Source organism: Paraburkholderia sp. J41, from assembly GCF_905220235.1.
Classification (GTDB): Bacteria; Pseudomonadota; Gammaproteobacteria; order Burkholderiales; family Burkholderiaceae; genus Paraburkholderia.
The window spans coordinates 1-46,441 of sequence record NZ_CAJMZE010000042.1 but is presented as its reverse complement, the minus strand read 5'-3'; the positions used below and the strand labels follow the sequence as shown (position 1 = coordinate 46,441).

Here is a 46,441-nt window from a genome sequence, read left to right as displayed (position 1 = left end):
TGGCGGCTCGAAGCCGCCATTTTTCATTTCGCGTCGACCGGCTTCGCTCTCACGCGCCGCCCACGCTTAGCGAGGCGCTCGCATCGCGTATCACGAAGTTGTCCGCGCCCGGCTCGACCGGCAGCGGATACCCTTCGTACTCCGGAAAAAGCCGCGGCAGCACGAATTCGGGCATCGCATAACGGGAAAAGCAGCGCGACGTCGATGCCGGGTGTATCAGGTGCAGGCAATTCGCCTGCGTGTCGTCGGCGGCGAGCACCGTGTGGCCCGCGTTCACGACGCGGCGGATAAAGCTTTCGTCCTCGCCGAGATTCACGTCGTCGAAACGCGCCGTATCGAACAGCGCCTTGCGATACACGTACGCGAAGCCGTAGAAGAGGATGAAGTCGGCGCCGATCTGCTTTTTCTCGTGGAACGTGACCGTTTCCACCGTCTTGCCCGTCAGCATGTAATGCAGCCCGACGCGCGCGTTCAAATCCATATAGCCCAGAAAGCGCGTGTGCGGCGCGTACATCCAGAACGTCGCGAGCTTCATGAGGCCCGCGCCGTTGTCGCGCAGCAGCTTCGTCATTTCGGCGAGGTAGCGCGAGCTGTAGTGGTCGTCGTCGTCGAAATGGGCGATCAGTTCGCCGCGCGCCTGATCCACCAGAAAGTTGCGTTTCGCGCCGATCGTCATGGGCGCCTTCGACCAGAAATAGCGCACCCGCGCGTCCTGCTCGCAGAGCGCTTGCATGAAGGCGCTCGGCGCGGCGCCATCGTCGAGGACGAGCCATTCCCAGTCCGTCTGCTGGCGCGCCACGCAGCGCGCGATGGCGGGCAGGAAAGCTTCGCGGTTGGCCGTGGGCGTGATGATCGAAACGGTTGGAGGCATGCGTGCGAGGAAGGAATGCGGGGAAAACAAGGCGCGAATGAAGCGCGTTGCGAACTCGTCGATTAAAACAGAAGTCCGCGCGCGTCTCTCTCGAAAAGCTTCGAAACCCCTCCTCCCCGGCAGCGCGCGTACGCGCCCCAAAGCTACTGACAGCACGTTGTCAGCAGCCCCCCCGCACACTGCGGCTACGCCATCCGGCGTTGCCGAAGGCGCCTCGCGCCAGCCATCCATCCCGACGTCGCCCAATGAGGAGCGCACCGTGTCCACCGAACTGTCCAGCCCGCCCCGCGTCATCTCCTGGTTCGAAATTCCCGCGCACGATCTGGAGCGCGCCGCCCGCTTTTACGAAACCGCGCTCGACACCTCGCTTCAGCGCGAAGTGATCGGCGGCGTGCCGATGGCGCTGTTCGCGCACACCGAAGCCGAAACCGGCGGCTGCATCGTGTTCAATCCGCAGGACGCGAAACCCGATCCGAAAGGCGTGCTCGTGTATCTGAACGCGCAGCCCTCGGTCACGGCCGTGCTGAGCCGCGTCGAAAAAGCGGGCGGCAAGAAGCAAGGCCCGGCGCTCGAATTGCCGAACAATTATGGCTATATCGGCTTTTTTATCGACACCGAAGGCAATCGCGTCGGCCTGCATGCGGCCAAGCTCGGCTGAGCGAAACCCGGCCGGGGCATCAACGCCGCAATCCACGGGCGCTATCATCTGCGCATCGCCCGCTTGCGAGTCCGGCCGCGCGCCCGACTTCGCCTTCCACCCGCCATGACACGCCGCGCCGACCGTCTCTTTCGCATTGCCGAGCTGCTGCGCGGCCGCCGTCTCACCACGGCGCAGCAACTGGCCGAATGGCTCGAAGTCTCGCCGCGCACGGTCTATCGCGACGTGCGCGATCTTCAGCTTTCGGGCGTGCCGATCGAGGGCGAAGCGGGCATCGGCTACCGGCTCGCGCGCACCGCCAGCCTGCCGCCGCTCACCTTCACCGCCGACGAGTTGACGGCGCTCGCCGTGGGCGCGCGCATGGCCGAGTCCTGGGGCGGCGCGGCGCTCGGAGCCGGCGCGCGCGGCGCGCTCGCGAAGGTCGCCGCCGCGATGCCCGCCGAAAAGCGCGCCGTGATCGAGCGGCTCGCCGTGTTCGCGCCCGCGTATCACGTCGATCCCGCGTTCTCGGACAAGCTCGATGCGCTGCATCGCGCCGTGGACACGCGGCTCGTCGTGCGCTTCGCGTATTGCGACCGCATCGGCGCGCATACGGAGCGGCGCATCTGGCCGCTCGGGCTCGTCTATTGGGGCGCGCAGTGGACCGTGGGCGCGTGGTGCGAAATGCGCGGGGATTTTCGCAATTTCAACATCGAACGCATGGGCGCCGTGGAAGTGCTCGAACCGTTTCCCGACGTGAGCGGGCGGCGTCTCGCCGATTACCTGCGGCGCGTGAACGCGCCTTCGATGTAGGCGCGCCGTGCGGCGCACGCCCACGAAAAAGGCGCGCATCGCGGCGCGCCTTCTCGCATCGGCCGCGTAAAACGCCGCGCTTATTCCACCGCCTTCACCATGTCCTCGATCACCTTCTTCGCGTCGCCGAACACCATCATCGTCTTGTCCATGTAGAAGAGTTCGTTGTCGAGACCGGCATAGCCCGCCGCCATCGACCGCTTGTTGACGATGATCGTTCGCGCCTTGTACGCCTCGATGATCGGCATGCCCGCGATGGGCGACTTGGGGTCGTTCTTCGCCGCCGGATTCACCACGTCGTTCGCGCCGAGAACGAGCACCACGTCGGTCTGACCGAACTCGTTGTTGATGTCCTCCATCTCGAACACCATGTCGTAGGGCACTTCGGCTTCGGCGAGCAGCACGTTCATGTGGCCCGGCATGCGGCCCGCCACCGGGTGAATCGCGTAACGCACGTCCACGCCGTTTTCGACGAGCTTGTCCGTCAGCTCCTTGAGCGCATGCTGCGCGCGCGCCACGGCCAGACCGTAGCCGGGGACGATTACGACGCTTTCGGCGTTGCCGAGCATGAACGCGGCGTCGTCGGCGGAACCCGACTTCACCGGCCGCTGCTCCTGTGCGCCGCCCGTCGCCGCCGCGCCCGCCTCGCCGCCGAAGCCGCCCAGCAGCACGTTGAAGAACGAGCGGTTCATCGCATGGCACATGATGTACGAGAGGATCGCGCCCGACGAGCCCACGAGCGAGCCCGCGATGATGAGCATGGCGTTGTTCAGCGAAAAGCCGATGCCCGCCGCCGCCCACCCCGAATACGAGTTCAGCATCGACACCACCACGGGCATGTCCGCGCCGCCGATCGGAATGATGATGAGCACGCCCAGCGCGAACGCGATCAGCGTCATGATGACGAACGGCAGCCACGACTGCGTGAGGAAAAACAGAATGCCGAAGCCGATCATGCCGAGCGCGAGCATCAGATTGATCAGATGCTGGCCCGGATACACCACGGGCGCGCCTTGAAAGAGGCGGAACCGGTACTTGCCCGAGAGCTTGCCGAAGGCGATCACCGAGCCCGAGAACGTGATCGCGCCCACGAACGTGCCGATGAACAACTCGATGCGATTGCCGTACGGAATGAAGCCCGGATACGGCGCGTCTTCCGCCACGAGCCCGAACGCGGCCGGCTCGGAAACCACCGCGTAGGCGATGCACACAGCCGCGAGGCCGATCAGCGAGTGCATGGCGGCCACGAGTTCGGGCATCTTCGTCATCTCGACGCGCGCGGCCACGTAGGCGCCCAGCCCGCCGCCCACCACCAGCGCGCCGAACAGCAGCGCGAGCCCGAGGCCGAGATTCGAGCCGAATTGCGCGGACTCCTTCACGATCAACGCGAGCGTCGTGAGGATGGCGATGGCCATGCCGACCATGCCGAACAGGTTGCCGGCGCGCGCGCTGCGCGGATTCGACAAGCCCTTGAGCGCCTGAATGAAGCAGACCGACGCCACCAGGTAAAGCAGCGTAACGACGTTCATGCTCATGTTTACGCGCCCTCCTTGCCGGCCGCCGAAGCGAGCTTTCTGGGCTCTTTCTTGCGGAACATCTCCAGCATGCGCCGCGTGACGAGAAAGCCGCCGAACACGTTCACGGCCGCGAGCAGCACGGCGAAGGTGCCGAAGAACTTGCCCGCGCCGCCCACCGTCAGGCCCGTGGCGAGCATCGCGCCCACGATCACGATCGCCGAAATGGCGTTGGTCACGGCCATGAGCGGCGTATGCAGCGCGGGCGTGACGTTCCACACGACGTGATAGCCCACGTACACGGCCAGCACGAAAATGATGAGATTGATGACGGTATGGTTGATGACGTCCATGTTGATCTCCGTTCGTGTCGCCCGGTCATGCCGTGCGTGCGAGAGCGCCGTCGCGCGCGAGCAGCGTGGCGGCGACGATATCGTCGGTCAGGTCGACATTGAGCGCGCCTTCCTTCGTCACGATCAGCTTGAGGAAGTCGAGCAGATTGCGCGCGTAAAGCGCCGAGGCGTCGGCGGCGACCATCGAAGGCAGGTTCGTGTAGCCGCAAATCTGCACGCCGTGCTGGGTGACGACCTGATCGGCCACCGTGAGCGGGCAGTTGCCGCCGCGCCGCCCGGTGGCGGGATCGGCGATCGGGCCGCGCCCCGCCGCGAGGTCGACGACCACGGAACCGGGCTTCATCGCCTGCACGGTTTGCGCCGGCAATAGCGTGGGCGCGTCGCGGCCCGGAATCAGCGCCGTCGAAATGACGATGTCGGCCTGGCGCGCGCGTTCGTGTACGAGCTGCGACTGGCGCGCGAGCCACGAAGGCGGCATCGGCCGCGCGTAGCCGCCCACGCCTTGCGCCGCGTCGCGTTCCTCGTCGGTTTCGAACGGCACGTCGAGGAATTTGCCGCCGAGCGATTCGATCTGCTCCTTCACCGCCGGACGCACGTCCGACGCCTCGATCACCGCGCCCAGCCGCCGCGCCGTGGCGATCGCCTGCAAGCCCGCCACGCCCGCGCCCAGGATCAGCACGCGCGCGGCTTTCACGGTGCCGGCGGCCGTCATCAGCATCGGCATGAAGCGCGGATACAGGTCGGCGGCCACCAGCACCGCCTTGTATCCGGCGATATTGGCCTGCGACGACAGCACGTCGAGGCTCTGCGCGCGCGTGGTGCGCGGCGCGGCTTCGAGCGCGAACGCCGTGACGCCCGCCTCGGCGAGCAGGGCGGCGTTTGCCGCGTTGAAGGGATCGAGCATGCCGACGAGCGCCGCGCCGCGCCGCATCAGCGGCAATTCGGCGGCGCTGGGCGACTGGACCTTGAGGACGAGGTCGGCGCCGAACGCGGCGGCCGCGTCGCCGACCTGCGCGCCGACGGCCGCGTAGGCGTCGTCGGGATAGCTCGCGCCGGCGCCCGCGCCGGACTGAAGCGTGACCGTGTGGCCCTGCGCGACGTACTTCTTGACGGTCTCCGGCGTCGCGGCCACACGGGTTTCGTTCGCCCGCGTCTCGGCGGGCACTCCGATATGCATCGCTGTTCCTCCTCGACTGCTTGTTCTAGCTGTTCTGGCTCGAATCGAGCGGAGGGAAGCCGGCGGTATTGCGCAACGCCGGCAACCTGTGCAACGGCAACGGCAAACACAAAATGACGCCCCACTTTAACCGAAAGCAGCAGGACGTTTGTAGACGGAATACCCTCGATTTCTTGCGCCGCGCAAAGCGCGTTGCGCCGCCCGACCGGCCGGTCGGATCGCGGCCGCGCGCGGCCGGCATGTCGCGCGCATGGGAAGCCATCGCCGGAAAATCCTGCCGATCCGGCCCTGGGCAGCGTTTGCGGCGTCCCGGTAAAATACCGGCCCATGAACGAGGAAACCTGGGCACCGCACGTCACCGTGGCCGCCATCGTCGAGCGCGAGGGGCGCTTTCTGCTCGTCGAGGAACACACGAGCGCCGGTTTGCGCCTGAATCAGCCCGCCGGGCATCTGGAACCGGGCGAAACGCTGCACGACGCCGTGGTGCGCGAGACGCTGGAAGAAACCGCTTACGCGTTCGCGCCCGAGGCGCTGGTCGGCGTGTACATGACGCATTTCGGCAAGCCGGGCGAAAGCGGCGCGACGTATCTGCGCTTCACGTATTGCGGGCAAGCCGCGGCGCAGCCCGAGGATCGCGCGCTCGATCCCGATATCGTGCGCACGGTGTGGATGAGCGCGGAGGAGCTGCGCGCCGCGAGCGAGCGGCATCGCACGCCGCTCGTCATGCAATGCGTCGACGATTACCTCGCGGGCAGGCGCGTGCCGCTCGATTTCGTGCGCACGCACGCGACCGGGCCCAAAGCGGCGCCCCGGCGCACATAACGAGGCAGCAACAAGGCAGCAGGAAAATGAGCAAACGTAAGGTCGTGGTGGGCATGTCGGGCGGCGTGGATTCGTCGGTTACCGCGTGGCTGCTCAAGCAGCAGGGATTCGACGTCGTCGGTCTTTTCATGAAGAACTGGGAAGACGACGACGACAGCGAATACTGCTCGACGCGCGAGGACTGGATCGACGTGGTTTCGGTCGCGGATCTGATCGGCATCGACGTGGAAGCCGTCAATTTCGCCGCCGAATACAAGGACCGCGTGTTTGCGGAATTCCTGCGCGAATATTCCGCGGGCCGCACGCCCAACCCCGACGTGCTCTGCAACGCCGAGATCAAGTTCAAGGCGTTTCTCGATCACGCGATGTCGCTGGGCGCGCAAACCATCGCCACGGGCCACTACGCGCGCGTGCGCCAGAACGAAAGCCATGGCCGCTTCGAGCTGCTCAAGGCGCTCGATCACACGAAAGACCAGTCGTACTTCCTGCATCGCCTGAACCAGGCGCAGCTTTCGAAGACGATGTTCCCGCTCGGCGAAATCCCCAAGACGAAGGTGCGCGAGATCGCCGGACAGATCGGCTTGCCGAACGCGAAAAAGAAGGACTCCACAGGAATCTGCTTTATCGGCGAGCGGCCGTTCCGCGACTTTTTGAACCGCTACCTGCCGACCCAGCCCGGCCCGATGATGACGCCCGAAGGCAAGGTGGTGGGCGAGCACATCGGCCTCGCGTTCTATACGTTCGGGCAGCGCAAGGGCATTGGTCTGGGCGGCAGCAAGGACGGCAGCGGCGACCCGTGGTTCGTCGCGGGCAAGGACATCGCCACGAACACGCTCTACGTCGTGCAGGGCCACGATCATCCGTGGCTGCTCGCGCACGAGCTGCGCGCGGGCAACGTGAGCTGGGTCGCGGGCGAGCCGCCCGCCGAAAACCACGCGTGCGGCGCGAAAACGCGTTATCGCCAGGCTGACGCGCCCACGGTGTTCCATCGCGCGGAGGCGTTCGGCGCGGGCCAGTTCTCGCTGCATTTTCCCGAAGCGCAATGGGCCGTGACGCCGGGCCAGTCGGCGGTGCTCTATGACGGCGACGTGTGCCTCGGCGGCGGCATCATCGAAACGGTGACGACGCTCGAACCGCACGCGCCGGCCGTATTGCCGCCCGAAACGCCGAAGAAAAAGAAGCGCCCGGCGCGCCGCAAACCGGGCGCAGTCGCGCAAGCCGAACACGCCCCGCAAGCCGCCACGCGCATCGAAACGTAAGAAAACATCGCGCGGCGTGCAATGCGCCGCGCGCTTTCTCACCGCACGTTTCCCATCGTCCTGCCGCCCGCGAGGCCGCGCTCCGAAATCCCGCCGCCATTGCGCAAGGTTCGTGCAAAGTTCGCGGCGAGGTTTCACGAACTTGCGGCATCATTCGGGCACGCCGCGCCCCGGGCGAGCCGCGATCGAGCGTCGCCGGGGGACGCGGCCCAAGCGCGGCGCCGCCACGGGCGGGCCGCGCCAGTCCAGGTTCGAGGAGTCCCCCCAATGTTTTCCCGACGTTATCTCGCCATGTGGTGCGCGGTGCTGCTGCTTGCAGCCTGCGTCGCCGCCGCGGCGCTTCATCATCTTTCGTGGTTTTGCGCGATCCCGCCCGCGCTGCTCGTCGCGCTCGGCCTCTGGGACATGACGCAGGAGCGCCACGCGATCCTGCGCAACTATCCGCTCTGGGGCCATCTGCGCTTCATGTTCGAGTTCGTGCGGCCCGAAATCCGCCAGTACTTCGTCGAGGACGACACCGACGAAAAGCCGTTCTCGCTCGTGCAGCGCAGCGTGGTGTATCAGCGCGCGAAAAATACCGTCGACAGCCGCCCGTACGGCACCGAGATCGACGTGAAGGCCATCGGCCACGAGTGGATCAGCCATTCGCTGGCGCCCACGAAGCTCGCGGGCAGCGACTTCCGCGTTCTCGTGGGCGCCGGCCGCGAGCAGCCCTATTCGATGTCGATCTTCAACGTCTCGGCGATGAGCTTCGGCGCGCTCTCGGCCAATGCGATCCGCGCGCTCAATCTGGGCGCGAAGAAAGGCGGCTTCGCGCACGACACCGGCGAAGGCTCGCTCTCGAAGTATCACCGCGAGAACGGCGGCGACATCATCTGGGAAATCGCCTCGGGCTACTTCGGCTGCCGCAACGACGACGGCTCGTTCAGCGCCGAAAAGTTCGCGCGCCTCGCCGCCGAGCCGCAGGTGAAGATGATCGAGGTGAAGCTCTCGCAAGGCGCGAAACCGGGCCACGGCGGCATGCTGCTCGCGGCCAAGGTCACGCCCGAGATCGCCGAAACGCGCGGCATTCCCGTCGGCCGCGACTGCGTTTCGCCTTCGCGCCACGCGGAGTTTTCCACGCCGCGCGGCCTGCTCGAATTCGTCGAGCGCCTGCGCAGGCTTTCGGGCGGCAAGCCCACGGGCTTCAAGCTGTGCATCGGGCATCCGTGGGAGTTTTTCGGCATTGCGAAGGCGATGCTGGAAACCGGCATCCTGCCCGACTTCATCGTGGTGGACGGCGCCGAAGGCGGCACGGGCGCGGCGCCCATCGAGTTCACCGACCATATCGGCACGCCGCTTCAGGAGGGCTTGCTGCTCGTTCACAACACGCTCGTGGGCATCGGCTTGCGCGAGAAGATCAAGATCGGCGCGAGCGGCAAGATCATCACGGCGTTCGATATCGCGCGCACGCTCGCGATCGGCGCGGACTGGGTCAACTCGGCGCGCGGCTTCATGTTCGCCGTGGGCTGCATTCAGGCGCAGAAGTGCCACTCGGACCGCTGCCCGACCGGCGTGGCGACGCAAGACCCGGTGCGCCAGCGCGCGCTCGACGTGCCCGACAAGGGCGAGCGCGTCTATCACTTCCATCGCAACACGCTGCATGCGTTGCAGGAAATCGTTCAGGCCGCGGGGCTGTCGAGCCCTGCGGAACTGCGCGCGCATCACATCGTGCGGCGCGTGTCGTCGTATGAAGTGCAACTCATGTCGGAGCTGCTCAAGTATCTGAAACCCGGCGATCTGCTCGAAGGCCGCTACCGCTATCAGCTTTACGAGAAGTGGTGGCCGGTCGCGCGCAGCGATTCGTTCGCGCCGGAGGCGCAGAAGATCGTCGCCTGAACGCCGGCGAACCGGCCGCGAAAAGGAAGACGCCCGACGGTTTTCGAGCCGCCGGGCGTTTTTTCGCCGATGGGGAATGCGCGGCGCTTCAGCCTTGCGGCACCGTGTCGATGAACGACTGACGCTGCGAAAGCTTTTCGAAGTGGCGCGCGAGATTCGGATGCGGCTCGCGCCAGTCCAGCTCGGGCATGCGGAAGTCCAGATAGCCGAGCGCGCAGCCCATGGCGATGTCGGCGAGCGTGTAGCGGTTGCCCGCGCACCACGGGTTGCCCGCGAGTCCCTTCGCCATCGCCTTCAGCCCTTCGGCGATCTTGCGCTGCTGGCGCTCGACCCACGCTTCGCAGCGCTGCTCCGGCGTGCGCTGCGTGCTTTCGGCGCGAATCGTCACGGCGGCGTCGAGCATGCCGTCGGCGAGCGCTTCCCAGCAGCGCACCTCGATGCGCTCGCGGCCCGCCGGCGGAATCAGCTTGCCCACGGGCGAGAGCATGTCCACGTATTCGCAGATCACGCGCGAATCGAACACGGCCTCGCCGTCGTCCATCACGAGACACGGCACCTTGCCGATCGGGTTGAAGTCGTGGATCGCCGTTTCGGCGCTCCAGACGTTTTCGAGCACCAGTGTGTAGTCGATTTTCTTTTCGGCGAGCGTGATCCGCGCCTTGCGGACATACGGGCTGCCGAGCGAACCGATAAGTTTCATCGCACCTGCCTTTTCTGTAATCCGCGCGAAGTATACGTTGGATTGCCCATTTTCTGACGACACGTCAGATAACGTCGGTCTTTTTCTTACAATTCCTGTAGGAGAAAGACAACATCGGGCCACCGGCCGCCCGCGCAAGCGCTCGCTCGCGGTGTGGCGCTACAATCCCACGATGGACTCGACCGACTCGAAGCTCGCCCAAAATGCCCCGAACGCCCCGGCCGCCGCGCCCGGCGCCGCTCATCTGCCGGATGTGCAACCGGGCCCCGACGGCGGCGCCGCGCTCTATCGCGCGCGCCGCGAACGCGTGCTGGCCGCGCTGCGGGAAAAGGGCGGCGGCGTCGCGCTCGTGCCGACGGCGCCCGAGGCGCTGCGCAACCGCGACGCCGACTATCCCTACCGGCACGACAGCTACTTCTACTACCTCACGGGCTTCACGGAGCCCGAGGCGCTGCTCGTGCTGGACGCGAACGCGGGCGAGAACCAGCCTGCCGCCGTTCTCTTTTGCCGCGCGAAGAACGTCGAGCGCGAAACGTGGGAAGGCTTTCGCTACGGCCCGGACGCCGCGCGCGAGGCATTCGGCCTGGACGCCGCCTTTCCCTTCGACGAACTCGACGCGCGCCTGCCGCAACTGATCGCGAACCGGCCGGCGCTGCACTACGCGCTGGCGGCGAACGAGCGCTTCGACGCGCAGGTGAAGCGCTGGCTCGACGCCGTGCGCGCGCAAGGCCGCAGCGGCGTGAGCGCGCCCGCGGCGGCGCACGACCTGCTGCCGCTGCTCGACGACATGCGCGTCGTCAAGGACGCGCACGAACTCGACACCATGCGCCGCGCCGCGAAGATTTCGGCGCTCGCGCATATCCGCGCGATGCAGACGTGCCGGCCCGGCATGCGCGAATACGAGATCGAAGCCGAACTGCTGTACCTGTTCCGCAAGCACGGCGCGCAGGCGCCCGCGTATGGCTCGATCGTCGCGGCGGGCGCGAACGCGTGCGTGCTGCATTATCCGGCGGGCAACGCCGTGGCGCGCGAAGGCGACCTCGTGCTGATCGACGCCGCCTGCGAGCTGAACGGCTACGCCTCCGACATCACGCGCACCTTCCCCGCGAGCGGCAAGTTCACGCCGGCGCAGCGCGAGTTGTACGACATCGTGCTCGCCGCGCAGCAGGCCGCCATTGACGCCACGCGCGCGGGCGTGAACTTCGAGGCGCCGCACGAGGCCGCCGTGCGCGTGCTCGCGCAAGGCTTGCTCGACACCGGCATTCTCGACAAGACACGCTATGCGAACGTGGACGACGCGATCGCCGAACGCGCCTACGCGCGCTTCTACATGCATCGCACGGGGCACTGGCTCGGCATGGACGTACACGACGCGGGCGATTACCGCGAGCGCGCCTCCAACGCCAACGCCGCGCAAAACGCCCAGGCCGCCCATGCGCCGCCGCCCTGGCGCACGCTGCGCGCGGGCATGACGCTCACCATCGAGCCGGGTCTCTACATTCGCGCGGCCGAGGACGTGCCCGAGCGCTACTGGGACATCGGCATCCGTATCGAGGACGACGCGATCGTCACCGAAACGGGCTGCGAGCTGATAACCCGCGACGTGCCCGTGGCCGCCGACGCCATCGAGTCGCTCATGCAGGACGCGCAACGCCGCGCCTGACGCCTTTTTTGTCGCCCCTTTTTGTCTCCCCTTCCGTCTCACGCTTTCCGCCCGAACCCGCAACGAAACCCGCCATGAACGCCGTCTCCGCCAGCGCCGAAACCCCCGCCAACGCCCCGTTCGACCACGACGTGACGATCGTCGGCGCCGGTCCGGTCGGGCTCGCGCTCGCGGGCTGGCTCGCGCGGCGCAGCGCCACCCAAGATCTGTCGATCGCGCTGGTCGATGCCCGCGAGCCGGACGACAGCGCGGGCGACCCGCGCGCCATCGCCGTCTCGCAAGGCAGCCGCACGCTCGTGGAAGCGCTCGCGTGGCCGCACGACGCCACCGCCATCGAGCGCATCCACGTTTCGCAGCGCGGTCACTTCGGCCGCACGCTGATCGATCGCCACGACTACGACCTGCCCGCGCTCGGCTACGTCGCGCGGTACGGCTCGATCGTGCAGGCGCTCGCGCAGGCCGTGCGCGGCACGCGCGCGCACTGGCTGCATCACACGCAGGCGCACGACCCCGTGATCGAACACGACGGCGTGACGCTGCCCATCGTGAGCGCCGGCGTCGAGCGCAGGCTGCGCACGCGCATTCTCGTGAACGCCGAAGGCGGCTTGTATCGGCCGGCGTCGCACGAAACCGGGGAGAAGTGCGGCCCCGCCCGGGCCGAACCCCGGCGCACGCGCGATTACGGCCAGACGGCGCTTGTCGGCGTGGTGACGGTGGCCGCGCCGCAGCCGCACGTGGCGTGGGAGCGCTTCACGAACGAAGGCCCGATCGCGCTGCTGCCCATGGGCGGCGTGCGCGGCGCGGACTACGCGCTCGTCTGGTGCGGCGCGCCCGAGCTAGCCGAGCGCCGCGCGCGGCTTGCCGACGCCGACTTTCTCGCCGAACTCGGCGCGGCGTTCGGCGCGCGCATGGGCCGCTTCACGCACGTTCACGGGCGCGCCGCGTTCCCGCTCGGCCTGAACGCGCTCGACGCGCTGGTATCGGGCCACGGGCGCATCGCCGCCGTGGGCAACGCGGCGCAAACGCTGCATCCGGTCGCGGGCCAGGGCCTGAACCTCGGCCTGCGCGACGCCCACGCGCTCGCCGACGCGCTCGCGCAGCACGGTGCCTCGCCGCGCGCGCTCGCGGCCTTCGCGGCGCGCCGCGCCTTCGACCGGCGCATGACGATCGGCGCAACCGATACGCTCGCGCGTCTTTTCACGGTGGATTTCGCCCCGCTCGCCGCGCTGCGCGGGCTGGCGCTCACCGCGCTCGAATTCGCGCCGCCGGTAAAAACGGCGCTCGCGAGACAAATGATGTTCGGGCAGCGAATCTGAGCGGCGGGCAAGCGAACCCGCCTCAAAGGGCCGAAACACCGCGCGCCGCCGCGCCCAACCCGCTGACCGCAAAGCGCTTTTGCCGCCGCCGGAAAACAACGCAACGCCGCTCGCGCCTCCCCCGGCGCGCGCCCGCGCATCCCGCTTACGCTAAAATACGCGTTTCCCCTTTCGATTTCCGCCGTTCGCCGCGACTGGAACGCCTTGCGTCGCGCGGCCCCGGACTCGCCCGCGCGTCATGTTCACAATCGGCCGTCACACTCTGCGTAACAACCTGTTCGTCGCTCCCATGGCGGGCGTCACGGACCGGCCGTTCCGCCAGCTTTGCAAGCGCCTCGGCGCGGGCTACGCCGTTTCGGAGATGGTCGCCTCCAACGCGCAGCTCTGGAAAAGCGAAAAGACCCTGCGCCGCGCGAATCACGCGGGCGAGGTGGAACCCATCGCCGTGCAGATCGCGGGCGCCGACCCGGAAATGATGGCCGAGGCCGCGCGCTACAACGTCGCGAACGGCGCGCAGATCATCGACATCAACATGGGCTGCCCGGCGAAGAAAGTGTGCAACGTCGCGGCCGGCTCGGCGCTGCTGCAAAACGAGCCGCTCGTCGCGCGCATCGTCAAGGCCGTGGTGGACGCCGTGGGCGCGGGGCCGGACGCCGTGCCCGTCACGCTCAAGATCCGCACGGGCTGGGACCGCGACCATCGCAACGCGCTCACCGTCGCGCGCATCGCCGAGGACTGCGGCATTTCGATGCTGACCGTGCACGGCCGCACGCGCGCCGACCTCTATCACGGCGAGGCGGAATACGAGACCATCGCCGCGGTGAAGGCCGCCGCGCGCATTCCGGTGGTGGCCAACGGCGACATCACCAAGCCGCACAAGGCGCGCCACGTGCTCGACGTCACGGGCGCCGACGCCATCATGATCGGCCGCGCGGCGCAGGGCCGCCCGTGGCTCTTTCGCGAAATCGAGCATTTCCTCGCCACCGGCGAGTTGCTGCCCGCGCCGCGCGTGGACGAAATCCAGTCGATCATGAACGAGCATCTGGAAGATCACTACGCGTTTTACGGCGAATTTACGGGCGTGCGTACTGCGCGCAAGCATATCGGCTGGTACACTCGCGGCCTTTGCGGCGCCAACACGTTCCGGCATCGCATGAATACGCTGGACACCACGCGCGAACAACTCGTCGCCGTCAACCAGTTCTTCGACGAGCAAAAGGCGCGTTCCGAGCGTCTCGTCTATGTCGAGGAAGAAGGCGACGCAAGCGACGAAAGCGATGCAGGCAAAGGCGCCGCCTCCTCCGATCGACTGGCAGCATGAGCAAGCACAATATCGAACAATCCGTCCGCGAGAGTCTGGGCAATTATTTCCACGATCTCGACGGCAGCAATCCGCACGACGTCTATGAAATGGTGATGGCGTGCGTCGAAAAACCGATGCTCGAGGTGGTGCTCGAGCAGGCCGGCGGCAATCAGTCGCTGGCCGCCGAGTATCTCGGCATCAACCGCAATACGCTGCGCAAGAAGCTCCAGCAGCACGGCCTGCTGTAACGGCCGCGCCGCGTTTTCCGCGCCTCTTGCGCTGACTCCTCGATCTATCGGCAACCCACCCACATCATGATCAAGCAAGCGCTCATCTCCGTTTCCGACAAGGCAGGCATCGTCGACTTCGCGAAATCCCTCTCGGATCTCGGCGTCAAGATCCTGTCGACCGGCGGCACCGCGAAACTGCTCGCGGACGCGGGTCTTCCCGTCACCGAAGTCGCCGACTACACCGGCTTCCCGGAAATGCTCGATGGGCGCGTGAAAACGCTGCACCCGAAAGTACACGGCGGCATTCTGGCGCGCCGCGATCTGCCGGAGCACATGGCCGCGCTGCAACGGCACGACATCCCGACGATCGACCTGCTGGTCGTGAACCTCTACCCGTTCGTGCAGACGATCTCGAAGGAAACGTGCTCGCTCGAAGACGCGATCGAGAACATCGACATCGGCGGCCCGACGATGCTGCGCTCGGCGGCGAAGAATCATCGCGACGTGACCGTGGTGGTCGACCCGGCCGACTACGCGGCGGTGCTGGAAGAGATGCGCGCGAACGGCAACGCCGTGAGCTACGCCACCAATTTCCGCCTCGCGACCAAGGTGTTCTCGCACACGGCGCAGTACGACGGCGCGATCACGAACTACCTCACGAGCCTGACCGAAGCGCTCGACCACAAGGCGCGCAACGCTTATCCCGCCGTGCTGAACCTCGCGTTCGACAAGGTGCAGGACCTGCGCTACGGCGAAAACCCGCACCAGGGCGCCGCGTTCTACCGCGACCTCGCGACGCCCGCCGGCGCGCTCGCGAACTACACGCAGCTCCAGGGCAAGGAACTCTCGTACAACAACATCGCCGACTCCGACGCGGCGTGGGAATGCGTCAAGACCTTCGACGCGCCCGCGTGCGTGATCGTCAAGCACGCGAACCCGTGCGGCGTGGCCGTGGGCGGCGACGCGCACGAAGCCTACGCGAAGGCGTTCCAGACCGACCCGACCTCGGCGTTCGGCGGCATCATCGCATTCAACCGCGAAGTGGACGAAGCCGCGGCGCAAGCAGTGTCGAAGCAGTTCGTCGAAGTGCTGATCGCGCCGTCGTTCTCGGACGCCGCGAAGGCCGTGTTCGCCGCGAAGCAGAATGTGCGTCTGTTGCAGATCGCGCTGGGCGAAGGTCATAACGCGTTCGACCTGAAGCGCGTGGGCGGCGGCCTGCTGGTGCAATCGCTCGACGCGAAGAACGTGCAGCCGCACGAGTTGCGCGTGGTGACGAAGCGCCACCCGACGCCGAAGGAAATGGACGATCTGCTGTTCGCCTGGCGCGTGGCGAAGTTCGTGAAGTCGAACGCCATCGTGTTCTGCGCGAACGGCATGACGATGGGCGTGGGCGCGGGTCAGATGAGCCGCGTGGACTCGGCGCGCATCGCCAGCATCAAGGCCGAAAACGCGGGCCTCAAGCTCGCGGGCACGGCCGTCGCCTCGGACGCGTTCTTCCCGTTCCGCGACGGTCTCGACGTGGTGGTGAACGCGGGCGCGACCTGCGTGATCCAGCCGGGCGGCTCCATGCGCGACGACGAAGTGGTCGCCGCCGCCGACGAGCACAACATCGCCATGGTAATGACGGGCATTCGCCACTTCCGTCACTAAACCGCCAGCCGGTTCGGCAAAAAGCCCGCTTCGCGCGGGCTTTTTCGTTGCTGCCGCGGCCGGCGCGCGCGCCGGCAACGCTCGCGGCCGCCGCGCCGTTCGTTGTACCATCGCAGGCACATTCCGCTTTTCCCGCATTTCATGAGAATTCTCGGCATCGACCCCGGCTTGCGCGTGACCGGCTTCGGCGTGATCGAGCGTCACGGCCATCAGCTCACGTATGTCGCAAGCGGCGTCATCCGTACCGCCGATGCCGATCTGCCCTCGCGTCTCGGCACCATCTTCGAAGGCGTTTCCACGCTGATCCGCCAGCATGCGCCCGATCAGGCCGCGATCGAAAAGGTCTTCGTCAACGTCAATCCGCAGTCGACGCTTCTGCTCGGCCAGGCGCGCGGCGCGGCCATTTGCGGGCTCGTGGCGGGCGGCGTGCCGGTCGCCGAATACACGGCGCTGCAACTGAAGCAGGCCGTGGTGGGCTACGGGCGCGCGACCAAGGACCAGATGCAGCAGATGGTGGTGCGCCTGCTCGCGCTCACCGGCATGCCCGGCACCGATGCCGCCGACGCGCTCGGCATGGCGATCTGCCACGCCCACGGTGGCGACGCGCTCGCGGCGCTAGGCGGCCTCGCGCCCTCGCTCGCGAAGAAGGGCATGCGCGTGCGGCGCGGACGGCTTATCGGTTAAATGCGCGGCTGGATGTGTGGCTGGATGCGCGGCTGGATGTGTGACCAAGCGCGCGGCTGGATGCGTGGCCATGCACAGGGCCACCTGCGCGTCCCTGCGCGGCTTCGCCTGCGGTGAAAACGCCGAAGCCGCCTTCTCCGTTCGTCCGGCGCGCCTCGAAGGCCGCGCCGCGGCGCGCGCCGCTCCGCTACACTCTTGAGCTTTCCCTCCTCACAGAACCCGCCATGATCGGTCGCATTGCCGGCGTATTGCTGGAAAAGAACCCGCCGCACCTGCTCGTCGACTGCAACGGCGTCGGCTACGAAATCGACGTGCCGATGAGCACGTTCTACAACCTGCCCGGCACCGGCGAAAAAATCGTGTTGCTCACCCAGATGATCGTGCGCGAGGACGCGCATCTGCTCTACGGTTTCGGCACGCAGCAGGAACGCGCGACGTTCCGCGAGCTGCTCAAGATCAGCGGCATCGGCGCGCGCATGGCGCTCGCGGTGCTCTCGGGCATGAGCGTGGGCGATCTCTCGCAAGCCGTGACGATGCAGGACGCCGCGCGTCTCACGCGCATTCCCGGCATCGGCAAGAAAACCGCCGAGCGCCTGCTGCTCGAACTCAAGGGCAAGTTCGGCGCGGATCTCGGCGCGATGGCCGCCGCCGCGTCGCCTTCGGATCACGCAAACGACATCCTCAACGCGCTGCTCGCGCTCGGCTATTCGGAGAAGGAAGGACTGGCCGCGATCAAGAGCGTGCCCGCGGGCACGGGCGTTTCCGAAGGCATCAAGATCGCGCTGAAGGTGCTGTCGAAGGGGTAATGCGCGCGGCGGTGCAACGGCGCATCGGCGCGTCGGCGGGCCGGTGGCGGCGTTGGCGTTGGCGTTGGCGTTGGCGTTGGCGTTGGCGTTGGCGTTGGCGTTGGCGTTGGCGATGGCGATGGCGATGGCGATGGCGTGGGCGTGGGCGTGGGCGCTGGCGTTGGCGGTGCCCGAGCGCACGCCCTCCAGAGCCGCTCAACGGCGCATCGGGACGGCGGCTTGATCGGCGCATCCGGAAACACCCAGCACCGCGCGACTGCCGCAAATGGGCTGTTAGTTGCACCGCGCGCCGCCCGGTTTTCGCTTGGTCCGCCCGCCCCCGAACGCCCCGCACGCCGCGCCGGCGCGCCCAGTCCGCGCGGTACAATCGCCCCATGATCGAAACTGACAAACTCGCCGCGAACCGGCATTCCGGCAGCGCCGGCAACGCCGAGCGCGTGATCGCCGCCACGCCCGCCTCGTCGCACGAGGAAGCGTTCGAGCGCGCGCTGCGCCCGCGCCAGCTCGACGAATACGTGGGCCAGGAAAAGGTGCGCGGCCAGCTCGAGATTTTCATCGAAGCCGCGAAGCGCCGTTCCGAGCCGCTCGACCACGTGCTGCTGTTCGGGCCGCCGGGCCTCGGCAAGACCACGCTCGCGCACATCATCGCGCGCGAAATGGGGGTCAATCTGCGGCAGACGTCGGGGCCCGTGCTCGAACGCGCGGGCGACCTCGCGGCGCTGCTCACCAACCTCGAAGCCAACGATGTCCTCTTCATCGACGAAATTCACCGGCTTTCGCCGGTGGTCGAAGAAATCCTGTATCCGGCGCTCGAGGATTACCAGATCGACATCATGATCGGCGAAGGTCCGGCCGCGCGCAGCGTGAAGCTCGACCTTCAGCCCTTCACGCTGGTGGGCGCGACCACGCGCGCGGGCATGCTGACGAACCCGCTGCGCGACCGCTTCGGCATTGTTTCGCGGCTCGAGTTCTACAACGCGGGCGAGTTGTCGCGCATCGTGCAGCGTTCGGCTTCGCTGCTCGGCGCGCAGATTCATCCCGAAGGCGCGCTCGAAATCGCGCGCCGCTCGCGCGGCACGCCGCGTATCGCCAACCGCCTGCTGCGGCGCGTGCGCGACTACGCCGAGGTGAAGGCCGACGGCGCGATCACGGCCCACGTGGCCGACGCCGCGCTGCGCATGCTCGACGTCGATCCGGTCGGCTTCGACCTGATGGACCGCAAGCTGCTCGAAGCGATCCTGCACAAGTTCGACGGCGGCCCCGTGGGCGTGGACAATCTGGCCGCCGCGATCGGCGAGGAGCGCGACACGATCGAGGACGTGCTGGAGCCGTATCTGATCCAGCAGGGCTATTTGCAGCGCACGCCGCGCGGGCGTATCGCCACGCAGTTGAGCTATCGCCACTTCGGCCTCACCGCGCCCGACAACGCCTCGAACGGCGGCGACTGGGAGCCGGACGCGTCGTAAGACGCCAGCCGGGAGCGCACCATGTCCGATCACGCCGGCCGCCCCCCGAACGCCAATGCGCCCAACGGCCTGATCGGCCAACTGGCGTCGCGTGTGCGCATGAGGATCGCCGAGAGCATCACGCATCTCACCACGGGCAGCGGCCCGAAGCTCGATTACTCGAATCCGCCCGGCGACCCCGGCCTCTTCGGCCCCGACGCCATCTGCTGGAAAGTGCATGCCGATTTCGCCGCGATGATGGCGGGCGGCATCAGCGCGCTGCTGCTCCAGGCGCTGCACCCGCTCGCGCTCGCGGGCGTGTGGGACCATTCGACGTTTCGCACCGACATTCTCGGGCGGCTGCGGCGCACCGCGACCTTCATCGCGGGCACGACCTACGGCAGCCGCGCCGACGCGCTCGCGCTCATCGAGCGCGTCAAGACGATTCACCTGAGCGTGACGGGCACCGCGCCCGACGGCCGCGCCTATCGCGCGAGCGACCCCGCCTTGCTGACGTGGGTCCACGTGGCGGAAGTGTCCAGCTTTCTCGGCGGCTATCTGCGCTACGTGAATCCGCTGCTGCCCGGCGCCGCGCAGGATCAGTATTACGCCGAAGTCGCGCAGATCGCGCAGTTGCTCGGCGCGACGAACGTGCCGCAATCGCGCGCGGAAATCGCCGCGTATCTCGAATCGATGCGACCCGAACTGGTTGCGAGCGACCGCACGCGCGAAGTCGTGCGCGTGCTCATGAATGCCCCGGCGCCGCGCCCCGCGATGCGGCCCGCGGGCGCGCTCGTGCGCCATGCGGGCATCGACCTGCTGCCGCCGTTCGCACAGGCGATGCTGGGCTTCGATACCTTCGCACTCGCGCGGCAAGCCGTCGTGCGGCCAGGCATGCGCGCGGTCGCGCCCGTGATGCGTTGGGCGCTCGTCAACGGCGTCTCGAAACGCGCGCGGCGGCGCGCGGCGGAAAAACCGCTGCCGTAAATGAAAACGGCCAGCGCGCCGACATGCCGACATGCGATGGCCGTTTTTTCCGACGCAAGGCAGCGCCGCGCAAGGTTCTAGCGCCCCGGCTCCGGCGCGCGCTTGAGATTGTCGTCGGCGCTCACGCCGCCCAGATGCGCGACATCGCCCCACTCGACCACGCGCGCCTGCGTCACGTAACCGTCGCGCTCGAAATCGACGACATTGACGCTCGTGTTCAACAGCTTCCACGCGCGCGGCGCGTCGAGCGCCAAACCGTTCGCGAACCGGTACACGCAGTCCAGCACGCCGCCGTGCGCGACGCACGCGATGCGGCCGCCCGGATGCCGCGCCAGAATCGGTTCGAGCGCATGCAGCACGCGATGATAAAACTCGCGTTGCGACTCGCCTTCGGGCGGCTCGAAACCGGGATCGCGGGTTTGCCAATGCGCGTATTCGTCGGGAAAACGCTCGGCGATCTCGTCGTTGTCGTGGCCCTGGAACGCGCCGTAATTGCGCTCGCGCAAGCCTTCGGCAAGCTGGACGGGCAGCCCGAGCGCCGCAGCGGCGGGTTGCGCGGTTTGTTGCGCGCGCATCAGATCGCTCGACCAGATCGCGTCGAGCCGCGCGCCCGCGCGCGCGTCCTGCGCGAGCCGCGCGGCCAGCTTGTTCGCCTGCTCCACGCCGCTTTGCGCGAGCGGAATGTCGATATGCCCCTGAATGCGCTTGATCTGGTTCCACGCCGTTTCGCCGTGGCGAATGAAGAGAATTTGCGTGGTCATCCGTTGCGCACCTGGAGCCAGAAGGTGACGGGGCCGTCGTTGACGAGCGACACCTGCATGTCGGCGCCGAACTCGCCCGTCTCGACCACGGAATGCTTCTCGCGCGCGGCCGCCACGAAATAATCGAAAAGACGCCTGCCTTCGTCGGGCGGCGCGGCGGGCGTGAAGCTCGGCCGCAAACCGCTGTTGGTATCGGCCGCGAGCGTGAACTGCGAAACGAGCAGCAGGCCGCCCGCCGCGCCGTTGCCGTCGACGTTCTGCACGGAAAGGTTCATCTTGCCGGCGGCGTCGCTGAACACGCGATAGCCGAGCAGCTTCGCAAGCAGCTTGTCGGCGGCGGCTTCGTTGTCGCCGCGCTCCGCGCAGACGAGCGCGAGCAGCCCCTGGCCGATCGCTCCCGTCACGCGCTCGCCGCTGCCGTCGGCGACGCGCACCTCCGCGCGCCGCACGCGCTGGATCAGCGCGATCATGCCGTGAGCGTGACGCGCGCGAAGCGGCGCTTGCCGACCTGCACGACGAACTCGCCGGCCTCGATCTTGAGGCCCTTGTCGGACACCGTGGCGCCGTCGATCTTCACGCCGCCCTGCTCGATGTTGCGCAGCGCTTCGCTCGTCGACGGCACGAGGCCCGCCTGCTTGAGCAACTGGCCGATGGCGAGCGGCGCGCCCGCGAGCGTCACCGAAGGAATGTCGTCGGGCACGCCGCCCTTCGCGCGGTGGTTGAAGTCCTCGAGCGCGCGTTCGGCGTCGCCCTGCGAGTGGAAGCGCGCGACGATTTCCTGCGCGAGCAACACCTTGAAGTCGCGCGGATTGCGGCCCGCCTCGATCTCGCGCCTGAAGCCCTCGATCTCGTCCATCGGGCGGAACGAGAGCAGCGTGAAATAACGCCACATCAGCGTGTCGGAAATGCTCATGAGCTTGCCGAACATGTCGTTGGGCTTTTCGCTGATGCCGATGTAGTTGTTCTTCGACTTCGACATCTTTTCGACGCCGTCGAGACCTTCGAGCAGCGGCATCGTGAGAATGCACTGCTGTTCCTGGCCGTACTGCTTCTGCAATTCGCGGCCGACGAGCAGATTGAACTTCTGGTCCGTGCCGCCGAGTTCGAGGTCGGCATTCAAGGCGACCGAGTCGTAGCCCTGCATGAGCGGATACAGGAATTCGTGGATCGAAATGGGCACGCCGCCCTGGAAGCGCTTCGTGAAATCTTCGCGCTCCAGAATGCGCGCGACCGTGTAGCGCGACGCGAGCTTGATCATGCCGTCGGCACCGAGCGGCATCGACCATTCGCTGTTGTAGCGGATCTCGGTCTTTTCGCGGTCGAGCACGAGCGCGGCCTGCTCGAAGTACGTTTTCGCGTTCGATTCGATCTGCTCGCGCGTGAGCGGCGGACGCGTGGCGTTGCGCCCCGACGGATCGCCGATCAGCGAGGTGAAGTCGCCGATCAGGAAGATCACCGTATGGCCGAGATCCTGAAGCTGGCGCATCTTGTTGAGCACGACCGTATGGCCGATATGGATGTCGGGCGCGGTGGGGTCGAGCCCGAGCTTGATGCGCAACGGCTTGCCGGTGGCGGCGCTTTTCGCGAGTTTCTGCTCGAATTCTTCCTCGATCAGCAGTTCGTCCACGCCGCGCTTCGTGACGGCAAGCGCGTGACGGACTTCGTCGGTGACGGGAAAGGCTTCTTTCGCGCCGCTCTTGGCACTGTTGGCGCTGTTGGCGCTCTGGCTGGATGTGGGCTCGGTGCTCATGCTTCGTATCTGTCGTTAAGTCTGGGCTAGAACGCAATTTTACGTGATTCGAATGGCGAGGCCGAGGTTTGCGGCGGCCGGCCGTCCGAAAGCGCCGCCGTCGCCTGAGCTGCGCGCGCGTGCGCGCCGTCTTACGCCCGAACGCCGTTGCGCCGATAATCGACGCCTGAGGCGGCTTCGCCTCTCAATCATGGAAATTACGAAAGGAGCACGACGTGGCGCCACGCGAGGCACGAAACGAACACGCCCATCCCGCCGACGGAGTCTATTTCGGCCTGATGTCGGGCACCAGCATGGACGGCGTCGACGGCATCGCCGTGCGTTTCGAAGCCGGGCAGCGGCCCGTGGTGCTGGCCGAAGCCTTCGTCGGTTTCGCGCAGGGTTTGCGCGAGGCGCTGTTTTCGCTGCAACAGCCGGGCGAAAACGAGATCGAGCGCGAGGCGCTCGCGGGCAATGCGCTCGCGGCACGCTACGCGGTGTGCTGCCACGAACTCCTGCGCGCCGGCAACCTGTCGGCGGCGGACGTGAAGGCGATCGGCGCGCATGGGCAAACGGTGCGGCATCGGCCCGAAAAAGGCTATACCGTGCAGATCCAGAATCCGGCGCTGCTCGCGGAACTGGCGCATATCGACGTGATCGCCGATTTCCGCAGCCGCGACGTCGCCTCGGGCGGCCAGGGCGCGCCGCTCGTGCCCGCATTCCACGCGACGATATTCGGCTCGCACGAGCAAACGCGCGTCGTCTGCAATCTCGGCGGCATCAGCAACATCACGATTCTTGCGTCGACCGGCGCCGTGCGCGGCTTCGACTGCGGCCCCGCGAACGCGCTGCTCGACCTTTGGGCCGAACGCCATCTGGGCAAGCCTTACGACGAGAACGGCCAGTTCGCCGCGAGCGGCAATCTGCATCAGCCGCTGCTGAACGCGTTGCTCGACGAAGCGTTCTTCGAGCAGCAGCCGCCCAAGAGCACGGGCCGCGATCTCTTCAACGCGCAGTGGCTCGACGAAAAGCTCAAGGGTTTCGAGTCGCTCACGCCCGCCGACGTGCAGGCGACGCTCGTCGCGCTCACCGCGGTGAGCGTCGCGCGCGAGATCGAGCGGCATGCGGGCGATTGCCGCGCCGTCTACGTGTGCGGCGGCGGCGCGCGCAATGCCGCGTTGATGGCGGCGCTGCAAAAGGCGCTGGAAACGGGCGGCGTGGCGGGCGTGCCGGTCACGACGACGCAAGCGCTGGGCGTGCCGCCCCATCAGGTCGAGCCGCTCGCATTCGCGTGGCTTGCGATGCGCTGCGTCGCGCGCGAGCCCGGCAATCTGCCCGCCGTGACGGGCGCGGCGGGCGAGCGCGTGCTGGGCGCGATTTATCCGCGCTGAAATTCACGGCTCGGGTGCCGCTGGCGTCGCGCGTCAATCGCGCCAACATGAAAAAACGGGGCCGAAGCCCCGTTTTTTATCGGCACGACGTCGGCAAAAAACGTCGCTCAGACCGAGAACGACGAGCCGCAGCCGCAGGTCGTGGTCGCGTTCGGGTTCTTGATGACGAATTGCGCGCCGTTCAGATCGTCCTTGTAGTCGATCTCGGCGCCGACGAGGTACTGATAGCTCATCGAGTCGATCAGAAGCTGCACGCCGTTGCGGTCCATCACGGTGTCGTCTTCGTTGACCGTTTCGTCGAACGTGAATCCGTACTGGAAGCCCGAACAGCCGCCGCCTTGCACGAACACGCGCAGCTTCAGCTCCGGGTTGCCTTCCTCGTCGATCAGTTGCTTGACCTTGTCAGCCGCTGCTTCGGTGAAAACGAAGGGACCGGGCATTTCGGTCACGGGGGTTTCGGCGACAGCGCTCATTCGAACTCTCCAAAAAAAGCTTCTAGCCGCTATTGTAGGGCTGTTCGTCAGATCGTGCTTAAGCCCACAAAATCAAGGGTTTCTCGGCACTTTCCTGCGTCGGCGCAAACGCCGGTCCAGCGATAAAACGAAAAAACCGCCCGGCGCATTCCTGCGCGAGGCGGTTTTTTGCAGCAGCCATGCGCTTTCGCGTAAGCGAAGCGCAGGCGCCGAAGCGACCGATAAACGATTAACGCTTCGAGAACTGCTTGCGGCGACGTGCCTTGTGGAAACCGACCTTCTTACGTTCCACTTCACGCGCGTCACGCGTCACGAAGCCAGCTTGCGACAGTGCCGGCTTGAGCGTTGCGTCGTAGTCCATCAGCGCGCGCGTGATGCCGTGGCGAACTGCGCCGGCCTGGCCGGTTTCGCCGCCGCCCGTCACGTTCACCTTGATGTCGAACGTCGTGCCGTGGTTCGTGAGTTCCAGCGGTTGACGCACGATCATCAGCGACGTTTCGCGCGAGAAGTAGTCGGCGATGGGCTTGCCGTTGACGACGATTTCGCCCTTGCCCGACTTGATGAAGACACGGGCGACAGCGCTCTTGCGGCGGCCCGTACCGTAATTCCAGTTACCGATCATGTGGGCTCCCCTTAGATCTCGAGCGCCTTCGGCTGTTGCGCCGAGTGCGGGTGCGTTGCGTCAGCGTAGACCTTCAGCTTCTTGATCATCGCGTAGCCGAGCGGGCCCTTCGGCAGCATGCCCTTGACGGCCTTCTCGAGCGCGCGGCCCGGGAAGCGTTCCTGCATCTTGCCGAACGTCGTTTCGTAGATACCGCCCGGGTAGCCCGAGTGACGGTAGTACTTCTTGTCCGTGGTCTTGTTGCCCGTGACCTTCAGCTTGCCGGCGTTGATGATGATGATGAAATCACCCGTGTCGACGTGCGGGGTGAACTCAGGCTTGTGCTTGCCGCGAAGACGGCGTGCCACTTCGCTGGCGACACGGCCGAGAACCTTATCCGTCGCGTCAATCACGTACCATTCGCGCTGCACTTCATGTGCCTTGGCGGAAAAAGTCTTCATGATCGATCCAAAAAATATGCTGTGCCCTGTCGTCCTGCTTGTATGGTGACGCTCGTTGGCGCCGGCGCAGGCTCTCCCTGGTCCGGGCTTCCCTGACGGAAAGCCGGCTTTCCCGCGGGCATGAATGCGGGAAACCCACGATTATAAAAGGAAATTTGGCCGCGCGTCAAAATTTGCGTGATCTTTCGCCGTGAAACGGCGCGCGGGCCATGCGAAAAACCGCGGACAGCGGCGAAAAACGGGGACGAAAAAAAGCCCGAACGCGTTTGTTCGGGCTTAATCCACTCTTTGGAGGAGGGTGGAGGAGACATGCTGAGGTTTCGCGAAACACGACAACCAATGAGATGCAGTATAGGGAATCCCGTTGTGCGGCGCAAGCGAATTTGCATTACGAAATGCAACACCACAATATGAAAAGCCCAGCGATTCGCGAAACGCACCATTAAAACCCATAAAAATCATACGTTTACGTACATCAGCAGTAAAACTTCGTGGCGGCGCCTAGAGCAAATCCCCTAAATGCGCCACGGAATCCGGCCTTGCCCCGGAGGTGCCGCGCCGCAACATGCAAGTCGGCAGCGAGGAAAGTTCACGGCCATGGCCGCCTCCGGACATACCGGGGAGCGCGGGCTACAATGCCGTCTGAATCAACCGAATCACGAACGGGTGCAGGGGCACACGCATGGAATGCAAAGTTAGCTGGATGGGGCAGGACGGCATGGCGTTCGCCGCCGAAACGGGCAGCGGCCATCTCGTCAACATGGACGGCGCGCCGGAAGGCGGCGGCCACAACCTCGCGCCGCGGCCGATGGAAATGGTGCTGCTGGGCACGGGCGGCTGCACGGCCTACGACGTGGTGCTGATTCTCAAGAAAAGCCGCCAGGAAGTAAGCGGCTGCAACGTCACGCTCAAGGCTGAGCGCGCGAGCGAAGACCCGAAGGTCTTTACCAGCATCCACTTCCACTTCACCGTGACGGGCAAGAACCTGAACCCGGCGACCGTGGAACGCGCGATCAATCTTTCGCACGACAAGTATTGCTCGGCGTCCATCATGATCGGCAAGACCGCCGCGATCACGCATACGTTCGAGATCGTCGCGGCCTGAAAAACCGGCGGCAAAAAGAAAAAGCCGGCGCGGCTCTTAACTGAGCTACGCCGGCTTTTTGCATGAATGAAGCGGCAAAGCAGGCCGATAAGCCGGATTCTGTGCACGCGCCGCGTCCGAAAACGCGCCGCGCGTGGCAGCCATTCCTCTAGGCGCGCCATTGCTGACGCGCTCAAGCTTCCTACCCGCTGGCGCGACGGGGGCCCCGCCCTGCATCTCGAAGATGCTAGCCAGCCTACTTGGAATTGCTCCGGGTGGAGGTTACCGTGCCGTCTGCGTCGCCGCAGACGCGGTGCGCTCTTACCGCACCGTTTCACCCTTACCTGATCCCGACCGAAATCGGGCCATCGGCGGTCTGTTCTCTGTTGCCCTGTTCCGCGTGTCGCCACGGATGGCCGTTAGCCATCACCCTGCCCTGTGGAGTCCGGACTTTCCTCGCCTCTTCGGTCGAAACCTTGGAGCCGCGACTGCCTAGCCTACTTTGCGAGGCGCGATCTTAGCACGCTCGCGCCCGGCGCGCGGGGGCCATATCAGCGGGAACCGGCGCGGGAATCGGCGTGGGAATCGGCGTGGGAATCGGCGTGGGAATCGGCGTGGGAATCGGCGTGGGAATCGGCGTGGGAACCGGCGTGGGAACCGGCGTGGGAACCGGCGTGGGAATGCGCGTGGGAATGCGCGTGGGAATCGGCGCGGGAATCGGCGTGGGAATACGCGCGCGGATCAGCGGGGATTCGCGCTCACGTTTTCCGGCGCGCGCTCCGGCTCCGTTTCCCGTGTTCTGCGGCCGGGGCGAAAGACCGTGGCATCGTCGTAGAATGAGGGACTGTCGTTTTGCGGCCACCAGCCCGGAATGCCGAGCACCGGCAGCGGCGCGAAGCTGCGTCCGTTCAATGTCGATGCGGCGGCAAGTTCGGCGCTCACGGCCGCGTCCAGATGCGCGTCGCGTCGCGCACGCGGCCACGAAAAATAAGCTTGCGGCACGTCGACCACCCACGCGTGCGCCGTGCATGCGGCGTAAGGCGCGATGAGCTTTTCGAGCAGCGCGTGGCCGAATACGCGAACTTCGCATGCGCGGCCCACCGTTTCGACGAATGCCGATTCCCACTTCGGGCGAGACTCGACGCACAGCGTGCGCCAGTCGAAGCCGCGCAGCGCCGCGATCATCGCCGCATCCGACGACGCGAACAACACCGCGTTTTCGTCGAACAGCGTAAGCGCGTCGCGCACGCCGCCGCGCGTCGGTCCCACGCCGAGCGTGTCGATCGCCGCCGCCTGGCGCGTATTGAGCGTCGCCTTGATGCGCGGATAGGCGAACCACGCGAGCGCGTTGAAAAAATCGTGGAGGTTGTGGCGCGTGGGCACGCAGCCCGTCGCCGCGATATGCGCCTCGTAGGCCGCGCCTTCGGGCAGATCGTCCTGCGCGATGAACGCCAGCGGCTCGCCGCGCCCCGTGCGCTGGCCGCTCGCGCGCGCATCCGCGTTCAGTTCACGCAGATACGGTGCGTAACCGGCCAGCGCCGCCCGCTGCCAGCGGCGCCCGCGCGTTTCGTGCTGCGCGAACCATGGCCGAGACCAGTCGATGTCGGCGAAATGGCTCGCGGGCAAGCGGCGCGGCGCGCGCTCCGCCGCGCCCGCATGCGGCGTGTTCGGGTTAGTCACGCTTTGTCGACGCGGTGTTCGCGCCGCGCTCAGGCGAGCTTCCAGCCGATCGACTCGCCGCCGCGCAAGGGCACGACCGTCGTGTCGCCCGCTTCGACTTCGGCGGGCAGCGTCCACGATTCGCGGCGCAGCGTGACGGTTTCACTCGCGCGCGGCAAGCCGTAGAAGTCGGCGCCGAAGAAGCTCGCGAAGCCTTCGAGCCGGTCGAGCGCGCCCGCGTTGTCGAACGCTTCGGCATACAGCTCCAGCGCGTGCAGCGCCGTATAGCAGCCCGCGCAGCCGCACGCGTGCTCTTTCAGGCCTTTCGCGTGCGGCGCGCTGTCGGTGCCGAGGAAGAAGCGCGCGTCGCCCGAGGTGGCCGCTTCGACCAGCGCCACGCGATGCGTCTCGCGCTTGAGCACCGGCAGGCAGTAATAGTGCGGACGAATGCCGCCCTGGAAGATCGCGTTACGGTTGTAGAGCAGGTGATGCGGCGTGATCGTCGCGCCGAGCAGGCCGGGCGCGGCGGTGTCGGCGCGAACGTAATCGACGGCGTCTTTGGTGGTGATGTGCTCGAACACCACCTTGAGCGCCGGAAAATCGCGGCGCAGCGGCGTCATCACGCGGTCGATGAAAACCTTCTCGCGATCGAACAGGTCGATGTCGGCGCTCGTCACCTCGCCATGCACGAGCAGCGGCATGCCCGCTTCCTGCATCGCCTCGAGCGTTTTCGCGCACTTGCGGATGTCGGTCACGCCGGCGTCCGAGTTCGTGGTCGCGCCCGCCGGATACAGCTTGACGCCATGCACGAAGCCGCTTGCCTTCGCGCGGCGGATTTCGTCGGGCGGCGTGTTGTCGGTGAGATAGAGCGTCATCAGCGGCTCGAACGTCGAGCCCGCCGGCAGCGCCGCGAGAATGCGCTCGCGGTAGGCGGCCGCCATCTCCGTGGTGGTGACGGGCGGCTTGAGGTTCGGCATGATGATCGCGCGACCGAACTGGCGCGCGGTGTGCGGCAGCACGGCCGCGAGCATCGCGCCGTCGCGCACGTGCAGGTGCCAGTCGTCGGGGCGGGCAAGCGTGAGAGTCGTGGGGGAAGCGTTCATGACGTGTGGATGCGCGGCTAGAGGTTGGACGGCGTTCCGGCATATCGTAGCCGGCGGGAATCCGGCCGGCCGCCGGCGGGCGCCTGCGCGAAGCGTCGCGCGCGCACGACAATCCGGCCGGCATCCGCATGCGGAACGCAACGCGTTCGAGGCACGTTGGCCCGCCGCGTTGGCCAGCCGCGTTGGCCAGCCGCGTTGGCCAGCCGCGTTTGCCAGCGTTAGGCGCGCGTACGCGGCAAGTCAGAACCCGTTGCGCGTGTGCCGCCGCCCTTGCGCCTTCGCGTGGAATGCATACGACAAATTTCGTATTGGCGACCCGCGAGCCGATGATATGCTTGGAAAATCATCATTGTACCGGTTCGTGTCACGGCTCAGCGGTCTGCCCTGCTGCCGCCGTTCGCAATACCAGCACCGTTCGCACCCTCAGCACCATGTGCCAACTTCTCGGAATGAACTGCGCCGCGCCCACGGACGTCACGTTCTCGTTCACCGGCTTCGCGGCGCGCGGCGGCGCGACCGACCACCACGCCGACGGCTGGGGCATTGGATTCTTCGAAGACAAGGCCTGCCGCCTCTTCATCGACAACGAGGCTTCGGCGCGCTCGCCGATCGCCGAGATGGTCAAGCACTACCCGATCAAGTCGCGCAACACCATCGCGCATATCCGCAAGGCCACGCAAGGCAACTGCGCGCTCGAAAACAGCCATCCGTTCCAGCGCGAGCTGTGGGGCCGGCACTGGATCTTCGCGCACAACGGCGACTTGCAGAACTTCAATCCGGTCATGTCGGGCGTGTATCAGCCGGTCGGCACGACGGATAGCGAGCGCGCGTTCTGCCTGCTGCTGCAAGGCTTGCGCAAGGCGTTTCCGGGCGCGCAGCCGCCGCTCGACGAACTGTTCGCCGCGCTCGAGTCGCTCACGCGCGAAATCACGCAGTTCGGCGTGTTCAATTTCCTGATGTCGAACGGCCAGGCGCTGTTCGCGCATTGCTCCACGCATCTCTACTATCTCGTGCGCCGCTGGCCGTTTTCCACGGCGCATCTCGTCGACGCCGACGTTTCCATCGACTTCGCGAAGTACACGACGCCCGAGGACCGCGTGGCCGTGATCGCCACGGCGCCGCTCACCGACAACGAAGTCTGGACGCGCTTCGCGCCGGGCGACCTGCTGATGTTCCAGCACGGCGAAGTCATCGCGCAAACCAGCGTGCCGGTGCCGCAAAAGGTGCTCGACAAGCTCGCCAACCCGTCGCTCGACGCCTCCGCCAGCGCGCCGCGCTCGCCGTGCGCGGGCGAGGCCGTGGCGGCGGACGCGGAAGCCATCGCCGATTTGCAGACGTGGGGCGAATGAGCCGAAGCGCCCCGCGCCGCACGCCGCGCGCTGTCCGCCCCGCAACGAAAAAGCCGCGCACCTGGCGCGGCTTTTTGCTTCCTGCGCACCGCCCGAAGCTCAGTGCAGGATCTTCGCGAGAAAATCCTTCGCGCGATCCGACTTCGGGTTCGCGAAGAAGTCTTCCTTGCGGTCGTCTTCGACAATGGCGCCCTGGTCCATGAAGATCACGCGGTGCGCGACCTTTTTCGCAAAGCCCATTTCGTGCGTGACGCACATCATCGTCATGCCTTCCTGCGCGAGTTCGACCATCACGTCGAGCACTTCGTTGATCATCTCGGGATCGAGCGCCGAAGTGGGTTCGTCGAACAGCATCGCGACCGGGTCCATCGAAAGCGCGCGCGCGATCGCCACGCGCTGCTGCTGGCCGCCCGAAAGCTGGCCCGGAAATTTGTCGGCATGCGCGCGCAGACCCACGCGGTCGAGCAGCTTCAAGCCCTTTTGCGTCGCTTCGTCCTTGCTGCGGCCGAGCACCTTGATCTGCGCGAGCGTCAGATTTTCCGTGATCGAGAGATGCGGGAACAGCTCGAAGTGCTGGAACACCATGCCCACTTTCGCGCGCAGCTTCGAAAGATTCGTGCGCTTGTCGCCCACCGACTGACCGTTCACGAGAATCTCGCCCTGCTGGAACGGTTCGAGCCCGTTGACGGTCTTGATGAGCGTGGACTTGCCCGAGCCCGACGGCCCGCACACCACCACCACTTCGCCCTTCTTCACTTCCGTCGTGCAGTCGGCCAGCACCTGGAATTGGCCGTACCACTTCGAAACGTTCTTAATTGAAATCATCTTGCGACCTTTTTCTGAAGTCCTTTCACAAGGCTCGATGCAATCACGCAAATCACGAAATAGCATGCGCCCGCGAACAGTACCATCTCCACCGTCGTGCCGTCACGGTCGCCGATATTGGTGGCCGTGCGGAAGAAGTCGGCGAGACTGATCACGTACACGAGCGACGTGTCCTGAAACAGCACGATGGCCTGCGTGAGCAACAGCGGCACCATGGCGCGAAACGCCTGCGGCAGCACCACGTAGCGCATTGCCTGGCCGTAGCGCATGCCGAGCGCCGACGACGCGTTCACCTGCCCGCGCGGCACCGCCTGAATGCCCGCGCGAATGATCTCCGAATAGTACGCGGCCTCGAACAGCGAGAACGCGACCATCGCCGACGCGAGGCGGATGTCGATGTCGGCGGAAAGACCGAGCACGTTTTGCAGCACCTGCGGCACGATCAGGAAGAACCACAGCAGAACCATCACGAGCGGGATCGAACGGAACACCGTGACGTAGCCCTTCGCGAACCATTCGAGCGGCTTCACGCTGGAAAGCCGCAGCAGCGCGAGCAGCGTGCCCCACAGAATGCCGACGACGATCGCGCACAGCGTGATCTTGAAGGTGACGACGGCGCCCGTCCACAGCGTGGGCAGCGCGCCCGGAATGCCGCTCCAGTCGAACTGATGCATCACTTGCCTCCAATGTAGCCGGGCAGCCGCGACTTCGCCTCGACCCAGCGCATGAGCGTCATCACCACGAGATTGATGAGCACGTACGCGAGCGTGACCGCGATGAACGACTCATAGGTCTGCGACGTGTAGTCGACGAGCTGGCGCGCCTGCGCGGACAGATCGAGCAGGCCGATGGTCGAGGCAACCGCCGAATTCTTGAAGATATTGAGGAACTCGCTCGTGAGCGGCGGCACGATGATGCGGTACGCGACCGGCAGCAGCACGTAGCGGTACGTCTGCCATTGCGTGAAGCCCATTGCGAGCCCCGCGGCGCGCTGGCCGCGCGGCAGCGCGTTGATGCCCGAGCGCACCTGCTCGCACACGCGCGCGCCCGTGAAGAGGCCAAGACACAGGATCGACGAGGAAAAGAACTGCGCGTTCGGCGGCAGTTGCTTGAACCAGTTGCCGATGGCGGGCGGCAACAGCTCCGGTATCACCAGATACCAGACGAAGAACTGCACGATCAGCGGAATGTTGCGGAACACGGCCACGTACACGGTGCCCGCGCCGCTCGCCCATTTGCCGGGCATCGTGCGCATCACGCCGAAGATCGAGCCCACGACGAGCGCGATCACCCACGCGGCGAGCGAGACCGTGACCGTCACCCAGAGGCCCGAGACGAGCCAGCCGAGGTATGTGGTCGGTTCGCCGGTGGAGACCGGGCTCAGGAGAATGCCCCAGTTCCAGTGATAAGACATGAAAAGACTCCAGGAAAAAAGAACGGAAGAAGGCGGGCTTCTTCCGTTCCGTTCCAGATACAGACAACGCGATCAGCCGCGAATCAAGCCATCAGGCGCTCAGTCGATGGCCTTGTCGTTCGGGCTCTTGAAAAGCGTCTTCATGTCGTCGCTTTCGGGGAAGTTGAGGTTCAGGCCCTTCGGCGGGATCGGCGATTCGAACCACTTCTTGTAGATCGCGTCGGCTTCGCCCGAGGTTTCCACCTTGGCGATGGCGTCGTCGGCGACCTTCTTGAACTCGGGGTCGTTCTTGCGCATCATGCAGCCGTACGCTTCATGCGATTGCGGCGCGCCGACGATCACGAACTGGTCCGGCGTATTCGACTTGGCGCGCTCGCCCGCGAGCAGCGCGTCGTCCATCATGAACGCCACCGCGCGGCCCGTGGAAAGCGTCATGAACGACTCGCCGTGGTCCTTCGCGCTGATGATGTTCATGCCCAGGTTCTTGTCCTGGTTCATCTTGCGCAGCAAACGCTCCGACGTCGTGCCCGCCGTCGTCACGACGGTCTTGCCCTTCAGGTCGGCGAAATCCTTGATGCCCGAGTCCTTCTTCGCCATGAGGCGCGTGCCGATCACGAAGATGGTGTTCGAAAACGCGGCCTGCTGCTGGCGCTCGGCGTTGTTGGTGGTCGAGCCGCACTCGATGTCCACCGTGCCGTTCTGCACGAGCGGAATGCGGTTCTGCGAGGTGATCGGCACGAGCTTCACCTTGAGATTCGGCATGTTCAGCTTCTGCTTGACCGCCTCGACGATCTTGAGCGCGAAGTCCTGCGAATAGCCGATCACGTTTTGCTTGTCGTCGTAGTACGAGAACGGAATCGACGATTCGCGGTGGCCGAGCGAAATCACGCCCGTGTCCTTGATCTTCTTCAGGGTGCCCGATTCCTGTGCGAACGCGCCCGTGGCGGCGAAGCAACCGAGAAGCGCGAGAAGGGCGGCGGTCTTTTTCATCTGCATGCTGTTTTTCTCCATGACAAACCGCGCGCAGTTTAGCAAAGTAATTATATTGAAAGAATCAAGATCGACCCTGGAAACGGTGCCTTTTCGCCGGGTGTCGCGCGGGCGCGACGGTCTCGAAATTTCGCTCGAGAAATGGCGAAGGCGGCCGCCCCCTTGTGGAGGACGGCCGCCTTCTTCCGCGCCTTGATGTGCAGCGCAAAACTTACCGGTTGGCCGGGAAAGCCGTGGCGCCTGCGTCACGCCGCCGCCACGGTCCCGCGCGGGCGATCAGGGGTACAGGCCGCGCATTTCGCGCGCCATCAGGATGCGCTTGCATGCCACGATGAACGCCGCCGTGCGCATCGACACCTTCTGCTCGCTCGACACCTGCCAGACCGCCGTGAACGCTTCGCGCATCACACGCTCGAGCCGCTCGTTGATCTCGTTTTCGGTCCAGAAGAAGCTCGAGAAGTCCTGCACCCATTCGAAGTACGAAACCGTCACGCCGCCCGCGTTCGCCACCACGTCGGGGATGATGAGCACGCCCTTGTCGTGGAGGATGTCGTCGGCCGCCGTCGTGGTCGGGCCGTTCGCGCCTTCCACGATGATCTTCGTGCGGATCTTGCCCGCGTTCTTCTCGGTGATCTGGTTTTCGAGCGCGGCCGGAATCAGGATGTCGGTTTCGACGGTCCAGAATTCGTCGCTGGCGATCACGTCGGCGCCCGCGAAGCCCGCCACGCCGCCCGTCTTGCCGACGTGCTCGAGGAGCGCGGCCGCGTCGATGCCCGTGGTCTTGTAGAGCGAGCCGGTGTGATCCTGCACCGCCACGAGCTTCGCGCCGGCTTCCTGGAACAGGCGCGCGGCGATGCCGCCCACGTTGCCGAAGCCCTGCACGGCAATACGCGCGCCTGCGATTTCGAGGCCGGTGCGCCGCGCCGCTTCGCAGCCGACCACGAACACGCCGCGCCCGGTGGCTTCGCGGCGGCCAAGCGAGCCGCCCAGCGCGATGGGCTTGCCCGTCACGACGCCCGTGGCCGTCTGGCCCTGGTTCATCGAGTAGGTGTCCATCATCCACGCCATGATCTGCTCGTTCGTGTTCACGTCCGGCGCGGGAATGTCGGTGTTCGGCCCGATGATGATGCCGATCTCGCTCGTGTAGCGGCGCGTCACGCGTTCGAGTTCGCCCTTCGAAAGCGTGCGCGGATCGACGCGGATACCGCCCTTCGCGCCGCCGTACGGCACGTTCACGGCCGCGTTCTTCACCGACATCCACGCGGAAAGCGCCATCACTTCGGACAACGTAACGTCCTGGTGATAACGCACCCCGCCCTTGCCGGGACCGCGCGAGACGTTGTGCTGCACGCGATAGCCTTCGAAGTGCGCCACGGTGCCGTTATCGAGTTCGATCGGGCAGTCGACGATCAGGATGCGCTTGGGGCGCTTGAGCGTTTCGAGCCAGCGCGAGAGCGAGCCGAGATACGGCGCCACGCGGTCGACCTGACGAAGATAATTGCCCCACGGCCCGAGGTTTTCGGCGTGAAGATAGGAAGGAACCGACTGCAATTGGGATGACATGAACGCTCCAGCGTCGAACAATTGGTGCCATTGTCAGAAAACGCCCACGCGAAATCCAATGCCGTTTGATCATCCCGTTATGCTTTTCGTGCATAACGTCCCCGCAGCCGGAAAACGCGTCGCGTTGCTGCTTGCTGCGGGCCGTTCGGCCCGTTATCGAACGACGATCGCGCGATTGTTGCAGCGCGCGAAATACAGCGCTGTGCGCGGCGTCCGGCCCGCGCGCTTCGGTCTTGACGCGATCGCCGCGATCGTCGCGATCGCCGCTGCCGTCGTAATGGTGTAGTGCGCTCAGATTACCGCTTCGTCAGCTTGCCCGTCCGCTGCGTGCCGCGCGCTCGCGCGCCAGCTCGGCGGCCACGGCGTCCCACAGCTCGCGCACGAGCGCCTGGCGCGCGTCGTCGACTTGCGGCGCGAGCTTGTCGCGGTAAAGGCGAATTTCCATGTCGAGCGTGAACTGCCCTTCGGGCGAGCCGCGCGTACCGCGATCGAGACGGATCAGGTCGCCCGAAGCCACCGCGTCCTCCACGGCGCTGTGCGGCAGGAAGGCGATGCCGTGCCCGGCGAGCGCCATCGCCTTGAGGCCCTCCGCCATGTCGGTTTCATACACGCGGTCGAGATAGAGCCGCGTGGGCGCGTTGCCGACGATCACCTCGGTCATGCGCCCGAGGTAGGCGTTGGGCGTGTACGAGAGATACGGCGCCGGCGCGTCGGGCGTGCCGGGCAGTGTGTAACGCGCGCGCCCCGCGCGCTGCGGCGCGGAAAAGGGGCTGATCGATTCGATGCCGAGCGTGAGCGTGTCGTAGCGCGCCGGATCGAGCGTGACCGGATGGCTCGGGTGGTGATAGCCCATCACCAGATCGCAGCCGCCTTCGACGAGCGAGAGCACCGCGTCGTGTACGTTGAGCGCGCGCAAGCGCGTGTGGATGCGCCCGAGCTTCGCCTCGATGCGCTGCAACCAGCGCGGAAAGTATGTGAGCGAAAGCGTGTGCGGCACCGCGAATTCGATGGTCGCGGCCGGCGTGGCCGTGTGGCCGCGCAAGAGCGTCCGCGCCTCGTGGAACTGCGAGAGCATCGCCAGCGCCTGCTCGTAGAACACCTGGCCCGCGGCGGTCAGGCGCGTCGGATAAACCGAACGGTCGATCAGTTCAGTGCCCAGCCACGCTTCGAGCGCCTGGATGCGCCGCGAGAACGCCGGCTGCGTCACATGGCGAAGCTCGGCCGAGCGGCTGAAACTGTGCGTTTCCGCGAGCGAAACGAAGTCTTCGAGCCATTTGAGTTCCATGCGGGTCCAGAACGATGTCGTGAAGCCCGCATTCTAGTGCCGCCCACGCCCGCGCGGCGCGCTGCCCGCGCAGCCGTGCGGCGGATCAGGCGTCGGCGTTCGAGGCACGCGGGTCCGGGCGTGGATCGGCACGCAGCGCGTCGCGCAACTCCGCGACGACGTGGCTCCAGTCGCCGAGCGTGGTCTGCCGGAACACCCGCGCCGACGGATACCAGGCCGAATCGCCGCGATCCCTGCCCCAACGCCAGTCGGGCTGCGCGGCGAGCAGCACCCAGACGGGCTTGCCGAGCGCGCCCGCGAGATGGGCGACCGAGGTATCGACGGTAATCACGACGTCGAGCGCGTCGATCAGCGCCGCGGTGGCCGCGAAGTCGTGCAGTTCGTCGCCGAGCGCATGGAGCGGCCAGGCGCCCGCGCGGTCGGCAAGCTGCGCCGCGCCTGGCCCTTTCTGGATCGCGAACCATGCATTGCCGTCCGGCTGGTCCGGCGCGATGAGCGGCGCGAGCGCGGCCAGGGGCACCGAGCGGAACGCGTCGAAGTGATGACGCGGATTGCCCGCCCAGACGAGACCGATGCGACGGCGCGCATTGGGCGCGAGCGCCGCGACCCGCTCGCGCCACGCGCGCGCGGGGCGCGAATCGGCTTGCATATAGGGCGTGTTGGCGACCGGCGCGCCGGGGAAATGCCGTGCGAGGCTCATCGTGTCGCACCAGTAGTCGTAGTGCTTTTCGAATGTCTCGTCGTCGGGACGGGCGTCGAGCACGCGCGTGACGCCGGGCACGGTCGCCACGAGCGCCGCCAGCTCCGGGGCGACCCATGCGTCGACCTGCGCGCCGCGCGCGGCCAGCTCGCCCGCATAACGCACGAACTGGATCTGGTCGCCCACGCCCTGCTCGCGGCAGATCAAAAAGCGTTTTCCCTCAAGCGCCTCGCCCTGCCATTCGCGGCCGGGACGCCGCGGATAATTCGGCTTGCCGATCGTCGTGGTCTTGCGGTTCTCGAACAGCGGCCAGCCGCCCGCGTAGTCCTCGCGGCGCAGCATCAGCATGCCGAGCTGGAATCCCGGCTCCGGCAGATCGGGACTCAGTTCGAGCGCGCGACGGTACCAGCCCTCCGCTTCGTCGTAACGCGCGAGCGCCGTCAGCGCGAAGGCGAGATTATTGACGATGCCCGCGCCGTCCGGTTTGAGTTCCGCCGCGCGGCGATAAAGCAGGATGGCCTCTTCGTAGCGATGCAGCGCGTCGTAGGCGTAGCCGAGTTCGAACAGCGCCAGCACGTTGCGCGGGTCGCGTGCGATGACCGGCTCGAAGCAGGCAGCCGCCTCGGCAGGACGCTCCATCGCGCGCAACAACCGCCCAAGGTGGACCAGCGCCGCGGAATCGTCGGGATCGAGCGCCACGGCCGCGCGAAACTCGGCGAGCGCGTCGTCCTTGCGCCCGGCCGCTTCGAGCACGCGTCCGAGATTGAAGGCGAAATGCGCCGACTGCGGCTCTCTCGCGCGCGCCGCCCGGTAGTGGTGCTGCGCGCCGTCGAGATCGCCAAGCTCCATCAGCGCATTGCCGAGGTTGTTGTGCGCGTTCGCGAAATCGGGCGCCAACGCGAGCGCCTTGCGCTGCCACTGCGCCGCGCCCGCATGATCGCCCTGGCGTGTGGCCAGCACGCCGCGATTGGCGAGGTAGTCGGCGTTGTGGGGCGCCTGGGCGAGCGCGCGGTCCATGAGCGCGGCGGCTTCGTCGAACTGCTTGCGCTCGAGCGCGATCACGCCGAGGTAATGGAGCGCGTCGGGATGCTCGGGCCGAGCGGCGAGCGCGGCGCGATAGTGTTCGGCCGCCGTATCGAGCCGTCCCGCGCGATGATGCGCGAGACCGGCTTGCACCAGCGTCGACGCATCGGGCGACGCAGTGGAATCTGAGAACTTCGCTTCGGGAGTGGTGACACCGGACATGACAGCAAACCTTTGATTTAGCGCAAATTTCCTGAGGTGTCCGCACTCTATCTCCATCTCAAAACCACGCATCGCGAAATCAGGCCGGTGCGACGAACCGCCTCATCGTCCGGTCGCGCTCCCCGCCGGCGGCGGCGCAGCCCGGCGCGCGGGACGCTACCGGCGAAGTGCTAAAATATGCGGCTCCCGCCTTCTCCAATCGTTATCGAGCGTAACGTCCTCGTTGCGTCCCCTTATGTCCGACACTCGCCCCGATACCCTTTTCGCGCTCAACGCGCTCTCCCCGCTCGACGGCCGCTACGCCTCGAAAACCGAAGCCCTGCGCGACTGGCTCTCGGAAGCGGCGTTCATGCGCAACCGCGTGACCGTGGAAATCCACTGGCTCATCGCGCTCTCGCAAGCCGGTTTCGCGGAAGTGCCGCGCTTTTCGGCGACGTCGGAGCAATTCCTGCTCAAGCTCGCCGAGAACTTCACGGCGCACGACGCCGCGCGCATCAAGGACATCGAGCGCGTGACGAACCACGACGTGAAGGCCGTGGAGTACTGGCTCAAGGAATCGGTGAAGGGGCAGCCGGAACTGGAGCGCGCAAGCGAATTCATCCACTTCGCCTGCACCTCGGAAGACATCAACAACACGTCGCATGGCCTGATGCTCGCGGGCGCCCGCGAACATGTGATCCTCCCGGCGCTGCGCTCGGTGTACGAGCGCCTCGTCAAGCTCGCGCACGCGCAGGCCGATCAGCCGATGCTGTCGCGCACGCACGGCCAGCCCGCGAGCCCGACCACGCTCGGCAAGGAAGTCGCCAACGTCGCGGCGCGTCTCGCGCGCGCGATCACGCGCATCGAAAAGGTCGAACTGCTCGGCAAGATGAACGGCGCGGTCGGCAATTTCAATGCGCATCTTTCGGCGTATCCCGAGTTCGACTGGGAAGCGTTCTCGAAGGAAGTCGTCGAACAGCGGCTGAAGCTCACGTTCAATCCGTACACGATCCAGATCGAGCCGCACGACTACATGGCCGAACTGTTCGACGCCGTGGCGCGCGCGAACACGATCCTGCTGGATCTCGACCGCGACGTGTGGGGCTACATCTCGCTCGGCTATTTCAAGCAGAAGACGAAGGCCGGTGAAATCGGCTCGTCGACGATGCCGCACAAGGTCAACCCGATCGACTTCGAGAATTCGGAAGGCAACCTCGGCCTCGCGAACGCCACGCTGCGCCACCTCGCCGACAAGCTGCCGGTCTCGCGCTGGCAGCGCGACCTGACCGACTCGACGGTGCTGCGCAATATCGGTGTGGCGTTCGGCTATTCGCTGCTCGCCTACGACGCGCTGATCCGCGGCATCGACAAGCTCGAAGTGAACCCGCAGCGCCTGAACGACGACCTCGACGCGACGTGGGAAGTGCTGGCCGAGCCGGTGCAGACGGTGATGCGCCGTTACGGCATCGAGAACCCGTACGAGCAGTTGAAGGAACTCACGCGCGGCAAGGGCATCACGCGCGAGGCGCTGCAAACCTTCGTTGCAGGTCTTGCGATTCCCGAAGACGCCAGGCAGCGCCTGCTGGAGATGACGCCTGCGTCGTATGTCGGCAAGGCGGCGGAACTGGCGAAGCGCATCGCGTAACGCATTCAGGCTTCGCCCAAAAAAAAGCGCTCGATTCAATCGAGCGCTTTTTCTTTTTCCGGCGTTGCATTGCTGCCATACGAGCCGCGCAATGTGCGCCGCAGTGAGCGGCGTTACTGCGCGCCTCGCACTTCGATCTGCCGCATCACTTCGTCGACGATCTGCTCGGGCGTGAGTTCGATGCTCACCACGATCGCTTCGTCCGCGCCCGGTTCCTCGAGCGTCGCCAACTGGCTTTCCAGCAGCTTCGGATCGAAGAAGTGGCCGGTGCGATGCGTGATGCGCTCGCGCAGCAACTCGTAGCTGCCTTTCAGGTAGACGAAGCACACGTCGCGGTCGTTCTCGCGCAGCACGTCGCGATACGAGCGCTTGAGCGACGAGCAGGTGAACACGGCCGTTTCTCCGGCGCGCTGCTTTTCCTCGATCGCCGCGCGAATCGTGCGCAGCCAGGGCCAGCGGTCGTCGTCGGTGAGCGGAATGCCGTCGTGCATCTTCTTCTTGTTGGCTTCGCTGTGAAAAGCGTCGCCGTCGGTGAAGGTGCATTCGAGGCGCTCGGCGAGCAGTTCGCCGATGCGGGTCTTGCCGGCGCCCGACACGCCCATTGCAATCAAGATCATCACCAGGTTCCCAGTACAACGTCGTTACAACACCGCCGCCAGAACGAACGTCAGGCCCAGCCCCAGCAGCGAAATAATCGTCTCCAGCAACGACCAGGTCTTGAACGTCTGACCCACGGTCATGCCGAAATACTCCTTGATCAACCAGAATCCGCCGTCGTTGACGTGCGAGAAGATCAGCGAGCCGGAGCCCGTGGCGAGCACGAGCAATTCGGGCTTCACCGTCATCGCGCCGGCGGAGGCGATCGGCGCGACGATGCCGCAGGCCGTGGTCATGGCGACGGTCGCGGAACCCGTCGCGAGACGGATCAGCGCGGCGACAAACCAGCCCAGCAGCAGCGGCGAAAGATGCGCGCTCTGCGCGAGCCCCACGATCTCCTTCGACACGCCGCTATCCATCAGCACGCGGCCAAAGCCGCCGCCCGCGCCCACGATCAGCGTGATGCCCGCGATCGGCGCGAGGCAGTCGCCGCAGAACTTCTGGATCTGCTCGCGCGTGAAGCCGCGCTGCGCGCCGAAGGTCCAGAAGCTTACCAGCACCGCGATCAACAGCGCGACATCGGACGTGCCGACGAACCGCAGCAGGTTGTTGGGCAGCGTTTTGGGCGCGAACACGAGGTCGGCCCAGCTACCGATCAGCATGAGGATCACGGGCAGCAGAATCGTGAACAGCGTGATGCCGAAACCGGGCAGCTCGCTATCGGGCTTCGGATCGGCGTCGCTCACGAATTGCGCGGAAAGCGGATTGTTCTCGGGCAGCTTGATACGGCGATGGATGAACAGCGCGAACAGCGGCCCGGCGATGATCGCCGTCGGAATGCCGACGATCAGCCCGTAGGCAATGGTCTTGCCGATGTCGGCGTGATACGCCTGCACGGCCAGCAGCGCGGCCGGGTGCGGCGGAATCAGGCCGTGTACGACCGAAAGCCCGGCCACCATCGGCAAACCGATCAGCAACAACGACTTCCCGGTGCGCTTCGCGACGTTGAACGCGATCGGAATCAGCAGCACGAAGCCCACTTCGAAAAATACCGGCAAGCCGACGATGATCGCCACGCACATCATCGCCCAGTGAATGTTCTTCTCGCCGAACCAGCCGATGAGCGTCGTGGCAATGCGCTCCGCGCCGCCCGATTCGGCCATCATCTTGCCGAGCATCGTGCCAAGACCCACGACGATGGCAATGTGCCCGAGCGTGTTGCCGTTGCCGGTTTCGAACGACTTGACGATCTGATCCATCGGCATGCCGGACACGAGTCCGAGCAGCAGCGAAACGATGATCAGGACGAGAAACGGATAGACCTTGAAGCGCGTGATCAGGAGGATCAGCGCGGCGATCGCGATAAGGGCGTAAATCAGCAGCATGCTGCCGTGGGCCACTCCCATGAGGCTCTTCTCCAGAATCGTTGTTAGACGTGCTTTTCCGCGCCGCTCGACCGGCGCCGCGCGGGAAAGAGGGGCCGACCGCCGGGTCGGCTTCGGCAGCCGCTGTCCGCGGGCCGGCGATGGTAGCTTATAACGACTTCCGGCACCCTGCGCTAGAGACGGGCGAGCCGCGCAAGCCATGCGCCTCGTGGGCGCCGTCTTGCACGGCTCGGTGCGTTCTCGTCAGGCTCGCGCCTCGAAACCGCGGGCTCGATCTTCGTTGCGCCGCCGTTTGCGGCGCCAAATCGCGAGGCTTATCGTACCGGGCGCGACAGTTCGCTCGCCGCGCGCGCGAGGCGCGTGACTTCTTCCCAGTTTTGCGCGCTCACGGCCGCCTTCGGCGTGAGCCACGAACCGCCCACGCACACGACGTTGGGCAGCGCGAGGAAGTTCGACGCCGTTTCCGCGCCGATACCGCCCGTCGGGCAGAACTTGAGCGTCGGGAACGGACCGTGGAACGCCTGGAGCATGTTGATGCCGCCCGCCGGCACGGCCGGGAAGAACTTGACGATCTCGTAGCCCATTTCCATCGCCGCGATGATGTCGGTCGGCGTCATCACGCCCGGCAGCAGCGGCAGGCCCGCGGCGACGGCCGCGTCGTGAATCTCGCGCGTGAGGCCCGGCGAGACGCCGAATTTCGCGCCCGCCTGCTTTGCCAGCGCGCAGTGCTCGGGCTTCGTGATCGTGCCCACGCCGACGACGATATCGGGCGCGATCTTCGCGGCGCGCTCGATCGCTTCGAGACCCGCCGCGGTGCGCAGCGTGATTTCGAGCACCTTTACGCCGCCCGCATGCAGCGCGCGCGAGACGTGCTCGCCCTGCTCGGCGGTTTCGAAAGCGAGGACCGGAATGACCGGGCCGAGGCGCACGATATCGGCGACTGTGGTGTTTGCCATGTTTGAGGCTCCTTGATGGGGAAATCAGTTCGAGGCGTGCGCGGTTTGGACAATCGCGGCCGAAGACGCGGCGAGCAGGGTCGCCGCCGTTTCGCCAACCAGCGGACCGAACACGGTCGCGCCCAGTTCGGCCGGCGCGGCGGCGGCGCGGAACACGCCGAACAGCTCGCGGCCGAAGCCCACTTCGTTGCTTTCCTGATGCGCGGGTTGCGCGACCGGGCGTGCGTCCCATTCGGCGGCATCGACTTCGACATCGAGCACGCCTTCCACCGCGTCGATCACGATCACGTCGCCGTCGCGCACCTTGCCGATCGGGCCGTGCAGCAGCGTTTCCGGCGACACGTGAATCACGGCCGGCACCTTGCCCGACGCGCCCGACATGCGCCCGTCGGTGACGAGCGCGACATGAAAGCCCTTGTCCTGCAACACGCCGAGCAGCGGCGTCAGACGGTGCAGCTCCGGCATGCCGTTGGCGCGCGCGCCCTGGAAGCGCACGACGGCGACGAAGTCGCGCTCGAGTTCGCCGCGATCGAAGGCTTCCTGCACGGCTTCCTGCGAATCGAACACCACGGCGGGCGCACGCACCTTGCGGCGCTCCGGCGCGACCGCCGACACCTTGATGACGCCGCGACCGAGACGCCCTTGCATCAGGCGCAGGCCGCCGTCCGGCTGGAACGGCTCGGCGAGCGGGCGCAGCACGGCCGCGTCGGCGCTTTGCTCGGCGGCCGGCACCCAGGTGAGCTTGCCGTCGATGAGCCGAGGTTCCTCGGTGTAGTGACGCAGGCCGCGGCCCGCGACCGTATTGACGTCTTCATGCAGCAGGCCGCCGTCCAGCAGCTCGCGCACGAGGAAGGCAGTGCCGCCCGCCGCGTGGAAATGGTTCACATCGGCCTTGCCGTTCGGATAAACGCGCGCGAGCAGCGGCACGGCGTCCGAGAGCATGTCGAAATCGTTCCAGTCGATGATGATGCCGGCCGCGCGCGCCATCGCCACGAGGTGCAGCGTGTGGTTGGTCGAACCGCCCGTCGCCATCAACGCGACGATACCGTTGATCACGGCCTTTTCGTCGACCACATGGCCGATCGGCATATAGTTTCCGCGCTCGGCCGTGAGTTCGAGCACGCGGCGCGCGGCGGCCGCCGTCAGTTCGTCGCGCAGCGGCGTGTGCGGGTGAATGAACGCCGAACCGGGCAGATGCAGGCCCATGACTTCCATCAGCATCTGATTGCTGTTGGCCGTGCCGTAGAACGTGCAGGTGCCGTGACCGTGATAAGCGGCCGCCTCCGATTCGAGCAGCGCCGCGCGGTCGCACTGGCCGGTCGCGAATTGCTGGCGCACTTTCGCCTTGTCGTCGTTCGAAATGCCGCTCGTCATCGGTCCGGCCGGCACGAAGATCGTCGGCAGATGACCGAACTGGAGCGCGCCGATCAGCAAGCCCGGCACGATCTTGTCGCACACGCCGAGACACAGCGCCGCGTCGAACATGTTGTGCGTGAGCGCCACGGCCGTGCTCATCGCAATGACCTCGCGCGAAAACAGCGACAGTTCCATACCCGCATTGCCTTGCGTGACACCGTCGCACATCGCGGGCACGCCGCCCGCGAATTGCGCGACGCCGCCGCCTTCGCGGGCCGCCTTCTTGATGATCTCCGGGAAATCCTTGTAGGGGGCGTGCGCGGAAAGCATCTCGTTATACGACGAGACGATGCCGATGTTCGGCTCGCGAATCGTCTTGATCGCGATCTTGTCGCGGCCTTCGAGACCCGCGAAACCGTGCGCGAGGTTGGCGCACGAAAGCGCGCCGCGCGCGGGAAAGCGATCCTGTGCGGCCGCGACGCGCGCGAGATAGGCCTCGCGGGTCGGCTTGCTGCGCTCGATCACGCGCTGCGTGACGTTCATCAATTGGGCATGCGGGGAAACCATCGAATCTCCTTCCTTCCTGTCACGGCGGGGACTTTTGGGGCCGGGTCGATCGCACCGAAGGTGCTCCGGTCAGTGATGCGCGATGTTAGTAGAAAAACTACAAGACATCAATCCCGGAAAGACCCTAGGGTTCCGGTCGGGCAAGTTGCCTAAGCTTGCTATCAGGCTTACTGAATACGGCCGATACGTGAATTCGTCTCATCAGTTCGCATAATCGCAAAGCGCATTCCTGTAGTTTTTGTACAAATCCGCCGATCCGCTATAGTCCACGGATCTTTCAGCATAGTGCGAGTTTCCCGATGCTGCTGTCCCAGGTGAAAGCCATGCGCGAGCAATTGCGCCCTTCCGAGCGCAAACTCGCCGATTACGTTCTCGACGCGCCGCGCGAAGTGCTCGATCTCTCGATGACCGAGGTCGCCGAACGCGCGGGCGTGAGCCAGCCGACCATCGCGCGCTTCTGCCATGCGCTCGGTTTTTCGGGCTTTCGCGAATTCAAGATCCGTCTGGCGCAAGCCGTCGCCGGCGATGTGCCGACCGAGCATCCCGCCGTCTATCGCGACGTGCGTCCTGACGAACCCGTGTCCGGCGTTGCGGCCAAGGTGCTCGATCGCACGATCGGCGCACTCGTGCAGGTCCGCAACAATCTTTCGACAGATTCGCTCGCCGCGGCCATCGCCCTTCTCGCAAACGCGACGCGTATCGAGTTCTACGGCGCGGGCGGCTCGGGCATCGCGGCGCAGGACATCCAGCACAAATTCTTTCGCCTTGGCATGCCGAGCGTCGCGTATTCCGACCCGCAGACGTTTCTGATGTCGGCCGCACTACTCGGTCCCGGCGGCGTGGTGGTCGCGATCTCGAACACGGGCCGCACGCGCGATGTCGTCGATGCGGCGCGCACGGCGCTCGATCACGGCGCGAAAGTCATTGCGATCACGCACGGCACGTCGCCGCTCGCGCGCCTTGCGAGCGTGGGTCTGCATGCGAACGTCGACGAAGACACCGATGTCTTTTCGCCGATGACCTCGCGCACCTCGCATCTCGCGATCGGCGACATCCTGGCCGTGGGCGTGGCGCTGCAACGCGGGCCGGAACTCGCGGAAAAGCTCGCCGGCGCAAAAGACATCATCGCGAAGCGGCGGCTGGACGCCGCCGGCTGAAACGCAACCGGTGATGCAACACCCCCAATAAAAAAAGCGGACTTCCGAGGAAGTCCGC

General features: G+C 66.1%; 44 protein-coding genes and 1 other RNA gene. 20 read left to right on the top strand and 25 right to left on the bottom strand.

Annotated elements, in window-relative coordinates:
• Positions 1–49: 49 nt before the first annotated feature.
• Positions 50–871, bottom strand: a complete 822-nt coding sequence (locus tag U5805_RS28175; protein WP_322106794.1) for a glycosyltransferase family 2 protein — start codon at positions 869–871, stop codon at positions 50–52.
• 259 nt (positions 872–1,130) lie between these two features.
• Here U5805_RS28175 and U5805_RS28170 point away from each other — a divergent pair, with 259 nt between their 5' ends.
• On the top strand, positions 1,131–1,529 hold the full coding sequence (locus tag U5805_RS28170) for a VOC family protein (RefSeq protein ID WP_322106793.1): 399 nt from the start codon (positions 1,131–1,133) through the stop codon (positions 1,527–1,529).
• Between the two features lie 105 nt (positions 1,530–1,634).
• Positions 1,635–2,321, top strand: coding sequence for a YafY family protein (locus U5805_RS28165; protein ID WP_322106792.1), 687 nt, complete (start codon positions 1,635–1,637; stop codon positions 2,319–2,321).
• An 80-nt stretch (positions 2,322–2,401) separates the two neighbouring features.
• On the opposite strand, the gene U5805_RS28160 is transcribed toward U5805_RS28165, so the two are convergent.
• Genes U5805_RS28160 through U5805_RS28150 form a run of 3 tightly spaced genes read right to left on the bottom strand, consistent with a single transcriptional unit; the run spans position 2,402 to position 5,365 of the window.
• On the bottom strand, positions 2,402–3,856 hold the full coding sequence (locus U5805_RS28160) for an NAD(P)(+) transhydrogenase (Re/Si-specific) subunit beta (RefSeq protein WP_322106791.1): 1,455 nt from the start codon (positions 3,854–3,856) through the stop codon (positions 2,402–2,404).
• A gap of 2 nt (positions 3,857–3,858) precedes the next feature.
• Complete coding sequence (locus tag U5805_RS28155) at positions 3,859–4,188, bottom strand: NAD(P) transhydrogenase subunit alpha (RefSeq protein WP_322106790.1); 330 nt, start codon at positions 4,186–4,188, stop codon at positions 3,859–3,861.
• Between the two features lie 25 nt (positions 4,189–4,213).
• Positions 4,214–5,365, bottom strand: a complete 1,152-nt coding sequence (locus U5805_RS28150) for a Re/Si-specific NAD(P)(+) transhydrogenase subunit alpha (protein WP_322106789.1) — start codon at positions 5,363–5,365, stop codon at positions 4,214–4,216.
• 327 nt (positions 5,366–5,692) lie between these two features.
• On the opposite strand from U5805_RS28150, the gene U5805_RS28145 reads away from it, so the two are divergent.
• From U5805_RS28145 to U5805_RS28135, 3 genes are all read left to right on the top strand, one after another.
• A complete protein-coding gene (locus tag U5805_RS28145) occupies positions 5,693–6,187 on the top strand; it encodes an NUDIX hydrolase (protein WP_322106788.1) in 495 nt (164 codons plus the stop codon).
• Positions 6,188–6,213: 26 nt separating this feature from the next.
• Positions 6,214–7,446: a tRNA 2-thiouridine(34) synthase MnmA gene (gene mnmA / locus U5805_RS28140; RefSeq protein ID WP_322106787.1), complete on the top strand. Its 1,233-nt coding sequence runs from the start codon at positions 6,214–6,216 to the stop codon at positions 7,444–7,446.
• 267 nt (positions 7,447–7,713) lie between these two features.
• Positions 7,714–9,324, top strand: coding sequence for an FMN-binding glutamate synthase family protein (locus U5805_RS28135; RefSeq protein WP_322106786.1), 1,611 nt, complete (start codon positions 7,714–7,716; stop codon positions 9,322–9,324).
• 88 nt (positions 9,325–9,412) lie between these two features.
• Here the strand turns inward: U5805_RS28135 and U5805_RS28130 are convergent, their stop codons facing one another.
• The gene (locus U5805_RS28130) at positions 9,413–10,024 is read right to left on the bottom strand and encodes a glutathione S-transferase C-terminal domain-containing protein (protein ID WP_322106785.1); all 612 of its coding nucleotides are present in this window, start codon (positions 10,022–10,024) and stop codon (positions 9,413–9,415) included.
• Between the two features lie 172 nt (positions 10,025–10,196).
• Between U5805_RS28130 and U5805_RS28125 the strand changes: the two genes are divergently transcribed.
• The 9 genes from U5805_RS28125 (at position 10,197) to U5805_RS28085 (ending at position 20,108) form a co-directional block, all read left to right on the top strand.
• Positions 10,197–11,687 (top strand): aminopeptidase P N-terminal domain-containing protein, encoded by a 1,491-nt coding sequence (locus tag U5805_RS28125; RefSeq protein ID WP_322106784.1) that lies wholly within the window; start codon positions 10,197–10,199, stop codon positions 11,685–11,687.
• Between the two features lie 74 nt (positions 11,688–11,761).
• Positions 11,762–13,003, top strand: coding sequence for a UbiH/UbiF/VisC/COQ6 family ubiquinone biosynthesis hydroxylase (locus U5805_RS28120; protein WP_322106783.1), 1,242 nt, complete (start codon positions 11,762–11,764; stop codon positions 13,001–13,003).
• Positions 13,004–13,241: 238 nt separating this feature from the next.
• Complete coding sequence (dusB, locus tag U5805_RS28115; protein WP_322106782.1) at positions 13,242–14,324, top strand: tRNA dihydrouridine synthase DusB; 1,083 nt, start codon at positions 13,242–13,244, stop codon at positions 14,322–14,324.
• Positions 14,321–14,554 (top strand): Fis family transcriptional regulator, encoded by a 234-nt coding sequence (locus U5805_RS28110; RefSeq protein WP_322106781.1) that lies wholly within the window; start codon positions 14,321–14,323, stop codon positions 14,552–14,554. Before dusB ends, U5805_RS28110 begins: the two co-directional genes overlap by 4 nt.
• A gap of 66 nt (positions 14,555–14,620) precedes the next feature.
• Positions 14,621–16,186: a bifunctional phosphoribosylaminoimidazolecarboxamide formyltransferase/IMP cyclohydrolase gene (gene purH / locus U5805_RS28105; protein WP_322106780.1), complete on the top strand. Its 1,566-nt coding sequence runs from the start codon at positions 14,621–14,623 to the stop codon at positions 16,184–16,186.
• A gap of 141 nt (positions 16,187–16,327) precedes the next feature.
• Positions 16,328–16,870, top strand: coding sequence for a crossover junction endodeoxyribonuclease RuvC (gene ruvC / locus U5805_RS28100; RefSeq protein WP_322106779.1), 543 nt, complete (start codon positions 16,328–16,330; stop codon positions 16,868–16,870).
• A gap of 224 nt (positions 16,871–17,094) precedes the next feature.
• Complete coding sequence (gene ruvA / locus U5805_RS28095) at positions 17,095–17,676, top strand: Holliday junction branch migration protein RuvA (protein ID WP_322106778.1); 582 nt, start codon at positions 17,095–17,097, stop codon at positions 17,674–17,676.
• Between the two features lie 374 nt (positions 17,677–18,050).
• Positions 18,051–19,142 carry a Holliday junction branch migration DNA helicase RuvB gene (gene ruvB / locus U5805_RS28090; RefSeq protein WP_322106777.1) on the top strand — a complete coding sequence of 364 codons (1,092 nt, stop codon included), beginning with the start codon at positions 18,051–18,053 and terminating at the stop codon, positions 19,140–19,142.
• 99 nt (positions 19,143–19,241) lie between these two features.
• Complete coding sequence (locus tag U5805_RS28085; protein ID WP_322106796.1) at positions 19,242–20,108, top strand: oxygenase MpaB family protein; 867 nt, start codon at positions 19,242–19,244, stop codon at positions 20,106–20,108.
• Positions 20,109–20,185: 77 nt separating this feature from the next.
• Here the strand turns inward: U5805_RS28085 and U5805_RS28080 are convergent, their stop codons facing one another.
• The 3 genes from U5805_RS28080 to tyrS are packed head-to-tail and all read right to left on the bottom strand — an operon-like array spanning position 20,186 to position 22,619.
• Complete coding sequence (locus U5805_RS28080) at positions 20,186–20,869, bottom strand: histidine phosphatase family protein (RefSeq protein WP_322106776.1); 684 nt, start codon at positions 20,867–20,869, stop codon at positions 20,186–20,188.
• On the bottom strand, positions 20,866–21,339 hold the full coding sequence (gene dtd / locus U5805_RS28075) for a D-aminoacyl-tRNA deacylase (protein WP_322106775.1): 474 nt from the start codon (positions 21,337–21,339) through the stop codon (positions 20,866–20,868). Before dtd ends, U5805_RS28080 begins: the two co-directional genes overlap by 4 nt.
• Entirely contained in the window at positions 21,336–22,619 is a 1,284-nt protein-coding gene (tyrS, locus tag U5805_RS28070; protein ID WP_322106774.1) for a tyrosine--tRNA ligase, read from the bottom strand. The genes dtd and tyrS overlap by 4 nt, the downstream gene beginning before the upstream one ends.
• Before the next feature lie 215 nt (positions 22,620–22,834).
• Between tyrS and U5805_RS28065 the strand changes: the two genes are divergently transcribed.
• Positions 22,835–23,989, top strand: coding sequence for an anhydro-N-acetylmuramic acid kinase (locus U5805_RS28065; protein ID WP_322106773.1), 1,155 nt, complete (start codon positions 22,835–22,837; stop codon positions 23,987–23,989).
• Between the two features lie 107 nt (positions 23,990–24,096).
• On the opposite strand, the gene erpA is transcribed toward U5805_RS28065, so the two are convergent.
• The 3 genes from erpA to rplM all read right to left on the bottom strand — a co-directional run bounded on the left by erpA (position 24,097) and on the right by rplM (position 25,524).
• On the bottom strand, positions 24,097–24,462 hold the full coding sequence (gene erpA, locus U5805_RS28060; RefSeq protein WP_322106772.1) for an iron-sulfur cluster insertion protein ErpA: 366 nt from the start codon (positions 24,460–24,462) through the stop codon (positions 24,097–24,099).
• Positions 24,463–24,691: 229 nt separating this feature from the next.
• Positions 24,692–25,084 carry a 30S ribosomal protein S9 gene (gene rpsI / locus U5805_RS28055; protein WP_028209425.1) on the bottom strand — a complete coding sequence of 131 codons (393 nt, stop codon included), beginning with the start codon at positions 25,082–25,084 and terminating at the stop codon, positions 24,692–24,694.
• 11 nt (positions 25,085–25,095) lie between these two features.
• Positions 25,096–25,524: a 50S ribosomal protein L13 gene (rplM, locus tag U5805_RS28050; protein WP_027795838.1), complete on the bottom strand. Its 429-nt coding sequence runs from the start codon at positions 25,522–25,524 to the stop codon at positions 25,096–25,098.
• A gap of 682 nt (positions 25,525–26,206) precedes the next feature.
• Here rplM and U5805_RS28045 point away from each other — a divergent pair.
• On the top strand, positions 26,207–26,629 hold the full coding sequence (locus U5805_RS28045) for an OsmC family protein (protein ID WP_322106771.1): 423 nt from the start codon (positions 26,207–26,209) through the stop codon (positions 26,627–26,629).
• A gap of 72 nt (positions 26,630–26,701) precedes the next feature.
• On the opposite strand, the gene rnpB is transcribed toward U5805_RS28045, so the two are convergent.
• The 3 genes from rnpB to pyrC all read right to left on the bottom strand — a co-directional run bounded on the left by rnpB (position 26,702) and on the right by pyrC (position 29,370).
• An RNA gene (gene rnpB, locus U5805_RS28040) (RNase P RNA component class A) lies at positions 26,702–27,112 on the bottom strand.
• 237 nt (positions 27,113–27,349) lie between these two features.
• Positions 27,350–28,288 (bottom strand): DUF3025 domain-containing protein, encoded by a 939-nt coding sequence (locus tag U5805_RS28035; protein ID WP_415914684.1) that lies wholly within the window; start codon positions 28,286–28,288, stop codon positions 27,350–27,352.
• A 29-nt stretch (positions 28,289–28,317) separates the two neighbouring features.
• Positions 28,318–29,370, bottom strand: coding sequence for a dihydroorotase (gene pyrC, locus U5805_RS28030; protein ID WP_322106770.1), 1,053 nt, complete (start codon positions 29,368–29,370; stop codon positions 28,318–28,320).
• Positions 29,371–29,801: 431 nt separating this feature from the next.
• Here pyrC and U5805_RS28025 point away from each other — a divergent pair, with 431 nt between their 5' ends.
• Complete coding sequence (locus U5805_RS28025) at positions 29,802–30,719, top strand: class II glutamine amidotransferase (protein ID WP_322106769.1); 918 nt, start codon at positions 29,802–29,804, stop codon at positions 30,717–30,719.
• Between the two features lie 99 nt (positions 30,720–30,818).
• Here U5805_RS28025 and U5805_RS28020 read toward each other — a convergent pair whose 3' ends face one another.
• The 5 genes from U5805_RS28020 to U5805_RS28000 all read right to left on the bottom strand — a co-directional run bounded on the left by U5805_RS28020 (position 30,819) and on the right by U5805_RS28000 (position 35,511).
• Positions 30,819–31,544, bottom strand: coding sequence for an amino acid ABC transporter ATP-binding protein (locus tag U5805_RS28020; RefSeq protein WP_322106768.1), 726 nt, complete (start codon positions 31,542–31,544; stop codon positions 30,819–30,821).
• Positions 31,541–32,218 (bottom strand): glutamate/aspartate ABC transporter permease GltK, encoded by a 678-nt coding sequence (gltK, locus tag U5805_RS28015; RefSeq protein ID WP_322106767.1) that lies wholly within the window; start codon positions 32,216–32,218, stop codon positions 31,541–31,543. The genes U5805_RS28020 and gltK overlap by 4 nt, the downstream gene beginning before the upstream one ends.
• Positions 32,218–32,958, bottom strand: a complete 741-nt coding sequence (locus U5805_RS28010; RefSeq protein WP_322106766.1) for an amino acid ABC transporter permease — start codon at positions 32,956–32,958, stop codon at positions 32,218–32,220. Before U5805_RS28010 ends, gltK begins: the two co-directional genes overlap by 1 nt.
• Before the next feature lie 99 nt (positions 32,959–33,057).
• The gene (locus tag U5805_RS28005; RefSeq protein ID WP_322106765.1) at positions 33,058–33,954 is read right to left on the bottom strand and encodes a glutamate/aspartate ABC transporter substrate-binding protein; all 897 of its coding nucleotides are present in this window, start codon (positions 33,952–33,954) and stop codon (positions 33,058–33,060) included.
• A 270-nt stretch (positions 33,955–34,224) separates the two neighbouring features.
• On the bottom strand, positions 34,225–35,511 hold the full coding sequence (locus tag U5805_RS28000; RefSeq protein WP_322106764.1) for a Glu/Leu/Phe/Val dehydrogenase: 1,287 nt from the start codon (positions 35,509–35,511) through the stop codon (positions 34,225–34,227).
• Here U5805_RS28000 and U5805_RS27995 point away from each other — a divergent pair.
• The gene (locus tag U5805_RS27995; RefSeq protein ID WP_322106763.1) at positions 35,510–35,797 is read left to right on the top strand and encodes a hypothetical protein; all 288 of its coding nucleotides are present in this window, start codon (positions 35,510–35,512) and stop codon (positions 35,795–35,797) included. The genes U5805_RS28000 and U5805_RS27995 overlap by 2 nt on opposite strands.
• Positions 35,798–35,818: 21 nt before the next feature.
• Here the strand turns inward: U5805_RS27995 and U5805_RS27990 are convergent, their stop codons facing one another.
• Positions 35,819–36,796, bottom strand: a complete 978-nt coding sequence (locus U5805_RS27990) for a LysR family transcriptional regulator (RefSeq protein WP_322106762.1) — start codon at positions 36,794–36,796, stop codon at positions 35,819–35,821.
• An 85-nt stretch (positions 36,797–36,881) separates the two neighbouring features.
• On the bottom strand, positions 36,882–38,741 hold the full coding sequence (locus U5805_RS27985; protein ID WP_322106761.1) for a tetratricopeptide repeat protein: 1,860 nt from the start codon (positions 38,739–38,741) through the stop codon (positions 36,882–36,884).
• Positions 38,742–38,976: 235 nt separating this feature from the next.
• On the opposite strand from U5805_RS27985, the gene purB reads away from it, so the two are divergent.
• Entirely contained in the window at positions 38,977–40,365 is a 1,389-nt protein-coding gene (purB, locus tag U5805_RS27980) for an adenylosuccinate lyase (RefSeq protein WP_322106760.1), read from the top strand.
• A gap of 113 nt (positions 40,366–40,478) precedes the next feature.
• Here purB and U5805_RS27975 read toward each other — a convergent pair whose 3' ends face one another.
• The 4 genes from U5805_RS27975 to edd all read right to left on the bottom strand — a co-directional run bounded on the left by U5805_RS27975 (position 40,479) and on the right by edd (position 45,226).
• The gene (locus U5805_RS27975; protein ID WP_322106759.1) at positions 40,479–40,982 is read right to left on the bottom strand and encodes a gluconokinase; all 504 of its coding nucleotides are present in this window, start codon (positions 40,980–40,982) and stop codon (positions 40,479–40,481) included.
• Between the two features lie 24 nt (positions 40,983–41,006).
• On the bottom strand, positions 41,007–42,368 hold the full coding sequence (locus U5805_RS27970) for a GntP family permease (protein ID WP_322106758.1): 1,362 nt from the start codon (positions 42,366–42,368) through the stop codon (positions 41,007–41,009).
• A 293-nt stretch (positions 42,369–42,661) separates the two neighbouring features.
• On the bottom strand, positions 42,662–43,303 hold the full coding sequence (eda, locus tag U5805_RS27965) for a bifunctional 4-hydroxy-2-oxoglutarate aldolase/2-dehydro-3-deoxy-phosphogluconate aldolase (protein WP_322106757.1): 642 nt from the start codon (positions 43,301–43,303) through the stop codon (positions 42,662–42,664).
• A 24-nt stretch (positions 43,304–43,327) separates the two neighbouring features.
• A complete protein-coding gene (gene edd / locus U5805_RS27960) occupies positions 43,328–45,226 on the bottom strand; it encodes a phosphogluconate dehydratase (protein ID WP_322106756.1) in 1,899 nt (632 codons plus the stop codon).
• A gap of 299 nt (positions 45,227–45,525) precedes the next feature.
• Between edd and U5805_RS27955 the strand changes: the two genes are divergently transcribed.
• Positions 45,526–46,383: a MurR/RpiR family transcriptional regulator gene (locus tag U5805_RS27955; protein WP_322106755.1), complete on the top strand. Its 858-nt coding sequence runs from the start codon at positions 45,526–45,528 to the stop codon at positions 46,381–46,383.
• Positions 46,384–46,441: the final 58 nt, after the last annotated feature.

Coding starts and splice junctions, on each gene's coding strand:
- U5805_RS28145 (WP_322106788.1), top strand. CDS start 5,693: ATGAACGAGGAAACCTGGGCACCGCACGTCACCGTGGCCGCCATCGTC.
- U5805_RS27975 (WP_322106759.1), bottom strand. CDS start 40,982: ATGATCTTGATTGCAATGGGCGTGTCGGGCGCCGGCAAGACCCGCATC.
- U5805_RS28110 (WP_322106781.1), top strand. CDS start 14,321: ATGAGCAAGCACAATATCGAACAATCCGTCCGCGAGAGTCTGGGCAAT.
- U5805_RS28005 (WP_322106765.1), bottom strand. CDS start 33,954: ATGCAGATGAAAAAGACCGCCGCCCTTCTCGCGCTTCTCGGTTGCTTC.
- U5805_RS28125 (WP_322106784.1), top strand. CDS start 10,197: ATGGACTCGACCGACTCGAAGCTCGCCCAAAATGCCCCGAACGCCCCG.
- tyrS (WP_322106774.1), bottom strand. CDS start 22,619: ATGAGCACCGAGCCCACATCCAGCCAGAGCGCCAACAGCGCCAACAGT.
- U5805_RS28135 (WP_322106786.1), top strand. CDS start 7,714: ATGTTTTCCCGACGTTATCTCGCCATGTGGTGCGCGGTGCTGCTGCTT.
- eda (WP_322106757.1), bottom strand. CDS start 43,303: ATGGCAAACACCACAGTCGCCGATATCGTGCGCCTCGGCCCGGTCATT.
- U5805_RS27970 (WP_322106758.1), bottom strand. CDS start 42,368: ATGGGAGTGGCCCACGGCAGCATGCTGCTGATTTACGCCCTTATCGCG.
- U5805_RS27990 (WP_322106762.1), bottom strand. CDS start 36,796: ATGGAACTCAAATGGCTCGAAGACTTCGTTTCGCTCGCGGAAACGCAC.
- U5805_RS28120 (WP_322106783.1), top strand. CDS start 11,762: ATGAACGCCGTCTCCGCCAGCGCCGAAACCCCCGCCAACGCCCCGTTC.
- gltK (WP_322106767.1), bottom strand. CDS start 32,218: ATGCATCAGTTCGACTGGAGCGGCATTCCGGGCGCGCTGCCCACGCTG.
- erpA (WP_322106772.1), bottom strand. CDS start 24,462: ATGAGCGCTGTCGCCGAAACCCCCGTGACCGAAATGCCCGGTCCCTTC.
- purB (WP_322106760.1), top strand. CDS start 38,977: ATGTCCGACACTCGCCCCGATACCCTTTTCGCGCTCAACGCGCTCTCC.
- purH (WP_322106780.1), top strand. CDS start 14,621: ATGATCAAGCAAGCGCTCATCTCCGTTTCCGACAAGGCAGGCATCGTC.
- edd (WP_322106756.1), bottom strand. CDS start 45,226: ATGGTTTCCCCGCATGCCCAATTGATGAACGTCACGCAGCGCGTGATC.
- ruvA (WP_322106778.1), top strand. CDS start 17,095: ATGATCGGTCGCATTGCCGGCGTATTGCTGGAAAAGAACCCGCCGCAC.
- U5805_RS28175 (WP_322106794.1), bottom strand. CDS start 871: ATGCCTCCAACCGTTTCGATCATCACGCCCACGGCCAACCGCGAAGCT.
- U5805_RS28165 (WP_322106792.1), top strand. CDS start 1,635: ATGACACGCCGCGCCGACCGTCTCTTTCGCATTGCCGAGCTGCTGCGC.
- ruvC (WP_322106779.1), top strand. CDS start 16,328: ATGAGAATTCTCGGCATCGACCCCGGCTTGCGCGTGACCGGCTTCGGC.
- U5805_RS27955 (WP_322106755.1), top strand. CDS start 45,526: ATGCTGCTGTCCCAGGTGAAAGCCATGCGCGAGCAATTGCGCCCTTCC.
- U5805_RS28080 (WP_322106776.1), bottom strand. CDS start 20,869: ATGACCACGCAAATTCTCTTCATTCGCCACGGCGAAACGGCGTGGAAC.
- dtd (WP_322106775.1), bottom strand. CDS start 21,339: ATGATCGCGCTGATCCAGCGCGTGCGGCGCGCGGAGGTGCGCGTCGCC.
- U5805_RS28155 (WP_322106790.1), bottom strand. CDS start 4,188: ATGGACGTCATCAACCATACCGTCATCAATCTCATCATTTTCGTGCTG.
- U5805_RS28160 (WP_322106791.1), bottom strand. CDS start 3,856: ATGAGCATGAACGTCGTTACGCTGCTTTACCTGGTGGCGTCGGTCTGC.
- U5805_RS28150 (WP_322106789.1), bottom strand. CDS start 5,365: ATGCATATCGGAGTGCCCGCCGAGACGCGGGCGAACGAAACCCGTGTG.
- U5805_RS27985 (WP_322106761.1), bottom strand. CDS start 38,741: ATGTCCGGTGTCACCACTCCCGAAGCGAAGTTCTCAGATTCCACTGCG.
- dusB (WP_322106782.1), top strand. CDS start 13,242: ATGTTCACAATCGGCCGTCACACTCTGCGTAACAACCTGTTCGTCGCT.
- U5805_RS28025 (WP_322106769.1), top strand. CDS start 29,802: ATGTGCCAACTTCTCGGAATGAACTGCGCCGCGCCCACGGACGTCACG.
- U5805_RS28045 (WP_322106771.1), top strand. CDS start 26,207: ATGGAATGCAAAGTTAGCTGGATGGGGCAGGACGGCATGGCGTTCGCC.
- U5805_RS28085 (WP_322106796.1), top strand. CDS start 19,242: ATGAGGATCGCCGAGAGCATCACGCATCTCACCACGGGCAGCGGCCCG.
- ruvB (WP_322106777.1), top strand. CDS start 18,051: ATGATCGAAACTGACAAACTCGCCGCGAACCGGCATTCCGGCAGCGCC.
- rpsI (WP_028209425.1), bottom strand. CDS start 25,084: ATGATCGGTAACTGGAATTACGGTACGGGCCGCCGCAAGAGCGCTGTC.
- mnmA (WP_322106787.1), top strand. CDS start 6,214: ATGAGCAAACGTAAGGTCGTGGTGGGCATGTCGGGCGGCGTGGATTCG.
- U5805_RS28020 (WP_322106768.1), bottom strand. CDS start 31,544: ATGATTTCAATTAAGAACGTTTCGAAGTGGTACGGCCAATTCCAGGTG.
- rplM (WP_027795838.1), bottom strand. CDS start 25,524: ATGAAGACTTTTTCCGCCAAGGCACATGAAGTGCAGCGCGAATGGTAC.
- U5805_RS28010 (WP_322106766.1), bottom strand. CDS start 32,958: ATGTCTTATCACTGGAACTGGGGCATTCTCCTGAGCCCGGTCTCCACC.
- U5805_RS28000 (WP_322106764.1), bottom strand. CDS start 35,511: ATGTCATCCCAATTGCAGTCGGTTCCTTCCTATCTTCACGCCGAAAAC.
- U5805_RS27995 (WP_322106763.1), top strand. CDS start 35,510: ATGAACGCTCCAGCGTCGAACAATTGGTGCCATTGTCAGAAAACGCCC.
- pyrC (WP_322106770.1), bottom strand. CDS start 29,370: ATGAACGCTTCCCCCACGACTCTCACGCTTGCCCGCCCCGACGACTGG.
- U5805_RS28130 (WP_322106785.1), bottom strand. CDS start 10,024: ATGAAACTTATCGGTTCGCTCGGCAGCCCGTATGTCCGCAAGGCGCGG.